The organism is Saccharopolyspora endophytica, from assembly GCF_018070075.1.
Taxonomy (GTDB): Bacteria; Actinomycetota; Actinomycetes; order Mycobacteriales; family Pseudonocardiaceae; genus Saccharopolyspora; species Saccharopolyspora endophytica.
In genome coordinates, this window is the sequence record NZ_JAGPXE010000005.1 from 1 (window position 1) to 55969 (window position 55969).

57 protein-coding genes and 1 pseudogene (1 of these 58 cut by a window edge) are annotated in these 55969 nt (G+C 70.2%); 30 read left to right on the forward strand and 28 right to left on the reverse strand.

Annotated elements, in window-relative coordinates:
- Positions 1-1587 precede the first annotated feature (1587 nt).
- The 3 genes from couM to couN are packed head-to-tail and all read right to left on the reverse strand — an operon-like array spanning position 1588 to position 3911.
- Positions 1588-2073: a p-hydroxycinnamoyl-CoA hydratase gene (gene couM / locus KBO27_RS13620; RefSeq protein WP_210970382.1), complete on the reverse strand. Its 486-nt coding sequence runs from the start codon at positions 2071-2073 to the stop codon at positions 1588-1590.
- Positions 2074-2100: 27 nt separating this feature from the next.
- Positions 2101-2991: a 4-hydroxyphenyl-beta-ketoacyl-CoA hydrolase gene (gene couO, locus KBO27_RS13625; RefSeq protein ID WP_307870429.1), complete on the reverse strand. Its 891-nt coding sequence runs from the start codon at positions 2989-2991 to the stop codon at positions 2101-2103.
- 8 nt (positions 2992-2999) lie between these two features.
- Positions 3000-3911, reverse strand: coding sequence for a 4-hydroxyphenyl-beta-hydroxyacyl-CoA dehydrogenase (couN, locus tag KBO27_RS13630; protein ID WP_210970384.1), 912 nt, complete (start codon positions 3909-3911; stop codon positions 3000-3002).
- A gap of 90 nt (positions 3912-4001) precedes the next feature.
- Between couN and KBO27_RS13635 the strand changes: the two genes are divergently transcribed.
- The gene (locus tag KBO27_RS13635; protein ID WP_210970385.1) at positions 4002-4448 is read left to right on the forward strand and encodes a MarR family winged helix-turn-helix transcriptional regulator; all 447 of its coding nucleotides are present in this window, start codon (positions 4002-4004) and stop codon (positions 4446-4448) included.
- Between the two features lie 21 nt (positions 4449-4469).
- Here KBO27_RS13635 and KBO27_RS13640 read toward each other — a convergent pair whose 3' ends face one another.
- From KBO27_RS13640 to KBO27_RS13650, 3 genes are all read right to left on the reverse strand, one after another.
- Positions 4470-5810, reverse strand: coding sequence for an MFS transporter (locus KBO27_RS13640; RefSeq protein ID WP_210970386.1), 1341 nt, complete (start codon positions 5808-5810; stop codon positions 4470-4472).
- Between the two features lie 69 nt (positions 5811-5879).
- Positions 5880-7397, reverse strand: a complete 1518-nt coding sequence (locus tag KBO27_RS13645) for an acyl-CoA synthetase (RefSeq protein ID WP_210970387.1) — start codon at positions 7395-7397, stop codon at positions 5880-5882.
- A gap of 23 nt (positions 7398-7420) precedes the next feature.
- On the reverse strand, positions 7421-8599 hold the full coding sequence (locus tag KBO27_RS13650; RefSeq protein ID WP_210970388.1) for an acyl-CoA dehydrogenase family protein: 1179 nt from the start codon (positions 8597-8599) through the stop codon (positions 7421-7423).
- A 228-nt stretch (positions 8600-8827) separates the two neighbouring features.
- Between KBO27_RS13650 and KBO27_RS13655 the strand changes: the two genes are divergently transcribed.
- Positions 8828-9826 carry an MBL fold metallo-hydrolase gene (locus KBO27_RS13655; protein WP_210970389.1) on the forward strand — a complete coding sequence of 333 codons (999 nt, stop codon included), beginning with the start codon at positions 8828-8830 and terminating at the stop codon, positions 9824-9826.
- A gap of 73 nt (positions 9827-9899) precedes the next feature.
- Here the strand turns inward: KBO27_RS13655 and KBO27_RS33665 are convergent, their stop codons facing one another.
- Positions 9900-10367 (reverse strand): MarR family transcriptional regulator, encoded by a 468-nt coding sequence (locus KBO27_RS33665; protein ID WP_210970390.1) that lies wholly within the window; start codon positions 10365-10367, stop codon positions 9900-9902.
- 98 nt (positions 10368-10465) lie between these two features.
- Between KBO27_RS33665 and KBO27_RS13665 the strand changes: the two genes are divergently transcribed.
- Entirely contained in the window at positions 10466-11689 is a 1224-nt protein-coding gene (locus KBO27_RS13665; RefSeq protein WP_210970391.1) for a PP2C family protein-serine/threonine phosphatase, read from the forward strand.
- 185 nt (positions 11690-11874) lie between these two features.
- Positions 11875-12318 carry an STAS domain-containing protein gene (locus KBO27_RS13670; RefSeq protein WP_210970392.1) on the forward strand — a complete coding sequence of 148 codons (444 nt, stop codon included), beginning with the start codon at positions 11875-11877 and terminating at the stop codon, positions 12316-12318.
- Between the two features lie 8 nt (positions 12319-12326).
- Here the strand turns inward: KBO27_RS13670 and KBO27_RS13675 are convergent, their stop codons facing one another.
- Positions 12327-14354, reverse strand: coding sequence for a hypothetical protein (locus KBO27_RS13675; RefSeq protein WP_210970393.1), 2028 nt, complete (start codon positions 14352-14354; stop codon positions 12327-12329).
- 39 nt (positions 14355-14393) lie between these two features.
- Entirely contained in the window at positions 14394-15635 is a 1242-nt protein-coding gene (locus KBO27_RS13680; protein ID WP_210970394.1) for an ATP-grasp domain-containing protein, read from the reverse strand.
- 506 nt (positions 15636-16141) lie between these two features.
- Between KBO27_RS13680 and KBO27_RS13685 the strand changes: the two genes are divergently transcribed.
- On the forward strand, positions 16142-16747 hold the full coding sequence (locus KBO27_RS13685) for a class I SAM-dependent methyltransferase (RefSeq protein WP_210970395.1): 606 nt from the start codon (positions 16142-16144) through the stop codon (positions 16745-16747).
- Between the two features lie 12 nt (positions 16748-16759).
- On the opposite strand, the gene KBO27_RS13690 is transcribed toward KBO27_RS13685, so the two are convergent.
- From KBO27_RS13690 to KBO27_RS13720, 7 genes are all read right to left on the reverse strand, one after another.
- A complete protein-coding gene (locus KBO27_RS13690) occupies positions 16760-17656 on the reverse strand; it encodes an oxidoreductase (protein ID WP_210970396.1) in 897 nt (298 codons plus the stop codon).
- A 119-nt stretch (positions 17657-17775) separates the two neighbouring features.
- A complete protein-coding gene (locus KBO27_RS13695; RefSeq protein ID WP_210970676.1) occupies positions 17776-18534 on the reverse strand; it encodes an anti-sigma factor in 759 nt (252 codons plus the stop codon).
- Positions 18531-19124 carry an ECF RNA polymerase sigma factor SigK gene (sigK, locus tag KBO27_RS13700; protein ID WP_210970397.1) on the reverse strand — a complete coding sequence of 198 codons (594 nt, stop codon included), beginning with the start codon at positions 19122-19124 and terminating at the stop codon, positions 18531-18533. The genes KBO27_RS13695 and sigK overlap by 4 nt, the downstream gene beginning before the upstream one ends.
- A gap of 39 nt (positions 19125-19163) precedes the next feature.
- Positions 19164-20420 carry an SAM-dependent methyltransferase gene (locus KBO27_RS13705; protein WP_210970398.1) on the reverse strand — a complete coding sequence of 419 codons (1257 nt, stop codon included), beginning with the start codon at positions 20418-20420 and terminating at the stop codon, positions 19164-19166.
- Complete coding sequence (locus tag KBO27_RS13710) at positions 20417-21145, reverse strand: DUF1365 domain-containing protein (RefSeq protein WP_210970399.1); 729 nt, start codon at positions 21143-21145, stop codon at positions 20417-20419. Before KBO27_RS13710 ends, KBO27_RS13705 begins: the two co-directional genes overlap by 4 nt.
- Positions 21139-22401, reverse strand: coding sequence for an NAD(P)/FAD-dependent oxidoreductase (locus KBO27_RS13715; protein ID WP_210970400.1), 1263 nt, complete (start codon positions 22399-22401; stop codon positions 21139-21141). The genes KBO27_RS13710 and KBO27_RS13715 overlap by 7 nt, the downstream gene beginning before the upstream one ends.
- The gene (locus KBO27_RS13720) at positions 22398-23021 is read right to left on the reverse strand and encodes an alpha/beta fold hydrolase (protein ID WP_210970401.1); all 624 of its coding nucleotides are present in this window, start codon (positions 23019-23021) and stop codon (positions 22398-22400) included. The genes KBO27_RS13715 and KBO27_RS13720 overlap by 4 nt, the downstream gene beginning before the upstream one ends.
- Before the next feature lie 163 nt (positions 23022-23184).
- Between KBO27_RS13720 and KBO27_RS13725 the strand changes: the two genes are divergently transcribed.
- The 15 genes from KBO27_RS13725 (at position 23185) to amaP (ending at position 34304) form a co-directional block, all read left to right on the forward strand.
- Positions 23185-24435 carry a class I SAM-dependent methyltransferase gene (locus tag KBO27_RS13725; protein WP_210970677.1) on the forward strand — a complete coding sequence of 417 codons (1251 nt, stop codon included), beginning with the start codon at positions 23185-23187 and terminating at the stop codon, positions 24433-24435.
- Positions 24432-25190, forward strand: coding sequence for a DUF1295 domain-containing protein (locus KBO27_RS13730; RefSeq protein ID WP_210970402.1), 759 nt, complete (start codon positions 24432-24434; stop codon positions 25188-25190). Before KBO27_RS13725 ends, KBO27_RS13730 begins: the two co-directional genes overlap by 4 nt.
- Positions 25191-25232: 42 nt before the next feature.
- Entirely contained in the window at positions 25233-26726 is a 1494-nt protein-coding gene (locus KBO27_RS13735) for a molybdopterin-dependent oxidoreductase (protein WP_246537239.1), read from the forward strand.
- Between the two features lie 84 nt (positions 26727-26810).
- The gene (locus KBO27_RS13740; RefSeq protein ID WP_210970404.1) at positions 26811-27479 is read left to right on the forward strand and encodes a fasciclin domain-containing protein; all 669 of its coding nucleotides are present in this window, start codon (positions 26811-26813) and stop codon (positions 27477-27479) included.
- Between the two features lie 205 nt (positions 27480-27684).
- Complete coding sequence (gdhA, locus tag KBO27_RS13745; protein WP_210970678.1) at positions 27685-29013, forward strand: NADP-specific glutamate dehydrogenase; 1329 nt, start codon at positions 27685-27687, stop codon at positions 29011-29013.
- A 147-nt stretch (positions 29014-29160) separates the two neighbouring features.
- A complete protein-coding gene (locus KBO27_RS13750) occupies positions 29161-30093 on the forward strand; it encodes a YihY/virulence factor BrkB family protein (protein ID WP_307870399.1) in 933 nt (310 codons plus the stop codon).
- A gap of 103 nt (positions 30094-30196) precedes the next feature.
- Positions 30197-30763, forward strand: a complete 567-nt coding sequence (locus KBO27_RS13755; RefSeq protein WP_307870400.1) for an RNA polymerase sigma factor — start codon at positions 30197-30199, stop codon at positions 30761-30763.
- Complete coding sequence (locus KBO27_RS13760) at positions 30756-31319, forward strand: hypothetical protein (RefSeq protein ID WP_210970405.1); 564 nt, start codon at positions 30756-30758, stop codon at positions 31317-31319. Before KBO27_RS13755 ends, KBO27_RS13760 begins: the two co-directional genes overlap by 8 nt.
- Before the next feature lie 146 nt (positions 31320-31465).
- Positions 31466-31972, forward strand: a complete 507-nt coding sequence (locus KBO27_RS13765; RefSeq protein ID WP_210970406.1) for an Asp23/Gls24 family envelope stress response protein — start codon at positions 31466-31468, stop codon at positions 31970-31972.
- A 44-nt stretch (positions 31973-32016) separates the two neighbouring features.
- Positions 32017-32328 (forward strand): hypothetical protein, encoded by a 312-nt coding sequence (locus tag KBO27_RS13770; RefSeq protein WP_210970407.1) that lies wholly within the window; start codon positions 32017-32019, stop codon positions 32326-32328.
- Positions 32328-32594 carry a hypothetical protein gene (locus KBO27_RS13775; RefSeq protein WP_210970408.1) on the forward strand — a complete coding sequence of 89 codons (267 nt, stop codon included), beginning with the start codon at positions 32328-32330 and terminating at the stop codon, positions 32592-32594. Before KBO27_RS13770 ends, KBO27_RS13775 begins: the two co-directional genes overlap by 1 nt.
- A gap of 39 nt (positions 32595-32633) precedes the next feature.
- A complete protein-coding gene (locus tag KBO27_RS13780) occupies positions 32634-32813 on the forward strand; it encodes a hypothetical protein (protein ID WP_132677539.1) in 180 nt (59 codons plus the stop codon).
- Positions 32810-33151: an Asp23/Gls24 family envelope stress response protein gene (locus tag KBO27_RS13785; protein WP_210970409.1), complete on the forward strand. Its 342-nt coding sequence runs from the start codon at positions 32810-32812 to the stop codon at positions 33149-33151. The genes KBO27_RS13780 and KBO27_RS13785 overlap by 4 nt, the downstream gene beginning before the upstream one ends.
- A 5-nt stretch (positions 33152-33156) precedes the next feature.
- A complete protein-coding gene (locus tag KBO27_RS13790) occupies positions 33157-33690 on the forward strand; it encodes a DUF6286 domain-containing protein (RefSeq protein WP_210970410.1) in 534 nt (177 codons plus the stop codon).
- Entirely contained in the window at positions 33690-34304 is a 615-nt protein-coding gene (gene amaP, locus KBO27_RS13795; RefSeq protein ID WP_210970411.1) for an alkaline shock response membrane anchor protein AmaP, read from the forward strand. The genes KBO27_RS13790 and amaP overlap by 1 nt, the downstream gene beginning before the upstream one ends.
- Positions 34305-34308: 4 nt before the next feature.
- On the opposite strand, the gene KBO27_RS13800 is transcribed toward amaP, so the two are convergent.
- Positions 34309-34953 (reverse strand): DUF3159 domain-containing protein, encoded by a 645-nt coding sequence (locus KBO27_RS13800; RefSeq protein ID WP_210970412.1) that lies wholly within the window; start codon positions 34951-34953, stop codon positions 34309-34311.
- Positions 34950-36824, reverse strand: coding sequence for a S9 family peptidase (locus KBO27_RS13805; protein WP_210970413.1), 1875 nt, complete (start codon positions 36822-36824; stop codon positions 34950-34952). The genes KBO27_RS13800 and KBO27_RS13805 overlap by 4 nt, the downstream gene beginning before the upstream one ends.
- A gap of 156 nt (positions 36825-36980) precedes the next feature.
- Between KBO27_RS13805 and KBO27_RS13810 the strand changes: the two genes are divergently transcribed.
- The 3 genes from KBO27_RS13810 (at position 36981) to KBO27_RS13820 (ending at position 40588) form a co-directional block, all read left to right on the forward strand.
- The gene (locus KBO27_RS13810; protein WP_210970414.1) at positions 36981-37703 is read left to right on the forward strand and encodes a helix-turn-helix domain-containing protein; all 723 of its coding nucleotides are present in this window, start codon (positions 36981-36983) and stop codon (positions 37701-37703) included.
- A 73-nt stretch (positions 37704-37776) separates the two neighbouring features.
- Complete coding sequence (locus KBO27_RS13815) at positions 37777-38592, forward strand: polysaccharide lyase (RefSeq protein WP_210970415.1); 816 nt, start codon at positions 37777-37779, stop codon at positions 38590-38592.
- A 112-nt stretch (positions 38593-38704) separates the two neighbouring features.
- Positions 38705-40588 carry an N-acetylmuramoyl-L-alanine amidase gene (locus KBO27_RS13820; protein WP_210970416.1) on the forward strand — a complete coding sequence of 628 codons (1884 nt, stop codon included), beginning with the start codon at positions 38705-38707 and terminating at the stop codon, positions 40586-40588.
- Here KBO27_RS13820 and KBO27_RS13825 read toward each other — a convergent pair.
- The 5 genes from KBO27_RS13825 to KBO27_RS13845 all read right to left on the reverse strand — a co-directional run bounded on the left by KBO27_RS13825 (position 40572) and on the right by KBO27_RS13845 (position 46535).
- Positions 40572-42290 carry an ABC transporter permease subunit gene (locus KBO27_RS13825; protein ID WP_210970417.1) on the reverse strand — a complete coding sequence of 573 codons (1719 nt, stop codon included), beginning with the start codon at positions 42288-42290 and terminating at the stop codon, positions 40572-40574. The two genes, KBO27_RS13820 and KBO27_RS13825, sit on opposite strands and share 17 nt — an antisense overlap.
- Positions 42287-43765: an ABC transporter substrate-binding protein gene (locus KBO27_RS13830; RefSeq protein ID WP_210970418.1), complete on the reverse strand. Its 1479-nt coding sequence runs from the start codon at positions 43763-43765 to the stop codon at positions 42287-42289. The genes KBO27_RS13825 and KBO27_RS13830 overlap by 4 nt, the downstream gene beginning before the upstream one ends.
- Positions 43766-43801: 36 nt before the next feature.
- Complete coding sequence (locus KBO27_RS13835) at positions 43802-45073, reverse strand: MFS transporter (protein ID WP_210970419.1); 1272 nt, start codon at positions 45071-45073, stop codon at positions 43802-43804.
- Positions 45070-45615 carry a GNAT family N-acetyltransferase gene (locus tag KBO27_RS13840; RefSeq protein ID WP_307870401.1) on the reverse strand — a complete coding sequence of 182 codons (546 nt, stop codon included), beginning with the start codon at positions 45613-45615 and terminating at the stop codon, positions 45070-45072. Before KBO27_RS13840 ends, KBO27_RS13835 begins: the two co-directional genes overlap by 4 nt.
- A gap of 89 nt (positions 45616-45704) precedes the next feature.
- Positions 45705-46535 (reverse strand): hypothetical protein, encoded by an 831-nt coding sequence (locus KBO27_RS13845; RefSeq protein ID WP_210970420.1) that lies wholly within the window; start codon positions 46533-46535, stop codon positions 45705-45707.
- Positions 46536-46742: 207 nt separating this feature from the next.
- Between KBO27_RS13845 and KBO27_RS13850 the strand changes: the two genes are divergently transcribed.
- Both KBO27_RS13850 and KBO27_RS34905 read left to right on the forward strand, forming a co-directional pair.
- Positions 46743-47279, forward strand: coding sequence for an RICIN domain-containing protein (locus KBO27_RS13850; protein WP_210970421.1), 537 nt, complete (start codon positions 46743-46745; stop codon positions 47277-47279).
- Between the two features lie 156 nt (positions 47280-47435).
- Positions 47436-47677 (forward strand): annotated as a pseudogene (locus KBO27_RS34905) (DUF7660 family protein).
- A gap of 205 nt (positions 47678-47882) precedes the next feature.
- Here the strand turns inward: KBO27_RS34905 and KBO27_RS13855 are convergent.
- From KBO27_RS13855 to KBO27_RS13865, 3 genes are all read right to left on the reverse strand, one after another.
- Positions 47883-48239 (reverse strand): hypothetical protein, encoded by a 357-nt coding sequence (locus KBO27_RS13855; protein WP_210970422.1) that lies wholly within the window; start codon positions 48237-48239, stop codon positions 47883-47885.
- A 48-nt stretch (positions 48240-48287) separates the two neighbouring features.
- Positions 48288-48524, reverse strand: coding sequence for a DUF397 domain-containing protein (locus KBO27_RS13860; RefSeq protein ID WP_093413953.1), 237 nt, complete (start codon positions 48522-48524; stop codon positions 48288-48290).
- Positions 48525-48757: 233 nt separating this feature from the next.
- A complete protein-coding gene (locus tag KBO27_RS13865; RefSeq protein WP_210970423.1) occupies positions 48758-49624 on the reverse strand; it encodes a Sco1979 family transcriptional regulator in 867 nt (288 codons plus the stop codon).
- Positions 49625-49896: 272 nt separating this feature from the next.
- Here KBO27_RS13865 and KBO27_RS13870 point away from each other — a divergent pair, with 272 nt between their 5' ends.
- The 5 genes from KBO27_RS13870 to KBO27_RS13890 all read left to right on the forward strand — a co-directional run bounded on the left by KBO27_RS13870 (position 49897) and on the right by KBO27_RS13890 (position 54872).
- On the forward strand, positions 49897-50691 hold the full coding sequence (locus KBO27_RS13870) for an exodeoxyribonuclease III (protein WP_210970424.1): 795 nt from the start codon (positions 49897-49899) through the stop codon (positions 50689-50691).
- A 57-nt stretch (positions 50692-50748) separates the two neighbouring features.
- The gene (locus KBO27_RS13875) at positions 50749-52809 is read left to right on the forward strand and encodes an NACHT domain-containing protein (protein WP_210970425.1); all 2061 of its coding nucleotides are present in this window, start codon (positions 50749-50751) and stop codon (positions 52807-52809) included.
- A gap of 122 nt (positions 52810-52931) precedes the next feature.
- Positions 52932-53591, forward strand: a complete 660-nt coding sequence (locus tag KBO27_RS13880; protein WP_210970426.1) for a DUF1326 domain-containing protein — start codon at positions 52932-52934, stop codon at positions 53589-53591.
- Entirely contained in the window at positions 53588-54388 is an 801-nt protein-coding gene (locus KBO27_RS13885; protein ID WP_210970427.1) for a DUF2182 domain-containing protein, read from the forward strand. Before KBO27_RS13880 ends, KBO27_RS13885 begins: the two co-directional genes overlap by 4 nt.
- Positions 54389-54485: 97 nt before the next feature.
- Positions 54486-54872, forward strand: a complete 387-nt coding sequence (locus KBO27_RS13890) for a hypothetical protein (RefSeq protein ID WP_210970428.1) — start codon at positions 54486-54488, stop codon at positions 54870-54872.
- 52 nt (positions 54873-54924) lie between these two features.
- On the opposite strand, the gene KBO27_RS13895 is transcribed toward KBO27_RS13890, so the two are convergent.
- The gene (locus KBO27_RS13895; protein WP_210970429.1) at positions 54925-55299 is read right to left on the reverse strand and encodes a VOC family protein; all 375 of its coding nucleotides are present in this window, start codon (positions 55297-55299) and stop codon (positions 54925-54927) included.
- Positions 55300-55549: 250 nt separating this feature from the next.
- On the reverse strand, positions 55550-55969 hold the 3' portion of the coding sequence (locus tag KBO27_RS13900; RefSeq protein ID WP_210970430.1) for a dihydrofolate reductase family protein. 156 nt of this gene lie beyond the right edge of the window; 420 of the gene's 576 nt are visible here — the last part of the coding sequence; its start codon lies off the right edge, out of view; its stop codon occupies positions 55550-55552.

Consider the following 55969-nt stretch of genomic DNA (forward strand, 5'->3'; position numbering starts at 1 on the left):
CCGATCCGACTTGCCGATCTTCTTCCGGTCTGCGCTCACAGCGTCAGAGCTCATCACTCACAGTGCCCATCCCGCCGGACCCACGCCCGGCGCGTCAGGCTGGAAACACCGTTACCCCGACAGTCCCAATCTGCGGCCTTGCTCCGGCTGGCAACGTCGGAGGCCAAGCGTGCTTCCTGCTTTGCGTAGGAATAGGGTTCGCAGGAGACACCAGTGGAAATTACGGTTTGAATTTCAGTCTGGGAATTGGAACTCCGGACGCCAGTATTAGCGCGACAACTACGCCCGTGGGGTCGGGGATCGGTAGCGGATTGCAGCTCTTCTTCTCAGGAGGCTTTCTGGGTAAAGGGGCCGTTGGGTACAGCGCAGGCGTTCCCTCTGGTGGAGGAAGTGTTGGCGTGGCTCCACTGAGCGTATACGCGACGTATACCTGGCAGTGGTTCTGGTAATATGATCAAACCCTGGCGCGATGATGTTTCATCGCGCCAGGGTTTGATCAAGTTTGCCGGGAGCTTTCATCAATAATTCCGAGGCTGAAGTCGAGATGAATTTTGAATCACTATTAGTTGCAATCCTTACCGTTGCAGGATTCCTTTTTGTGGCGTTCAGCAAACCCTTCGCTCGGGTCAGTACAAAAAACGCTAGTAGTTATTGGCCAAAAATGTCAAATGAGAAGTTGGCGAGGTGGTTCCTCTGGCATAGGTGGGGCGCAGTCGCAGGTGGAATTTTTTTTCTTGCTATCGGGGTTCTATTTTTTTCGGGAGTCATTGGTCCGTCGCGCTAAGCTCACGGGCGCATACTAGTCAATGAATTGTGTGAGCCCACGCAAATGCGTCCCGAGGAGGCCCGATAATGCTTTGGGTGATGGCGCGCCACGACCCGCTGACCTCCCGCAACGTCGGAGAAAGCAGCTCAGAGTCCGCTGCCCGGGGTGCTGAATCTGAAACGCTTAGTGACTTTAGGGTATGAAACCCCTGTTCGGAGGGCAAGCTGTATCTGTGTGGGGTCAAGGACTGCTATTTCAACCGCATCGTCGGCTACTCGATGGGTCTGCCCAGGATTTGGTTGACGCCTTGACCTGCACCAGGGCTTCTCGCTCGTTTCAGTGTCACCGCTGCGGACGGGCGTAGACACCTCGGCTCATCCGGGTTGGGACTGTCAGCTGATCGGCTCTCTTTCGGTGAGCGTTGTTGATCTCTGGGAGCAAAGATTTGGGAGGATTTTGGGAGGATGGATGTTCCTTGAACTGCACTCAACCGCATCTAGGTGGCGGGAACGGTATGGTCGCGACCTGCTGGTTCTCGATTTTCGCAGGTCAGGGGCCTGCGACTGTCTACCTTGACACGGTAGAGGTCACTGGTTCAATCCCAGTATCGCGCACCACCACTTCACGCGGCGTGACGATTTCGTTCCGCCTCACGCGAGTTCGCGCGTCGATCCGCGAGGTGATCACCCGGACGATTCAGCGGTAGCCGGTGTCGCTTTCCTCGGTGATTCGTCAAATCCGCTCGAACAGCCGTGTCCGTCACCGGTTTCGCGCTGTACCGGTGGACACGAAGGTGACGCGTCCACCGGTACAGCGGTGGGTCATTCGAAGAAGCGGTACACGGCCTCGGCGACGACCGCCGGACGCTCGTGGCCCTCGAGCTCGATCCGCCCGCCGACGATCAGCTGCACGCCACCTTTCGGCAGAACCTCCACCGCTGTGAGCGTCGCGTGCAGGCGGATCCGGCCACCGGCCGGAACCGGGTTGGTGAAGCGGACCTTGTTCAGCCCGTAGTTGATCGCCATGGTCGCGCTGTCCACCTGCAGGACCTCCGCCCACATCGGGATGATGAGCGAGAGCGTCAGGTAGCCGTGCGCGATCGGCCCTCCGAACGGGCTTTCCGCCCGGGCGCGGTCGGGGTCGACGTGGATCCACTGGTGGTCGTCCGTGGCGTCGGCGAAGGTGTTGATCCGCTGCTGGGGGACCTCGACCCAGGAACTCGTGCCCAGTTCCGCTCCCTCCAGCGCCTGGAGGTCGGCGAGCGTGGCGACGCGGGTCGTGGTCGGCGCGGTCGTGCTGTCGGTCATGGCATCTCCTCGTTCGAACGCGGCCGGTCAGCTCTTGACGCCGAGAACGCGCAGCGCGTTCTCCTTGAAGATCAGCGGGGCGACCTCGGGTTTGATGTCGAGCTTGGCGAAGTCGTTGCGCCAGCGGTCGACCTGGATGACGGGGAAGTCGGAGCCGAAGAGGACCTTCTCGCGGAGCATCGTGTTGGCGGCTTTCACCAGCTGCGGCGGGAAGTACTTCGGCGACCACCCCGACAGGTCGATGTAGACGTTCGCCTTGTGCATGGCGATCGAGATCTGGGAGTCGACCCACGGCACCGCGGGGTGAGCCAGGACGATCGTCAGATCGGGGAAGTCGGCCGCGACGTCGTCGAGCAGCATCGGGTCCGAGTAGCGGAGCTTGATGCCGTGCCCACCGGGGAGCCCGGCACCGATGCCGGTCTGCCCGGTGTGGAACAGCGCGGGCACGCCGGCCTCGGAGAGCAGCTCGTACAGCGGGTAGAACCGGCGGTCGTTGGGTTCGAACCCCTGCAGGCTCGGGTGGAACTTGAAGCCCCGCACGCCGTAGTCGTCGAGCAGGGTTCGGGCGCGCTTGACCGCGGTCGTTCCTTGCCAGGGATCGACCGAGCCGAACGGGATGAGCACGTCGTTGTGCGCGGCGGCCAGTTCGGCGATCTCCTCGACGGAGTTGGGCGCGTGGCCCGACGCCGAGGTGGCGTCGACGGTGAACACGACGGCGGCCATGTTGCGCTCCCGGTAGTGCGCAGCGATGGAGTCGATCGTGGGCGTGCGCTCGTGGCCGGACTTGAAGTACTTCTCCGAAGCCGCCATCAGCTCGTCGTCGACGGACTTGTGCCCGCACCCGTCGATCTCGACGTGGGTGTGCACGTCGATGGCCTCGATCGCGTCGAAGTCGACGGCGCACTCGTATCGGGTCACCTCGTCGCTCATCGGGCCGGCACCTCCTCCGGGAATTCCTCGCCCACCGACTCGACGGCGTGATCGAAGGTCGCGGCCCATGCGGTCGCGATGTCGTCGGCCGACCACCCGCCGTCGTGGAACGCGGTCGTCGTCAACTGCGGGTGCGACCACAGCGCGAGCCGGTCCCCGCCGACCGAGATGGCCTGGCCGGTGATCTCTGCCGCCGCTTCGGAGGCCAGGAACGCGACGACTCCTGCGGCGTCCTCGGGCGTGCCCATCCCGACGTCGCGCCGGATGACGGCAGGCAGCGGCTCGCCGCGCTTCATCGACTCGACGTGCGGTGCGAGGAACGGGATGGTCTCGGTCATCGCCGTCGCGGCGACCGGGCACAGGGCGTTGACGGTGATGCCGGCCCGCTGCAGCTCCATCGCCCAAGTCCGGACCATGCCGACGATTCCGGCCTTCGCGGCCGAGTAGTTGGTCTGCCCGAAGTTGCCGCGCTGACCGGCGGGAGAACCCACGCAGATGATCCGACCGCCCTCTCCCTGCTCCCGGAAGCGCTGCACCGCCCGGCGAACGCAGGTGAAGGTGCCGCGCAGGTGCACGTCGATCACCGCGTCGAAGTCCTCGTCGGTCATCTTCCACAGCACCTTGTCCCGCAAGATGCCGGCATTGGTGACCAGGACGTCCAGTCGGCCGAACTCCTCGACGGCGGCGGCCACCAGTCGCTCGGCCGTCTCCGCGCTTCCCACCGGAGCCACCACCGCGATCGCGCGGCCTCCGGACTCGACGATCTCGGCGACGGCGGCGTCCGCGGTGGCGCGGTCCACGTCGTTGATCACCACCGCGGCTCCGCGCCGCGCGAGCTCCTTCGCGTACGCCAGGCCCAGGCCCTGCCCGCTACCGGTGACGACGGCAACCTTGGTGCTCAGATCCATCATGCTCCTTAGGTCGAGTCCTTCGCATGGTAAAATCCATAGTTAAGATTTTCAATTATTTAGATGTAGAGATGTGGACAGGGGAGACGCATGCCGCAGTCGCAAGGCCACTCGTTGGCGGAGGACCTCGGTTTTCTGCTCTCGCGTTCCGGGGGGATCCTGGCCGGTGCGGTGAACAAGGCACTGGTCCCGCTGGGTCTGAAGGTGCGCTCGTACACCGTCTTGGCGCTGGCGTGCGAAGCGCCCGAAGGGGTCAACCAGCGCAGCGTCGCGGCCACGATGGGGCTCGACCCCAGTCAGATCGTGGGCCTGGTCGACGACCTCGAGGAGCGCGGCCTGGTCGAACGCACGGCAGCTCCGGCGGACCGCCGCAACAAGCTGATCGTGGCCACGGACGAAGGGCGCGAGCTGCACGCGGACGCCAGTGCGCGCGCTGCGCAGGTGGAAGCCGGGTACCTCGAGCACCTGTCCGGCGAAGCGCTGGACCAGCTGCGAGAAAGCCTGCAGCACATCGTGTTCCCGAACAGCACGAGCTGATCCGGCCGTGGGCGGACCCCATCAGCGTCCGCCCACCGCATCCAGATCGTTGTCCTTGCTCTCGCCGCCCAGGAGGATGAACACCGCGCTGACCAGGCACAGCCCGATGATGAACAGGCCGACCGGCAGGATCGAGCCGCCGGCGGAGGCGAACAGCGATGCCAGGATCACCGGGGTGAAGCCCGCACCGACCAGGGTCGCCAGCTGATAGCCGAGCGAGGCGCCCGTGTAGCGGCTGCGCGTGCCGAACTGCTCGGAGATGTAGGCCGCGATCGGTCCGTACGTGGCGCTCTGGCACAACGTGTAACCGATGAAGGCGAACGCCGCCGCTGCGAGGGTGCCCTGGGCGAGGAGCATGAACAGCGGGTAGACGAGCACCACCATCCCGGCCAGGCCGCCCAGCATCACCGGTCGACGGCCGACCCGGTCGGACAGCCGGGCGTAGCCGAGCACCAGGAAGATCGCGCAGAACTGGCCCACGGCGAAGCCGAGCAGCACTTCGGACTTCACCCCTCCGTGCTTGATCGCGTAGGTGATCGCGAACGTGGTGAACGCGGTCTGCATGCCGAAGGCGGCGATGCAGGCCAACGCGGAGAACACCACGGTTCGCGGGCGGCGCAGCACGACGAAGAGCGGCGGAGCGGACTCCTCGCGGTCGGCCCGCTCCCGGGCCGCGCGCTCAGCGGCCGCTCGGAACACGGGGCTCTCGCTGACCTTGGAGCGGACGTACAGGCCGAGCGCGAGCATCACGGCCGACACGAGGAAGGGAACGCGCCATCCCCAGCTGAGGAAGTCCTCGGAGGGCAGCAGCGCCGCTCCGGACATGGCGAGGGTGCCCAGCAGCGCACCTGTGGGCGCACCCGCGTTGGTGAACGCGGCGAGGAAGCCCCGCCGCTTCGGTTCGGCGTGTTCGAGCGCCATGAGCGCCGCACCGCCCCACTCGCCGCCGATCGCGACGCCCTGGAGGACCCGCAGCGTGACCAGCGCGATCGCACCCCACGACCCGATCATCGACGCCGGCGGGATCAGTCCGATCAGGCAGGAGGCCGCTCCCATGATGGCCATGGACAGCACCAGCATCTTCTTCCGGCCGATCAGGTCGCCGAAGTGGCCGAACACGACGCCTCCGAGCGGGCGCGCGAGGTAGCCGGCGGCGAAGGTGCCCAGCGAGGCGATGGTCGCAGCGGCGGGCGAGAGGCCGGAGAAGAACACCGGCCCGAACACCAACGAGGCGGCGGTGCCGTAGAGCAGGAAGTCGTAGTACTCGAGCGTGCTTCCCAGGTAGCTCGACAGCACCACGCGGGCGGCTTCTCCCGTTCGCGGGGGTGATGACTGCGTTCTCGCGGAGCCGGTCTCGGTCATGGTGCTCCTTCGGTCGGTGAACGAGGGGATCGCGCAGCGCGTCGGACAGCGCCGCTGGGGGACGGCCCGTCAGCGGGCGTGGAGCCGCCGGAGTTCGCTCTTGCGGATCTTCCCGGTGGCGTTGCGGGGGATCTCGTCGAGCACGAGCAGCGACTTCGGGATCTTGTACTTCGCCAGGCGTTCCCCGAGGTACTCGACCACCTGCTCGTGCGTCAGCGCGTGCCCGTCGTCCAGGCTCACCGCCGCGCAGCCGACCTCGCCCCACTTCTCGTCCCGGATGCCGAAAACCGCGCAGGAGGCCACGCCCGGCATCTCCAGCAGCACCGCCTCGATCTCGGCGGGGTACACGTTCTCCCCGCCGGAGATGATCATGTCCTTGAGCCGGTCCACGATCGTCACGAAGCCGTCCTCGTCGGGGAGCCCGACATCGCCCGAGCGGAACCAGCGCCCGTCGGTGAAGGCGTCGGCGGTGGCGTCCGGCCGGTTCCAGTACTCGCGCATGACGTTCGGACCGCAGATCTGGATCTCGCCGCGCTCGCCCGGCGCCACCTCGCGCCCGTCCTCGTCCACCACCCTGACGTCGGTGAAGAAGTGCGGAACACCGGCGGTTCCGCGCTTGCGCTCCACGTCGTCCGGAGTGAGGATCAGCGCGCCCGGACCGGTTTCGGTCAGGCCGTAGCCCTGGCAGATCTTGATGCCGCGTTCGGCGTAGGTCCGCAGGGTCCGGGGCGGTACGGGTGCCGCGGCGACGATCACCCGCCGGATGGCGGACAGATCCGTCGAGGCCCAGTCGGGGTGGGAGCTGAGCGCGTCGAACATGGTCGGCACGCCGAAGGTGTAGGTGATCCGCTCCCTCTCCAGAGCCCGCAGGGCCCGGCCGGGCTCGAAGCCCTCCTCGATGACCACGGTGCCGCCCTTGAGCAGCGTCGGCAGCGCGACGAAGTCCAACGCCGCGGTGTGGAACAGCGGAGCGCACACCAGGGCGGTCTCATCGCTGGTGAGGTCGAGGTCGATCACCGCGTTCATGACGCTGAACACGATGTTGCCGTGCGTCAGCACCACGCCCTTCGGGCGACCGGTCGTACCGGAGGTGTACATGATGAAGCACGGGTCGTCGTGCGACACCGGTTCGTCGATGCGCGCGGTGTCGGCCGAGGCGATGAGGTCCTCGTAGCCGACGGCGTCCGCGGGTGAGTCCCCGTCGCGCATGACGACTCGTGTCGCGGAACCGCTCGAGGCCCGCGCGATCTCGGTCAGCTCCTGCGAGTGGATGAGGACCGAAGCGCCGGAATCGCGCAGGGCGAACTCGACTTCCGGTGCGGTCAGCCGCGCGTTGAGCGGGACGAAGATCGCACCGAGCAGGCCGGAGGCGAACAGCGCTTCGAGGTAGGCGGGGTGATTCGCGCTCAGCAGCGCGACCCGGTCCCCGCGCCCGACCCCGAGCTCCCGCAGGGCGTGCGCGAGCCGGGTGACCCGGTCGTCGAGGTCCCGGTAGGTGATCCGACGATCGCGGAACGACATCGCGACCTTCTCCGGGGAGAGCCGGAACCTGCGGTGGGGCCAGGAACCGGTGCCTTCGTTGCGCATGGGGTGTGGCTCCTTCGGTCTGCTCAGTCCGATCGGCTCGAGATCAGCTTGCGGCCGATGATGTCCTTCATGACCTCGGTGGTTCCGCCGTACAGGGTGCTGCCGCGGGAGTTGAGGTAGTCGGCTGCGACGTCGTACTCGGCCATGAACCCGTAGCCCCCGTGCAGCTGGACGGCTCGGTTCACCACCTTCGAGTGCAGTTCGGTCACCCACCACTTCGCCATCGCCGCGGTGATCTCGTCCAAGTCGTGCTGCGCGGCGGCGAGGACGCAGCGGTCCACGAAGGACTGCGCGATCTCGATCTCCGTCGCCAGCTCCGCGAGGTAGAAGCGGTTGGCCTGGAAGTCCGCTATTCGCCGCCCGAAGGCCGTGCGGGTGACGGCGTGCTCCAGCGCGGTGCCGAACGTTCGGCGCATCAACGCCATGGAGGCGACCGCGATGCTCAGCCTCTCCTGGGCCAGGTGGTGCCGCAGGTAGCCGAAGCCCTCTCCCTCCTGGCCGAGGAGGTTGGCGCGCGGGACTCGGACGTCGTCGAAGTGCAGCTCCGCTGTGTCCTGCGCTGCGAGTCCGATCTTGCGCAGCGGTCCTGTGCGGGAGAAACCGGGCGCATCGGCTTCGATGACGAGCAGGCTGATGCCGCGCTTGCCCGCGGCGGGATCCGTCTTGACGACGGCGATGATGAGGTCGGCGAGCATCCCGTTCGAGATGAACGTCTTCGCGCCGCTGACCACGTAGTGGTCCCCGTCGCGCGTCGCGGTGGTGGTGACCGCGGCCAGGTCGCTGCCCGCCGCCGGTTCGCTCATCGCGATGGCCGCGATCTTCTCCCCGGCGCACAGCGGAGCGAGGAAGCGCTGCTTCTGCTCGTCGCTGCCCAGCGCGTTCAAGTACGGCGCCACGAGGTCGTTGAACCCGGACAGGCTCATGGTCACCGCCTGCGCGCCGATCCGGCACAGCTCCTCGATGAGCACCGCGTTGAAGCGGAAGTCGTCGACGCCCCCGCCGCCGAACCGCTCGTCGACGCCGACTCCCAGCAGGCCGAGCTCTCCGGCCGCCCGGAAGATCGCCGGGTCCACGCGCCCGGCATCCGCCCACTCGGCGAGGTGCGGGGCGACCTCGCGCTCGGCGAAGCGTCGGGCGACATCGCGGAACGCCTCGTGGTCGGCGTCGAAGATGGTGCGGGGCAACGAAACGGTGCTGCTCATCGAGGTCCTCTCGTGCCGGCTGCGCCGCTGTGCGGCGGGCGAGTGGTCACGCAGATCACAATGAAACTTAGATGATTGAAAATGTCAACCCAAGACAATGTCAACGAGTGCTGTCATCATGCACTGCGGGCGGGAGGGCGACCGACCCTCATCTCCGAATCCGCACACCCGATTCCGGATGACCGAGCCGACGGGTCCCGCCGGCCGCCACCGGAGAAGGAGCTCTCGATGTCTTCAGCAACCGAAGTGATCCTGCTCGGCACCTCAGGCGGACCGCGCTGGCGACGTGATCGCGCCGGGATCGCGTCGGCGCTCGTCGTGGGCGACGCCGTCTACCTCGTGGACTGCGGGTACGGGACGGGTCGCCAGATGATCCGGGCAGGGCTCGGGCTGGATCGCTTGCGCGGAGTCTTCGTCACCCACCTGCACTCCGACCACACGATCGACTTCTTCAGCCTGCTGCTCTTCGGCTGGTACGAGAAGCTCGAAGGCGTCGAGCGGCCGGTCGTGGCGCTCGGGCCCGGTGACCGCGGCCGGGTCCCTCCCGCCTCACCGCACCTGCTGACGCCTCCGGCGACGATCTGCGCGGACAGCCCGACACCGGGGCTGGCCGAGATGACGCGCCACCTCACGCGGGCGTTCGCCACCGACATCAACGACAGGCTGCGCGACAACCTCAGACGGCACCCGGACGACCTCCTCGTGGCTCGCGACATCGCGTTGCCCCAGGACGTTTCGTTCGACCCCGACCACCACCCGTGCCCGCGCATGCGGCCGTTCCCGATCTACGAGGACGACCGGGTGCGGGTCTCCGCGACCCTGGTGCAGCACGCGCCGGTGGCCCCCGCGTTCGCGTTCCGCTTCGACACCGACGAAGGTTCGGTGGTGTTCTCGGGCGACACCGGGGTGTGCGAGAACCTGATCGAACTCGCCGCCGATGCGGACGTCCTCGTCCACGAGGTCATCGACGAGCAGTGGGTCCACCGGCAGTACGAGGGCGGTCGCACGGAGCAGCAGCGCTCGATGATCGACCACCACCTCACCGCCCACACGGCCATCCCCGACACCGGCCGCGTCGCGGAACGAGCCGGGGTGCGGACCCTCGCGCTCCACCACTTCGTCCCGGGCGAGCTGGAGTCCCCGCGGTGGCACGAGGCCGCGAAGGAGTTCTCCGGCACCCTCGTCGTCGGCCAAGACCTCGACCGGATCCCGCTCCGCCGCACCTGATCGGCAAGGCCGGAGGCCGTGACCACCACCCTCCGGTGATCACGGCTTCGCACTGAGGAGAGGCGCCTCGGGGTCAGGCGAGTTCTTCGTCTGGGAGGTCGAGGTCCGTTGCTGCTGCGTGGAAGGCGTTGAGGCCGGTCAGCAGGGCTGTGCGGGTGCGCGGGGGCATGGCGTCGAGGACCTGCTTGAGGTCGGCTTGGCGTTCCCGCTGGAACTGGCGGAGGAGGCGGCGGCCGTCCCGGGAGAGCTGGAGCATGACCTCGCGCCGGTCGTCGGAGCCCGCGACGCGGTCGAGGAGGCCTGCGGCCTGGAGCCGGTCGCAGACGCGGCTCGTCACCGACGGGATCGAGCCCAGCTCGTCGGCGAGGCTCATGAGGTTGATCGAGCCGTGGCGGTCCACGACGACGAGCGCCCGCAGCTGCGACGGGGAGACCGTCGGCTTCATCCGCTCGGCGCTGCGTCCCCAGACGACCATGAGAACCCCGATACCCGCTTCGAGGTCGTCGAGGTGTTCGCTGGACAGGGGATCGGGTTTGCGCACCGGAGGATCCTCCTCGCCGGGTGTATCAAGTCCGCGCACTGCGATACCGGACGTATTCTGGCACGCCAGGAGCCGAGAACGTCCGCGGTTGAGCGGACTTGGGTGAAGCCGGAGACATGGTGACCGTCGCGACACGTCTGGATTCCCTCGACCGCGCGTTGCGGGCCGCGCCGGCTCACGAGCTGCCGGAAACGTTGCTGGAACTGCTGGGGAAGCACTTCGGGGTCGCGGGGCTGGAGATCTACCTGGCCGACCTGCGCCTCGCCGTCCTGGAACCGGTCATCGAGCCGGAAGCCCCCGGAATTCCGCTGGTGGCGACGTTGGAAGGACGCGTCTTCTGCGACCAGGTGTGCATCCAGCAGCCGCTCGACGACGAGGTCGCGCTGGTCCTGCCGATGACGGTGCGGGGCGACCGGTCGGGCGTCCTGTGGCTGCGGCTGCCGGAAGCTCCGGACGAGGCGGTGCGCGAAGAACTGGCCGTCGCGGCCGAACTCGTGGCGCACGCGATCGTGCTCGCCGAAGTGGCGACGGACCGCTACCAGCGCGCACGACGACCGCAGCGCCTGACGCTCGCCGCCGAGATGCAGTGGCAGCTGCTGCCGGTGCGTTCCGTTGCCAGCGCCTCCTACCGGCTCGCCGGTCAGCTCGAACCCGCCTACGCGGTGCGGGGCGACAACTTCGACTGGGCCCAGGACCTGGACTCGCTCACCGTCGCGGTCACCAACGGGATGGGCGAGAGCACGACGGCGGCCGCGCTGACCACGCTGGCGATCACAGCGCTGCGCAACGCGCGGCGCAGCGGCGCCGACCTCGTCACCCAGGCCGCCCTCGCCGACCAGGCCGTGTGGGCGCACCACGCGGGGACGCAGCACATCTCGACGCTGCTGATGCGGATCGACCTCGCCACGGGTGAGGTCCGCGTCATCGACGCGGGCTCGCCGCGGCTGTGGCTCGTCCGCGAGAACAGCGTCGAGCGCGTCGAACTGGAGGCCCAGCTCCCGCTCGGCTTGGTCGACGGCACCGAGTACGACGAGCAGCACCTCCAGCTGGAGCCGGGCGATCGGCTCTTCGTGCTCACCGACGGGATCTACGACGCCGTGCTCGCCGATCGCGACTACAGCACCGCCTCGCTGCACCGGGCGTTGCAGACCAGCCGCCGACTGCCACCCACCGAGGCAGTGCGATCGCTGCTCAGCGACCTGCGGGCATTCCTCCAGGACAGCGACCTGGACGACGACGCCGTGGCCGTGTGCATCGACTGGATCGGGCCTCGCGGAGACGAGCTCCCCGCCGCGGACGAGCGGAGCTGGATCCTGCTCTGAGCCTCGAATCGCTTGCCACGTGGCACTGATCCGCTCCGGAGCGACGAGCCGGAGGCCCGGCGTTCTCCGCGAATTTGCTTGCCACGCGGCAAGCAACCGGTAAGATCGCGTGGTTCAACTTGATCGGGTGAGGCCGCAACGGTCGGCCGGCGACGGATGCCGTCGACGCGAGGAAGGACGACAGGATGTCCCTCGGGCAGCGGGTTGCCGGAGCTCTCGGCGACGAGGCTCCGCACGACACCACCGGCAAGGCACCTGCGGCGAGCGTTCAGGTGACGTTCCCGCGACCGGACGCGGTCGTCGCCACCGTCAGCGCACCCGTGGACCGCGACACGGTCGACCAGCTCGAGACCATGCTCTGGCCGCAGCCGACGTCCACGGCGCGGCTGGTCGTCGTGGACCTCACCGACGCGCACGTGCTCGACGTCCCGGACCTGCAACTGCTCACCCACGCCCACATGCTCGCCCACGCTCGCGGTGGGGCGCTGCACGTCGTCGCGGCCGGCGAGGCCGTCCTGGACGCGCTGCACGCCGCCGGGATCCGCGCCCTGCTGGAGTGCCACGCCACCGTCCAGGACGCCCTCGCCGCGACGACGAGCACCGACGCCGTCGGCGCGCCGAGGGGCTGAAGCGCTGGTCAGGGGTGCGGGTCCTGGGCGGCCTGCAGGCTGCCCGCGGGTAACCGCTCGGCTCCCCAGCTGCGCTCGATGTACCCGGTGATCCGCGCGATGTCCTCGGCGGGAACGCGCTCCGGCTCCATCCGTTCGAGCGGGTCGAGGTGGAAGATGTAGAGGCGGGAGGCGAACTGGTCGAACGGCAGCGACGCCTCGCCGAAGCGCTCACCGCTTCCCGCCGTGGAGACCACGACGCCGTCGCCCCAGTCCTGCCCGCTGTCGTTGTTCGGGTTGAAGAAGTAGACCCGCATGACGTCCTGCGGATCCCGCGCGACCCGCAGGATCGTGATCGCGTGCCAGCCGACGTAGCGGGCCGCGCTGTCGGTGACCGCGACGCCCGCCGGCTGCGGGTGGATCAGCGGCCGGTCGCCGTTGTAGGCCGGGTGGTAGCTGGCGTGGAACTCGCGCAGGAACGTCTCGAGGTCGATCAGGTTGCCGGTCGCGACGTCGACGTTGATGCGGAACCCGCGGGCCGCCCACCAGCCGTGGAACTCGGGGTTGACCCACCGGTGCGGGTCGCCCGGCCGGTCGGCGCAGCGCCGCCCCATCTCGGCGTAGATCCGGTCCAGGTGGGGCACGACGAGCAGCGAGACCGGGTCGAGGTCCGTCGGCAGCGAGGTGGCGACTCCGGAGGCGAGGTCCTTCGACGAGATCGGCCGGCCCTCGAAGTGCATGATGACCTCGTCGTCGCGGGCCGCCCAGACCACCATCTGCAGCAGGTAGTCCGGGTCGTTGCTGGCCCACATCGACAGCGCGCGGGCCGACTGGCAGGTCGGGTTGTCGCCCTGTCCGACGCCCAGCGGCTGGCCCAGCATCGACAGCACTCCCGCCGTCAGCCGCGCCACCGAATCCGGTTCGTCGCCGAAGGCCAGCGTCAGCCGCTCTCGCGCGGCCGGGGAGAGGTCCAGGGCCAGCTGGCGCCAGAGCGCGGGTTCCACGGGCGGCTCGTAGAGGATGCCGCGGTCGAGCAGCAGCGCCAGCCCGTAGACGCACTGCGCGGTCTGCGGGTGCACGGCCTTGTCGACCAGCTCGTGCACCAGGTCGCTGTAGCGCAGCAGGCAGTTCCGGCCGGTGTCGGACAGGCCGAGCGCTTCACCGACGAGGTAGTCGCTGTCGGACATGACGAATCGCAGCAGCTCAGCGTGGTACGGCGACACCAGCCCGGTGTCGTGCATCGCCCGCGCGAACCCGGTGGCCTCGTACTGCAGGCCCCGCGTGTCCAGCGCCTCCAGCCGGGAGCGGAAGACGTCGATGCCCGGGTCGTCCCGGCAGGCCTCGGTGGTGCCGAACAGGCTGGTGATGAGCCGGTCGATGCCCTGCCCGGACGACGCGCCCAGGTCGATGTCGGGATCACCGCGGTAGATCGCGATCCGGGTGATCAGCGACTGCACCTGGTCGACCTGGATCGGGCGCTGGCGCAGGATCCGCCAGATCTCGTCGACCAGGTTGTCCAGCACGCTGTCGTAGCCGATCTCGTCGGCGAGGTGCCGGAACAGGTCCCGGATGAGGCGCGCGATCCGGCCCTGCCGGATGCGTTCGGCCTCGCTGGGCGAGGTGAACAGCAGCTCCAGGTTCATGGCCAGCACCTGGGTCAGGAACTGGCGGGCGTCCTCGGCGGAGATCGTCGGATGCGCGAACTCCTCGCGGGCGACGGCGAGCATGCGCAGCTCGCTGGTCACCTCCATCACGACGGTGTCCACGTCGTCGCTGCGCAGCCCGGGGCCGACCAGCGACGGGATCAGGATCTCCGGGGACGCCCAGTCGGTTCCCCGGAACAGCCCGGCTTCCTCCAGCGCCTGCGCCCTGGCCTGGACCGCCGCGGCGCCGCCCTGCTGCAGCAGCACTCGCCGCAGCGCCTCCAGCACCCGCCGCAGCTTCGCGTGCTTGCTGAAGTCGGGAGCCTCGGCCATGGCCTGGATCGCGCCGTCGAGCGAGGTCACGCGCTTGTCCAGCGTCGTGACCTGGCCCGAGGCGTCGGCGGTCGGTTTCAACGGTGTCCCTCGGGTAGTTCTCCTGCGTCGACGGAGCCGTCAGACGTAGAAGTCGAGCTCTTCCTGCTGTTTCAGCAGTTCACGCATCCGGTAGGGGTCTTCGCCGAAGAAGTACAGCAAGCCCCAGTGGGTGCCGAACGCCGTCCTCTTGGTGACCGTTTCCTCCAGCGGTGCCGACAGGTCATGCGAATCATAGTAGTCGTCGTCCTCGGTCTGCTCCGGAATCTGCAGCTCGTTGACGACCCGGCGGCGCGGGTAGACGCCGAAGCACCCCGCGACCCCGGTCGCGTCGACCACCTCGCGCGGGAAGAACGCGTCGATCTCCTCCTCGGTGGTCTTCGGGTCGAACGCCAGGACCAGGCCCTGGTAGGCGTTGAACCCGTAGGCCCGTTCGAGCAGCTCGAAGACCTTGAACCCCGGCGGCCGGTAGGCGACCTCGCCGAAGTACATCTCGCCGTCGCTGGTGACGAAGTACTCCGGGTGAACGAAGCCGAACTCGATGTCGAAGGTCTTGATGAGCTTCTCGATCTGCTCGGTGATCTGGGCTCGGTACCGCTCCAGCTCCGGGGTCGCGGGCACGAACACCGAGTAGCCGAGCGTGACGTACTCGGAGATGTTCAGGAACTTGATCTTGCCGTTGTGGATCCACGCCTCGACGGCGAACTCCCAGCCGTCGAGGTGCGATTCCATGAGGACCGGGAACTCGTCGTCGGGGATCTGGTCGATCTCGTCCGGGGTGCGGATGACGCGGTGCCCGAGACACCCGGCCTTGTCGAAGGCCTTGACGTGGATCGGGTCGTTCGGGTCGCCGTCGAGCTTGAGCAGCGTCTGGTTGACGCGCTTGAGGAAGCGGACCACGTCGTCCCGGTCGTGGGCCTCCTCGAAGATCCCGACCCGGATGCCGCCCAGCTGCGCGCGACGCTTCATCAGCGCCTTGTCGCGCAGCAGCATGGACTGGCCGAGCAGGCGCGGGTTGTCCAGCAGGACCGAGTTGATCGCTCCGGCCCACTCCACGGTCTCCTCGAACAGCGGGATCGCGACGTCGACGCCCATCTCCTGGAGGGTTTCGGAGATCTCCATCGAGCGGTCGTTGAGCCGCTCGAAGTTCCACGGCACGTAGGGGATGTCGTGCTCGACGCAGTACTTCTCGGCCCAGTCCGGGGCGACGACGACGTACCTGCGGTCGAAGCGGTCGAGAGCTTCCACGGCGTTGAGGCTCCAGCCGAGGAGAGCTACGTACCCCTTGTCCGAATTCTTGGCGACCGGTTCGAGCTGTGGCATGGGCCTTTCCTCCGTTTCGGCGAATTCAGTTCTCGACGACGTCGTGGGCGCGACCGCACCCGAACTGCTCTTCCGCTCGCGTGGTGATGTGCTCGGTTGCGCCCTGGTCCTCGGCCTGGCGTCCTGACCAGCGGCAACGGTGGGCTCACACGGCAGTGGATCGGTGAGGGCTCGCTGGCGGGGCGGACGTGGTGCGGTGGATCGGCGATCGCATCAGATGCTCAGCTGGCTCGGAGATCCAGACTGACATGCGAAAATGCTTCCGCGGCAGGCGTCGGGTCGTGATCTTCGGCAGGCTACCACCATTTCCGCCGGAATTTGCTTGCCACATGGCAATCGTTTCGCTCGAACCCCCTTGACGCGGCCGCTCTGATGCGCCCGCTACCAGCGGAATCCCCCGGCGTGCGGGTTCTCGTGAAAATCAGGGTTCGCGCGCGGGTCGCGGCCGCGTCCGGTTTCGGCCCGATCCGCGAGGATTCGGCGTTCGGCGGTGGTATACATGCCGAGTGGCGGAAGGTTCTGCGAGCGAGGCGTACGGACGGCGAGCGGAGGAGTACATCGCGCTCCTCGGCGACATCGAGGCGACGGCATCACCCGATCGCGAGCTGATCGCCGGGTGGGCTCGCGCGCAACCCGAGGGGCCGCTCCTCGACGTCGGGTGCGGGCCGGGGCACTGGACGCACTGGCTGCACGAGCAGGGCCTGGACGTCGGAGGTGTCGATCCGACACCGGAATTCGTCGACGCCGCCCGGAAGCGCTTCCCGGACGTGGCCTTCCGGGAAGGCGTCGCCGAGCAGCTCGACATCGCGGACTCCAGCCTCGCCGGAATCCTCGCCTGGTACTCGCTGATCCACGTGCGGCCCGACCGCGTCCCCGCCGCGCTCGCCGAGTTCGCCCGGGTCGTGCAACCCGGCGGCGGACTCCTCGTCGGCTTCTGCCGCGGACCGCAGCTCGAACCCTTCGACCACGCCGTGACCACCGCGTACTTCTGGCCGGTCGACCAGCTCAGCGACCTGATCGAGGAAGCCGGGTTCGCCGTCTCGGCCCGCGACACCCGCGACGATCCGGGTGCTCGGCCGCACGGCGCGATCGTGGCCTCCCGCGTGAGCTGACCCGCTTGGCGCTCAGGCCAGGAGGTCGCCCGGGCCGGGAATCCCGGTGAGCCGCCTCGACATCTCCCACAGGCGCTGCGCCGCTTCCGGGTCGCTGGCCCGCGCGCTGCGGCCGACGAGCGTCGGATGCCCGCGCAGCTCCCGCCGCCCGTCGGGGCCGACGTAGGCGGCCCCGGGCAGGTCCTGCGTCGCCGCGTACAGGCTCGGCAGCGCGCCCGTGGCGGGGCCCTGGGCCAGCAGGGAGCCCGCGATGCGGGTCGCCCCGACCAGCAGGCGGTTCCGGCCGTGGGTTCCGAGGTCGGAGGAGGTGTAGCCCGGGTGAGCGGCCAGCGCGCGCACGGGTGAGCCGACCCGCTCCAGCCGTCGTTGGAGTTCGAGGACGAACAGCAGGTTCGCCAGCTTGGACTGGCCGTAGGCCGCGACCGGCCGGTAGGGGCGGCGCTCGAAGTTCGGGTCCTCGAAGTCGATCGCGCCGAACCGGTGCGCCCCGGAACCGAGCGAGACCACGCGACCGGTGATGTGCGGCAGCAGCAGGTTCGTCAGCGCGAAGTGCCCCAGGTGGTTGGTGCCGAACTGCATCTCGAACCCGTCGACCGTGCGCCCGGCCGGGACCATCGCCACACCGGCGTTGTTGACCAGCACGTCGACGTCCCCGGACCACGACTCCGCGAATTCGCGGACGGAGGAGAGGTCGGCCAGGTCGAGCCTGCGCACCTCGTTGCTGCCGCGCACCGCGCGGGCGGCTGCCTCGCCGCGCTCCAGGCTGCGGACCGCGAGCACGACGTGCGCTCCGGCGCGGGCGAACCCGCGCGCCGTCGCCATGCCGACCCCGTTGCTCGCGCCGGTGACGATCACGGTCCGCCCGTCGAGCCGGGGCATCTGGTCGTGGGTCCATCGCATGTGCGTCATCGCCCCGATTGTTTCTCCCGCCGCGCCGGCCGGGCGCCGGGGCCGGTTCCCGGCCGCCCGCTCCGGCGCGCCGGGTGCTTGTCCGTCCACAGTGGTCTCCGTCGCCCGGTGCCGGTGACTCAGCCGGGCACGGCCATCACCATGATCGGCTCGGTGGTGGGTTGCGGTGAACCGCCTCTCGGCTCGACCGTCACGGCGAGCTGGCGGGCGTCGGCGGGCATCGCCGTCATCAGCGGTTCTCCCGTGGGCGTCGGCGGCAGCACGCCGGCCGAGCTCGGACCGTCGACGCCGATGAACCAGAGCTGGTAGGTCCGGTCCGCCGGTGCGGCGGGCATGTCCGAGGTCAGGAACGCGGCGCTGCCCAGCTGCCGGGACACCACGCTGACCGCTCGCGCCTCTCCCGCCGAGCCGTGGACCAGCCGCGCGTCCGGCGATTGCAGCAGCCGGGCGACCTCGGCGTTGTGCGAGCCGGCCTGCTGGGCGAGCCGGTTCGCCTCCGCCAGCTCCTGCTGGCTCTGCCAGGCGACGCCGCCGAAAGCCGCGGCCAGCGCGATGCCGACGGCGGCCGCCGCGACGGCGAGTCGGGTGGTCCAGCTCCGAGCCTGCGGGAACCGCAGGATGCGGCCGGGAGAAGGTTCCGCCGACTGCGGTGGCAGCTGGCGGGTGCGGGCGATCTCCTCCATGACCTCCTGCTTGAGCGAGTCCGGAGGCGGGACGGCGGTGTCGGCGCCCAGCCGAGCGGCGGTCTCCCGCAGCTCCCGCACCTCCTGGGCGCAGTCCTCGCACCGGGCCAGGTGGCGCTCGAACTCGGCCAGCTCGGTCCCGCTCAGCGCGTCCACGGCGTATGCGCCGGTCAACACGGCCAGTTCCTTGCTCATCGAGTGGTCACCCCCAGGCAGTCGCGCAGCCGGATCAGGCCGTCGCGCAGGCGTGTTTTGACGGTGGCGAGCGGGGCGTCGAGCAATCCGGCCGCTTCGCGGTAGGTGTAGCCGCGGTAGTAGGTCAGCACCACGGATTCGCGCTGCAGGTCCGTGAGGGTGCCGATGCAGCGGCGCAGCTGGCGCTGCTCGAACCGGGAGAGCACCGCTTCGGCGACCTCGTCGTAGGGTCGTCCGGCTTCCTGGCGACCGGCCTTGGTCTCGCGCTCGGCGGCGGCCTGGGCGCTGCGGACCCGGTCCACCGCCCTGCGGTGCGCGATCGTCATGATCCAGGCCATCGCGGTGCCCCGGTCGCTGCGGTAGCGGCTGGCCGACCGCCACACCTCGACGAGGACCTCCTGCGTGACCTCCTCGGACTGGGCGGTGTCCCGGACGACTCGCTGCACGAGCCCGTGCACCGGTGCGGCCACGAGGTCGTACAACCGCGCGAACGCCTGCTCGTCGCCCTTCGCCACGGACACCAGCAGGTCGTGCGGTCCGGGGGAATCCCCTGCCTCCGGCTGCTCGGCCGGTCTGCGAGTGCTCTCCATGTGCACCTTCCTCGTGCCCGGCCCTCGCCGGGTCATTGTTCAGCCCTGAGCGGGTTTGCGATATCCGAGCTGCCAGACGTCGAGGTAGCCGGAGCGGAATCCCGCCTCGCTGTAGGCCAGGTAGAACTCCCACGTGCGGCGGAACCGCTCGCTGAAGCCCAGCGCGCGCACCTCGTCCCAGCGCTCCAGGAAGCGCTGCCGCCAGTGCTGCAACGTCGTCGCGTAGCTCGGGCCGAAGGAGTGCCGCTCGGTGCGGCGCAGCCCGGTGTGCTCGTCGAAGGCCGCCTCCAGCGCCTCGACCGAGGGCAGCCGGCCTCCGGGGAAGATGTACTTGTGGATCCAGGTGTAGGCGCCGTCGGTGGCCAGCATCCGGTCGTGCGGCATGGTGATCGCCTGCAGCCCGATCCGGCCGCCGGGCGCCACCAGCCGGTCCAGGGCGCCGACGTAGTCGGGCCAGAACTCGCGGCCGACGGCCTCGATCATCTCCACGCTCACCACCGCGTCGAACCGGCCGGTGATCTCCCGGTAGTCGGCCAGCCGCACCTCCACCCGGTCGGCGAGACCGTCCTCGGCCAGCGACTTCTGGGCGAGCCGCTGCTGCTCGGCCGACAGCGTCAGGGTGGTGACCCTGGCGCCTCGCCGGGCGGCGCGCGCGGCCAGCGAGCCCCAGCCGGTGCCGATCTCCAGCAGCTCGGTGTCCCGGCCGACCGCGGCCAGGTCCAGGATCCGGTCGATCTTGCGGACCTGCGCTGCGCCGAGGTCGTCACCGCCCGGCGGGAACAGCGCCGCCGAGTAGGTCATCGTCTCGTCCAGGAACGTCGCGAAGACGTCGTTGGACAGGTCGTAGTGGCGGTGGATGTTCTCCCGCGCTCCGGTGACCGTGCCCCGCTCGGTGCTCGGCTGGCGGGCCTCCACCCAGCGCCGCGCGCGTTGCAGCGGTGCGGGCACCAGCGTGGCGATCCGCGCGGCGAACGGGGTGAGCAGCTCCGCCGGGTCCGCGCTGGTCCACTCACCGGCCATGTAGGACTCGCCGAAGCCGATCTTGGCGTCGACGCCGAGGCGGTGGAAGAACGCCTCCGGGTCTTCCACGCGCATGAGCGGCGAATCCGGGCCGCCCGCGCCCAGCACGTCGCCGCCCGCGAGCGCGACGCGGACCGGCAAGGCGCGCACGGCGTGCCGGAACAGCCGCTCGGCGACCGCGGCGCGGACCGGCGAGTGCGGTGCGGCGCCGAGCAGATCCCACGGTCGGGCGGTCCCCGCGCTGTCCTGCGCGGCGGCGGTGGTCGTGGTGGTCATCGGACTCCTTCCTGGTGGAGGTGGGGAATGCGGCGGGTGCGGGGAGCCCGCCGGAGCAGCAGCGCGACGCCGTGGCGGCGGATGAGCGCGGAGATCCGCCGCGGTGCGAGCGGATGGCGCAGGGCCGTGCGCACGAGCTGCGCCGGGGTCGTCGGTCGGCGCCGGCCCGTCATCGAGGCCCGCAACGCGGTCCGGCCGTCGTGGACGAGCTCGACGTGCACGCGGAGCCGATCGCCCGGTGGTTCGAGGCGCATCCGGTAGTGGCCTTCGGAGGGCTGGAACGGTGAGACGTAGAACCGCTTGTCGACCTCGCTGACGCCGTCGTCGTCGGGACGCAGCAGGTAGCAGTGCCGTTCGCCGTAGGTGTTGTGCACCTCGGCCACCGCGCACTCCTGCGATCCGTCCGGGCGGTGGCACCAGAAGACCGTGATCGGGTTGAACGCGTGGCCCAGCACGCGGGCGCCCGCGAGCATCAGGACCCGGCCGCCGCGGAGGTCGACGCCCTGCAGCGCCAGCCAGCGGTCGAGGTTCTCGCGGATGCTGCGGTGCGGGTCGCCGAGGTGGTCGCGGGCGTCGAAGCGGATCAGCGAGCGCAGCGGCCGGGGCAGCCCGGGCAGGTCGTCGAGGTCGACCAGCCAGGTGTGGGCCCGGTGCCGGAAGCGGCGGCGCGGCTCGACCTCGCGGGAGTGGGTGATGACGACGTCGTAGAGGCGCACGATCACCACCCCGAACCCAGGGCCGTGGCCGCCCGCACGCCGGACAGGCAGCCGTCCTCGTGGAACCCCCACCCGTGGTAGGCGCCCGCGAACCGCACCCGGTCGTCGCCGATCGACGGCAGTTCCTCTTGCGCCGCAACCGAATCCGGTGTGAAGATCGGGTGTCGGTAGTGCATCTCGGCGAGCACGCTGCCGGGGTCCACGTCGGCGGAGCCGTTGAGCGTGACCACGTGGTCGGCGGGCTCGGCGAGACCCATCAGCCGGTTCATGTCGTAGCTGATCCTGGCCCCGCCCGAATCCCCGGTGCAGGCGTTCTTGAGGTAGTTCCAGGACGCCCTCGCGCCTCGGGTCGCGGGCAGCACCGACGCGTCGGTGTGCAGCAGCGTCGCGTTCTCCGAGTACTCGAATGCCCCCAGCGCGCGTCGCTGCGCCGCGGTCGGCTCGGCGAGCAGTCGCAGCGCTTGGTCGGCGTGGGTGGCCACGACCACGCGGTCGAACTCGTGCACCTCGTCGGCGGCGGAGCGGACCTCCACCCGGTCGGCCAGCCTGCGCACCGCGCGCACCGGCGTCGCGGTGCGCACGGCGCGCAGCCGCTCGGCGACGAGCCGCACGTACTCCCGGGAACCGCCGACCACGGTGCGCCAGGCCGGGGAGCCGCCGATCGAGAGCATCCCGTGGTGCCGCAGGAACTCGAAGAGGTAGCGCGCCGGGTACCGCCCGCTGGTGGCAGGTCCCGCCGACCAGACCGCGGACACCAGCGGGATCGCGAAGTGCTCGGTGAAGTGGCGGGTGTAGCCGCCGTGGGCCAGGAACTCCGCGAGCGTGCGCTGATCGCCACCGGGCCGGTCGAGCAGCTCACCGGCCTGCCGGTGGAACCGCCGCACCTGCGACAGCGTGCGCAGGTACCGGAGGTCGCGGAGGTTCTGCGCGCGCGGGAACAGCCCGCCGAGCCGCTTCGCGCCCGCGTACTCCAGCCCGCATCCCCGGCACCGCACGCTCATCGACATCTCGGTGTCCCTCGTGGACACCCCGAGCTCGGCGAACAACCGGAGCAGCTGCGGGTAGGTGCGCTCGTTGTGCACGATGAAACCGCTGTCGACGGCGATCACGCGCCCGTCGGCGGTGCGCACGTCGTGGGTGTGGGCGTGCCCTCCGAGCCGATCTTCGCCTTCGAACAGCACCACGTCGTGCGCGCGGGACAGCAGGTGCGCGGCGGTCAGCCCGGACACCCCGGCGCCCACGACGGCGACGCGCTCCCGGCTCATCGCGGGCACCGCGCGGTCGCGCAGTCGGCGGAGAACGCGGCGACCTGGGCGTTCCACTCCCGGGCCCGGCGCAGCATCGCGTGCCCGGAACCGCTGATCACGTGCCGCGAGACGGTCGCGCCCGCGCGTCGCGCGCGGTGGGCGTAGGCCAGGGACGTCTCCGGCGGGGTCGTCCGGTCCCGGTCGCCGTGGACGATCCGCACGATCCGGCCGGGCAGCTGCTCGACCGGGTCGTCCCCGGTCGTCCAGGGCGCGAGCGCGCACACGCCCACCACGTCCGGTTCACCGGCCAGCCGCAGCGCGACCCGTCCGCCCATCGAATGCCCCAGCAGCGCGATCCGCGCTCCCCGGTGCGCGCCGCGGATCACCTCGATCGCGCGCCGCGCGTCGCCGACCGCGTCCAGCGCGGGCTCGTTCCAGCCCCGCACCCGGTTGCGCAGCACCCACACCGCGACGTCCGGGCGGTGCCCGGCGCGGGCGAGCGGGAACATCCGCCGGTAGGCGGGCTGGGCGCCGCGCACGGGTGCGCGGCTGACGGGTCGCCCGCCGTGCAGCGCCAGCAGGACGGTCCGCAGTGGCGTCTCGGGCGACGTCAGAACGCGGAGGTTCGGTTCGTGCATGCCCTGGATTCGTGGCCCGAGGGCGCGCGGATTGCTCGTGTGACCACGGACACGTTCACCAGTCCACCGCGGGGTCCGCGCCGAATGGGCGAGAAAGAGGCATCCGACCCGGGAGGCGAGCGTGGCGCTGGTGAGCACGACCCGCAGCGGAGCTGCGGACATCATGCAGGAGATCGTCGGTGGCACCTTCGGCGTGCCGCTGCCGATCGGGGTGCGCGCCTGGGACGGCAGCCACGCCGGTCCGGCGTCGGGACCGCAGGTGGTGCTGCGCAGGCGGGCCGCGCTGCGGCACTTCCTGTGGAGCCCGGGAGAGCTGGGGCTGGCGCGCGCTTTCGTCTCGGGGGACCTCGACGTCGACGGTGACCTCACCGACGGGCTCCGCCGCTGCTGGGCGGCCGTGCGCGAGCACGGGCTCGACGGCTGGAGGATGGGCGCGCGCGAGTGGCGGGACGTCGCGCGGGCCGCGCTGCGCCTGGGCGCGATCGGTCCTCGGCCGCGAATCCCGGCCGCGGAGGCGCGGCTGTCCGGCCGGTTGCACACCCGGTGGCGCGACCGCGCGGCGATCGCGCACCACTACGACGTGGGCAACGACTTCTACGCGCTGCTGCTGGACCCGGCGATGGCGTACTCGTGCGGCTACTTCCCGACCGGTGGGGAAGACCTGCCGACCGCGCAGGAGGCCAAGCTGGAGCTGATCTGCCGCAAGCTCGGGCTGCGGCCCGGGATGCGACTGCTCGACGTCGGGTGCGGCTGGGGATCGCTGCTGCTGCACGCCGCCCGGCACCACGACGTCGAGGCCACCGGGATCACGTTGTCGCGCAGCCAGTTCGAGCACATCGAGCGCCGGGTGACCCAGCTCGGCCTGCAGGGCCGGGTGCGCGTGCGGCTGCAGGACTACCGGGAGCTGGTGGGCGTGCCCTACGACGCGGTGGCCAGCGTGGAGATGGGCGAGCACGTCGGGGAATCCCGGTACGGCGAGTACGTCGCCACCCTGCACCGGATGCTGCGCCCGCGCGGGAGGTTGCTGCTGCAGCAGATGTCCCGCGGCAGCGCGGCGGCTCCGGGCGGTGGCGCGTTCATCTCCTCCTACATCGCCCCGGACATGACGATGGTGCCGGTGGGGAGCACCCTCGAACGGCTCGAAGCGGGCGGTTTCGAGGTGCGCGACGTGGAGGCGATGCGGGAGCACTACGCGGACACCGTGCGCGAGTGGGCGCGCACGCTCGACGAGCAGCACGAGCGGGCGGAGCGGATGCTCGGGCCCGAGCAGCACCGGGTGTGGCGGCTCTACCTGGCCGGCGGGCTGCTCGCCTTCGAGGAGAACCGGATGGGAGTGGACCAGATCGTCGCGGTGCGTCCGGACGAGCGGGGGACCAGCGGGATGCCGCCGGTGCTGCGGGAGGTCGTGCGATGAGCCCGGCCGCCGCCGTCCCGCTGGCGTTGGCCGTCGCGCTGTTCGCGGTGACCGCGACGTTCGTGATCGCCCGCCTGCGCGGGCGCTACGACACCATCGACACCACGTGGGGAGCGGGTTTCGCGCTCATCGCGGCCGTGTCGTTCGCGACCGGGCGGACCGGTGCGCTGCCCGCGGCGGTCGTGGTCGTGTGGGGGATCCGGCTGGCGGTGCACCTGCACCGGCGCAACGCCGGGCTGCCCGAGGACCCGAGGTACGTGGAGATGGCGGCCGGCGCGCGGCGGTTCCCCGCGCTGCGCATGTTCGCGCGGGTCTACCTGGTCCAGGGCGTGGTGATGTGGTTCGTGGCGCTGCCCGTGCTGTTCGCCGGTCCCGGTGTCGGGGTCTTCACCGCGGTCGGTGCCGCGGTGTGGGCCGTGGGGATGTTCTTCGAAGCGGTCGGTGACGAGCAGCTGCGGCGGTTCCGCGCCGATCCCGCCAACGCCGGTCGCGTCCTGGACCGCGGGCTCTGGCGCTACACGCGCCACCCGAACTACTTCGGCGACGCCTGCGTGTGGTGGGGCGCGTACCTCATGGCCTGCCAGCACTGGCCCGGTCCGCTCGCGGTGCTCTCGCCGCTGCTGATGACGTGGCTGCTCGCGCGCGGCACCGGAAAACCCGTGCTCGAACGCCGGTTGCGCGAGCACCGACCCGAGTACGCCGCCTACGTCGAGCGCACCAGCGGATTTCTGCCCCTGCCGCCGAAGCGGCGGTGAGGTGCGGCCAATCCCTCCGGGGAGCGGCGACGAATGAAGGGCATGAGATCACCCGCGATCCGCGCGCTGTCCGGGGTGCTGGCCGTCGCCGCCGCGCTCGCCGCCGGTCACCTGCTGGCCGGTCTGGTGGAGCAGAACGCCTCCCCGTTCCTGGCCGTCGGCCACACCGCGATCGACCTGACGCCGGAACCGGTGAAGGCGCTGGCCATCCGGTGGTTCGGCGAGTGGGACAAGCTCGTGCTGCTGGCGGGGATGGCGGTGGTCATCGGTGCGCTGGCGGTCGTCGCGGGCCTGGTGTCGCGCCGCGGCCCGGCGCCCGGCGCGGTGCTGATCGCCGCGTTCGGGCTGCTGGGCGTGGTGGCGTCGGCGGCCCGGCCGGACGTGGGTGCGCTCGGGCCGCTGCCGTCCCTGGCCGCGGTGGTCGTCGGGGTCGTCGCGTTCGTCGCGCTGCACCGGGCCGGGACCGCGGTTGAGCCGTCGGCGGGCCGGCGGAGGTTCCTCGTCACCGCAGGAGGTCTCGCGGTCGGCTCGGTGCTCGGCGGCTTCGGCGGTTCCGCGCTGGCGCAGCGGTCCTCAGGCCGCGCGCGCGACGCGCTCGCCCGCCGCATCCCCGCGCCGGGACCCGTTCCGGGCGGTGCGGACTTCGCCGGTGTCGGCACCCCGGCGTTCCGCACCTCGAACGCCGACTTCTACCGCGTGGACACCGCGCTGGCGGTTCCCCGGGTGGATCCGGACTCGTGGCGGCTGCGGGTGCGCGGCATGGTCGGCCGCGAGCTCGAACTGTCCCTCGACGACCTGCTCCGCCGTCCGCAGGAGACCCGGACGATCACCGTGACCTGCGTGTCCAACGAGGTCGGTGGGCCCTACACCTCGACCGCCGAGTTCACCGGCGTGCCGTTCCGGGACGTCCTGCGCGAGGCGGGCGTCCGGGCCGGAGCGGAGCAGGTCTTCAGCACCAGCGCCGACGGGTACACCGCGGGAACGCCGGTCGAGGCGCTGCTGGACCCGGATCGACCGGCGCTGCTCGCCTACGGCATGAACGGCGAGCCGCTGCCGGCCGAGCACGGGTTCCCGGTCCGGATGGTGACCTCGGGGCTCTACGGGTACGTGTCGGCCACGAAGTGGCTGGTCGACGTGGAGCTCACCACCTTCGACCGGGAGACCTACTGGGAGCAGCGCGGCTGGGCCGAGCGCGCGCCGATCAAGGTGCAGTCCCGCATCGACCGGCCGAAGCCGTTCGAGAAGGTCGCCGCCGGGCGCTTCACCGCCGCGGGCACGGCGTGGGCCCAGCCGCACGGCATCGCGCGCGTCGAGGTGCGGGTGGACGGCGGGCCGTGGCGGGACGCGCAACTGTCCACAGAGGTCTCCGGGCACACCTGGCGGATGTGGCGGGTCGAGCTCGACCTGCCGACCGGCGGGCGCACCGTGGAATGCCGGGCCACCGACCGCAACGGCGCCACCCAGACGCCGCAGCGGGTGCCGACCGTCCCGGATGGAGCGACCGGCTGGCACTCGATCTTCTGCACCGCGCGGTGATATTTCCCCGCGATCGCACCAATCTCGCGCGGCACCTGCTCCGAATCCCCGATGACCGATGTTCGACAGAGGAGATGATCGTCCATGACCGCACTTCGCCGCTCTGCCCTCGGTGCCGGTGCCGCGGTGTTCACGTTCGCGCTGGCCGCTTGCGGCGGGCAGACGGAGCAGCCCTCGGCGGGCCAGGGCCAGGCGCCCCCGGCACCCGCGCCCGCGCCCGAACCGGCCGCGCCGATGCAGCAGGGCATGACCACGGCCTCGGACGTGTTCGGTCCCGGCTGCGCCCAGGTGCCCACCGACCCGGCGAACCCCGGTTCCGTGCAGGGCATGATCGACGACCCGGTCGGCACCGCGGCCTCCAACAACCCGCTGCTGACGAAGCTGACGGCCGCGGTCACCTCCGCCGGCCTGGTCGACACGCTCAACAAGTCCGACGCCCAGTACACCGTGTTCGCACCCGCCGACCCGGCGTTCGACGCGATCCCGCCCGAGCAGCTGCAGGCGATGCTGACCGATCCCGCCCAGAAGGAGGCGCTGACCAGCACCCTGACCTACCACGTGGTCCCGCAGCGGATGACCGCCGACGACCTGGCCAAGGCCGGTTCCGTCGACACCGTCCAGGGCGGGCAGATCAAGATCGAGGGGTCCGGCGACCAGCTGAAGGTCAACGGTGCCGGCGTGCTGTGCGGGAACGTGCCCACCGCCAACGCGACGGTCTTCGTCGTGGACCAGGTGCTCATGCCGGCGAAGTGACGCGGCGGAGGCGGGCGAGTCCGGGGAGGTCATCCGGGCTCGCCCGCTTCGCGCGTGCGTGATTGGGATAACTGGAGCAGCAGAACATCAAGTTCGCGAACCGTGTTTCGTTCAGGTCAATGTTCTGTTAAAAACAGTACAAGCGTTCTGTTATTCCTACTGCTGAGGAGCCTCGCCCGTGAGCCGAGACCCGAACGGACTAGAGCTGACGGCCGACGTCTTCGGTGCCATCCAGTTCCGCGACGGGCACCAGCCCGAGTTCGGCCAGGCTGTCTACGAGGTCCTGGAGTCGCTGGAACCCGCGCTCGCGCGGCACCCCGAGTACCTGCGGTCCGGTGTGCTGGAGCGGTTGTGCGAACCCGAGCGGCAGATCATCTTCCGGGTTCCGTGGACCGATGACGCGGGCGAGGTCAGGGTCAACCGCGGGTTCCGCGTCGAGTTCAACTCCGCGCTCGGACCGTACAAGGGCGGGCTCCGGTTCCACCCGTCGGTCAACATCGGCGTCATCAAGTTCCTCGGCTTCGAGCAGATCTTCAAGAACGCGCTCACCGGGCTGCCGCTCGGCGGCGGCAAGGGCGGCTCGGACTTCGACCCCAAGGGCAAGTCCGACGCCGAGATCATGCGCTTCTGCCAGTCGTTCATGACCGAGCTGCACCGCCACATCGGCGAGTACACCGACGTGCCCGCGGGCGACATCGGCGTCGGGCGCCGCGAGATCGGCTACCTGTTCGGCCAGTACAAGCGCATCACCAACCGCTACGAGTCGGGCGTGCTCACCGGCAAGGGGCTCAACTGGGGCGGATCCCAGGTGCGCACCGAAGCGACCGGCTACGGCACGGTCTACTTCGTCGAGGAGATGCTGCGCGCTCGCGGTGACGGCTTCGACGGCCGCCGCGTCGTGGTGTCCGGCTCGGGCAACGTCGCGATCTACGCCGCCCGGAAGGCCGAGGAGCTCGGCGGCACCGTCGTGGCGATGTCGGATTCCGGCGGCTACGTCGTCGACGAGAACGGCATCGACATCGAAGCGGTCCGGGAGCTCAAGGAGGTCCGCGCCGGTCGTCTCAAGGAGTACGCCGAGGACCACGAGCGCGCCCGGTTCGTCGAGGGCGGCTCGATCTGGGACGTGCCCTGCGCGATCGCGCTGCCCTGCGCCACCCAGAACGAGCTCGACGACGAGGCCGCGCTCGCGCTGGTGCGCAACGGCGTCGTCGCGGTCGGCGAGGGCGCCAACATGCCGACGACCCCCGGCGCGGTGAAGGTCTTCCTCGACTCCGGGACCTCCTTCGGGCCGGGCAAGGCCGCCAACGCCGGTGGCGTGGCCACCTCGGGCCTGGAGATGCAGCAGAACGCGTCCCGCGACTCGTGGCACTTCAACTACACCGACGCGCGGCTGTCGGAGATCATGGCCGACATCCACCACGGCTGCCTGGCCACCGCCGAGGCCTACGGAGCCCCGGGCAACTACGTCCTGGGCGCCAACATCGCCGGGTTCACCAAGGTCGCCGACACGATGCTCGACCTCGGCGTCATCTGAGGCCCCATCCCCTCCGGGCGTGTCCGCGAGGCGGTCGAGCACCGCGTCGCGGAAAATCACGATCAGGACCGTGACGCCGGGGCCCTCCCGCGCATCGGACCGTTCGTGATCACCACGCGAGAAGCAGAGCGCCCGGAGGAGGGGGTCGTGCCGCGCAGCCTCTTCCAGCGGCTTCGACACCCGCGCGACCCGCGGCTGCGGGGCCTGATCAGGCTGGCCTCCCGCACCGCGGAGGCCAGCGGGCGCTACCGGCTGATGGGCCTGGCGGGCGAGGCCGCGTTCTTCACGCTCACCTCGCTGCCGCCGGTCCTGCTGAGCGTCGTCGGCACCCTCGGTTACCTCGCCGGATGGCTCGGCCGCGAGGACACGGTCGCGGCGGTGGAGAACACCCTGGTGGAGGCCGCCGGAACGGTCCTGTCGCCGCAGGCCATCGATCAGCTGCTGCGGCCGGTGCTGCTCGAGGTCCTCGGATCGGGGCGCGCCGGGATCATCTCGATCGGTTTCGTCCTCGCCCTGTGGTCCGGGTCGGCGGCGCTGAACGTCTACATCGACACGATCTCGGTCGTCTACGGCCTCGGCGGCCAGCGCGGTGTGGTGCGGCAGCGGCTGATGTCGGTGCTGGTCTACGTGGTGGGCCTGCTGGTGGCGCTGATCCTGCTGCCGCTGCTGGCGGTCGGACCGTCGGTGATCGCCGGGTGGGTCCCGGAGGCGGCGGCGCTGGTGTACGGCCTGTACTGGCCGCTCATCGTGCTCGGCTCGATCGCCTCGCTGAGCACCCTGTACATGGTCTCGGTCCCGATCCGCGCTCCGTGGCGCGAGCACGTCCCGGGGGCCGCGGTGGCGCTGCTGGTGTGGCTGGCGGGCAGCTTCGGGCTGCGGATCTACCTGGACGTGAGCCTGCAGAACTCGCCCGTCTACGGCGCGCTGGCGGCCCCGATGGGCGTGCTGCTGTGGCTGTACGTCACGGCGTTCGCGGTGCTGCTGGGCGCCGCGGTCAACGCCGAGCTCGACACCGTCCAGCCGTCCCGGGTGATCGCCACGGCCCGCCGCGCCATCCGCGAGGACGGGTCCGCGTCGTGACCCCGCCGCCGGGTGCGATCATCGAGCTCACCGCCGGGTGCGGGCGGTGAAGTGGACCTCTGGTGGAGTCGCCTCTGCCGATGAGCTGCGGGAGACTTCGGGCGTGACCGAGCGGGTCGACACCGACAGAGACCTGATGGCCGCTGCCCAGCGCGGCGATGGCGTGGCGTTCGACGAACTGGTCCGTCGGCACACCGCGACGATGTACCGGGTCGCGTTCCGCATCCTCGCCGACCGGGCGGAGGCCGAGGACGCGGTTCAGGAGGCGTGGGTGTCCGCCTGGCGGTCGCTGAACCGCTTCCGGGGCGATGCCGCGCCGACCAAGTGGCTGTACCGGGTGGTGACCAACGCGGCGCTCGGCCAGGTCCGCAGGCGCCGGGCCGTACCGATGGACGTCAGCGACGAGTCGATGGACCACTTGTTCGCCGACGACGGCACGGGGAACCCCGAAGGGCATGCCGTGCGTTCCGAGGAGGCCGATCTGGTGCACCGGGCGATCGCCACCCTCGAACCCTCGCAACGGGTGCCGCTGGTGCTGCGCGAGTTCGAAGGGATGTCTTACGAGGAGATCGCCGAGGTGCTAGAGGTGAACACCGCCGCGCTGCGCTCCCGGTTGCACCGCGCCAGGTTGGCCCTGCTCGCGAGGTTGGAGGAGATGCGCCGTGGGTGACCTTCCCTTCGACCCCGAGCAACAGCTGGCCTGCGGGCACACCTACGGCGAGCTGGTCGAGCACCTCGCGGGCGACTCGACGCCGGAGTTCGCCGAGCACGTCGCCGGCTGCACGCACTGCCGCGCCGCGCTGGACCGGATGGCCCCCAGCTGGGCGCCGGTGCGCCGCGCGGCCCAGGTCTCCGTGGAACCGCCGAACGGCCTGCTCGACCGGGTGCTGATGACCTCCCGCCGGGCCCGGGGCGTCAACGTCGGACCGTCGATCGAGATCCCGCAGGAGGGCGGGGCGCTGCGGGTGACTCCGCACGCCGCGCTGGTGCTGGCGCGGCGCTTGACCGCCGAGCTGCTCGCGGGCTTCCCCGGAGTCCGGTTGCTGGCGTGCACGGGCGATTCGCAGGAGATCCGCGTCGAGCTCCGGGTGACCTACGGCTCGGACGCCCCGGAGCTGGCGACGCGGCTGCGCGAGGAGCTCGAGGACGGGCTGCGCGGTGCGCTCGGTCCGGGCGCCCCCGCCGTGTGGGTCCGCATCGCCGACGTCTCGTTCCCCGGGGAGTGACGAACCCGCATCGCTCGTGACGCGCGTCACGTCGCCGTCACGGATCTCCACCAGGCCGCATCTGATCTTCCGTCGGCAGCGGTTCGGCCCGGCCCGCGGTGTTCGCGGGTGGCCGGCCGCGAGCGATCGAGCGGAAAGGTTTCACCATGCCCCAGTCGAGCGGCAACTCCACCCAGCGCACCGAGTCCCAGGACGTCACGACGTCCACCTCGGTCGGTTCGGGATCGGTTCGGCCCACCGAGCACACCTCGCAGGGCAAGACCACGATCGCGGCCTCGGTGGTGCAGAAGATCGCCGGCATCGCGGCGCGCGAGATCTCCGGCGTGCACGCGATGGGCGGCGGGGTCTCCCGCGCGTTCGGCGCGCTCCGGGAGCGCATCCCGGGCGGTAGCGGCACCTCGTCGACCTCCGGCGTGCAGGTCGAGGTCGGGGAGAAGCAGGCGGCCGTCGACCTGGACATCATCGTCGAGTACGGCGCGTCCATCTCGGAGATCGCCCGCGCCGTGCGCCGCAACGTCATCAGCGGCGTCGAGCGGATGACCGGCCTGGAGGTCATCGAGGTGAACATCGCGGTCAACGACATCCACCTGCCTTCCGAGGAAGGCCAGGAGAACGAGGGCGCCTCCACCGGCCCGTCCTCCCGGGTGGAGTGAGGCGTGGCGTCCGCCCACCTCCCGCGATGCGCGGAGGAACCGGGATGAGCCCCGGTGCAGCTGAGGTGGCCGACCAGGTGGCCGCGGCCGTGCTGGCGCACCCGGCGGTGGCCGGGCTGCACGGCGGGAGCTTCGGCACCACCGCCACGCACCTGCCCGGCCGCCGGGTTGTCGGCGTTCGGCTCGGCGACGCCCGCGACGCGGTCGAGGTCGGAGTGGTGCTGCGGCTGGGCGACCCGCTGCCGGACGTCGTGGACCAGCTGCGGCGGCGAGTCGCCGCGGTCGTCGGCGAGGTCCCGGTGGACGTGGTGGTCTGCGCCGTCGTCGCGCCGGGCGAGGAACCGGGAGACGACTGATGGTCCGCGAACCGGATCCGGACGCGCGGCGCCGGTATCGCGCCTTCATCCGGGCCAACCACCCCGACGCGGGCGGTGATCCGGAGGTGTTCGCGGCGGGTCTGGAGCGGCTCCGCGCCCGCTCGCGGCCGCAGCGGGGACGCCAGCGCCGTCCGGACCGCTACGACGCCCCGGTGGAAGTGATCCCCGACGCGCGGATGGTGACACGGCTGGCCGGCCGGGTCCGCGCCTGGCGCCGGCGCAGGAAGCGCAGCCGGGTGCGGTGAGAGATCGCCTCGATCGAGGCGACGAGGAGGGTGTGGCGAATGAACGCTGTGCAGACAGGGCTGCTGGCCGGGTTGATCCTCGGCGTTGCCGCTGCGGCAGGAGGTTTCACCGGTTTCCTGATCGCGCTGGTGCTCGGCGCGATCGGTGTGGTCGTCGGCCGGGTCGTGGACGGGGAACTGGACCTCGGAGAGGTGTTCGGCCGGGGCGGGGACCGGTGAGCGCCCCGGTCGCGGAGGCGCAGGACGCGGGTGAGCGCGGCTCGCTGGAGATCGACCGCGGCGTGCTCCGCAAGATCGTCGAGCACGCCGCGAGCGGAGTCGCGGGCGTCGCGCGCACCCGTCGCGGACCGAGCGCGAAGCTCTCCGGGCCCGCCGAGGAACTGCGCATCCTGCTGGACCTGCCCATCAGCTACCCGGATCCGGTCCGGGAGACCGCCTGCGCGGTGCGCGAGGCCGTGTCCGAGGAGCTGGAGCGGCTGGCCGACGCCGGGGTGCTGAACGTGGAGGTCACCGTCTCCGCCCTGGTGCCCGCCGCCCGACGAAACCGAGTGGAGTGAGTCCCGTGCGCGTCGTCGTCCGATTGCTCACGTCCCTGGCCGGTCTGGTCGTGCTCGCCGGCGGAGTGCTGCTGATCGTGGAGGTCGTCGGGGTCTGGGTTCGCCCGGGCTCGGGCGGCGTGCTCGTCCCGTGGTCGGCCGCACGACCCGTGCTGAGCGGGCTGACCTGGCGAGACGGCCCGGTGCTGGCCGTCGCCGCCGGGTGCGCGGTGCTCGGCGCGGTGCTGCTGCTGATCTCGCTGCTCGCGGGGCGCCGGGTCATCCGGCTGCTCGACCCGGCGCCGGAGGTCACGGTCACGACCGATCCCCGTTCGCTGGCCAGGGTCGTCGGCCACCGGGTGCGCGCCGAGGACGGCGTGGCGGCCACGGCGGTGACCGCGCGCCGGAAGCGGGTGCGGGTGAAGGTGACCGGGCGGTTCCGCACGGTCGGCGATCTGCGGGACCGGGCGGTGACCACCGCGTCCGCCGCGGTCGAGGCGCTGCCGCTGCGGCGCGGCCCGAGGGTGTCGGTGTCGGTCTCCCCGGCGAAGGAGCGGTGATGACGAAGGTGAACGAGGACGTGCGGCCGAGCCGCACACCGGTCGGGCGGTCGCTGGGGTTCGAGCGTTCGCTGCTGGGCGTGCTCGCGCTCGTGCTGCTGGCCGCGGGCGCGCTGGCGCTGGTGGTCGGTTCCGGTCTGCTCGGCCGGTTCCGCGCGGGACGGCCGGTGCTGGACCCGCTGCTGGTGGGCTGGGTCGGTGCGAACCGGGTGCCGTTCCTCGCCGGGGCCGCGGCGCTGGGCGTCGTGCTGGTGGTCGTCGGGATCTGGTGGTTGCTGCGTTCGCTGCGCCCGGAGGGGCGGCCGGACGTGCCGCTGGCCGACGAGGACGGCGGTTCGGCGACCATCACCTCCGGCGCGCTCGCCGCGGCGGTGCGCAGCGACGCCGAGCAGGTCACGGGTGTCAGCAGCGCCCGGGTGCGGATGGCGGGGACCGAGCAGCGGCCGCACCTGCGACTCGCGCTGTCGCTGCAGGAAGGCGCTGACGTGCGCGGGGTGTGGGCGGAGCTGGACGAGGAGGTCCTCGACCGCGCACGTCGAGCGCTGGGGGCCGAACGGCTGCCGGCCGCGATCCACTTCCGGTTGGATCGCGCGGCCGGCCGCCGGGTCAGCTGATCGGTCAGGGTTTGAGGACCTTCGTGGTGCGGCGGAAGGACCAGAGGACGACCAGGGCGGCCAGCGCGGTCAGCGGGGTCCCCATGGCGATCTTGGCGAAGGCCAGCCAGCCGGTGGAATCGGCGAGGTAGAGCCATTCCTTGACCACGAAACGGCCCGCGAAGACCAGCAGCACCGCCAGCGACGCGAGGTAGTGGGCGCGCAATGCGGACCGGTTCTGGCGCCACGCGTGTCCGCCGCCGTGCAGCAGGTTCCAGATGACCCCGGTCAGCGGGCGACCGGCGAGCATCGAGACGAGCACGACGATCGCCCCGGCGAGGCTGGCCCAGATCCCGATGAGGAAGAAGTCCTTGGCCGAGCCGGTCCAGGCCGCGACACCACCGGCCACGGCGATGGCCAGGACGCCGCCGAGGGCCGAGGACGGCTTCTCGCCGCGCAGCAACCGAAAACCGGTGAGCGCCAGGGCCGCCGCGAGCGCGATCCCGATCGACGGGGCCAGCGGCAGGAACGCGGTGGCGGTCACGAACACCACCACGGGCAACGTCGTGCACAGCATGCCCATCGGTCCGCCGAGGCCATCGAGCAGCGTCTGTTGGACGTTGACGGGCTTCTCCTCGGCGTGGGGCGTGTCGGCTTCGGTCGCGGTCATTTCACGTCTCCTATGTGGCGGGTGATGAAGCGGTCGGCGGCGTGGAACATGGCGATGACGTTCTCCCGGTTGACGAACATGTGCCCTTCGTCGTCGAAGACCAGGTACTCGACCTCGATGCCGCGCGCCCGGACGGCCTCGACGATCAGGTCCGATTCCTCCTGCACGACGCGGGCGTCGTTGGCGCCCTGGACGACCAGCAGCGGGGCGCGGATCGCGTCGACGCGGGTGATCGGCGAGCGGGCCAGCATGTCGGCCTCCTGCTCCGGATCGGCCGGGTCGCCGACGTAGCGGAACCAGTTGTTGACCAGCCCGGGTTTGACGAAATCGGGTTGGGTGCGCATGAAGTTCGCGAGGTTGGAGATGCCGACGTAGTCGACGACGGCCGCGAAGCGGTCGGGGGTGAAGGTGGCGCCGACCAGCGCCGCGTACCCGCCGTAGGAGCCGCCGAAGATCGCGACCCGATCGGGGTCGGCGTAGCCCTGCTCGACGGCCCAGTCGACGCCGTCGATGAGGTCGTCGTGCATCGCTCCGGCGAACTCGCCGATCGCGGCCTGCGTGTGCGCCTTGCCGAAACCGGTCGAACCGCGGAAGTTGACCTTCAGGGCCGCGAAACCGCGGTTGGCGAACAGCTGCGCCACCGGGTCGAACCCCCACGCGTCGCGCGCCCACGGTCCACCGTGGACCAGCAGCACCAGCGGCAGCTCCGACGGTTCGACGCCGACCGGCAGCGTCAGGTACGACGGCAGCTCCAGCCCGTCGCGGGCGGTGATGGTCACCGGCGTCATCGGTGCCAGCGACTCGGGGTCGAGGTGCGGCAACGGCCGGAACAGCAGCCGCCGCTCACCGGTGGAGTGGTCGTAGAACCAGGTGGCGCCCGGGTCGCGGTCGTGGTTGAACGAGGCGATCCAGCGCTGCCCGGTGTCGTCGGAGGTGAGCTCGCCCAGGTCGCCGTCGGAGAGCTCCTGGAGCCGGGCCAGCACGTCGGCGAAGTGCGGGTCGAGCGCCCGGATCTCCTGGCGTTCGCCGAGATAGCGGACGCCGAGCAGCTCGCCGGCGCGGTCGCGGATCAGCGTCGGGGGCGCGGTGGGGAACACCTGCGGGCGCGGGTCGAGGTCGAAGGTCGGGTGGCTGTCGACCTCGGTCGTCTCACCGGTGGCGAGGTCGATGCGGACCAGGCGGGTGCGGTCGGTGCCCTCGTTGGTGCCGAACCACATGCCGGTGCCGTCGGCCGTCACCTGCGACATGCCGCCGACCGGGTGGTCGGCGCCCGGCAGCAGCAGCACGTGCCGCAGCGCGCCGTCGGCGTCCGGGCGCAGGATCTCGACGTCGCCGTCGGCGGTGAGCGAGGTGGCCAGCAGCTCCCCGCCACCCGCCTGGAACCAGGTCGTGCCGGGCCCCGGGCATTCGCCGAGCATCGTGAGCTCACCGGTGGCGATGTCGAGCTCGTGCAGGTCGAACTCGGCCGGGTTGCGCGCGTTGAGCAGGATCGCGAGCCTGCCGGGGCGGCCGAGGGACGGCTCCGCCGAGACCACCCGGGCGCCGGGGAACGGCGTCAGGTCGACGGCGGGCGAGCCGGGGGTGTCCAGGTCCACCCGGTGCAGGTGCCAGTTCTCGTCGCCGCCGTCATCTTGCAGGTAGAGCAGCCAGCGCGGATCGTCGGTGAAGTGGAAGCTCTGCACGCTGCGGGTCTCGTCGGCGGTGACGCACCGCGGTTCGGCGTCCGGGTCGAGGTCCTGCACCCACACGTTGAGCCGGTTCTTCCAGGGCGCGAGGAACGCGAACCTGGTGCCGTCCGGCGAGATCCGCGCTTTGGCGCGCTGCGGGTCGGCGAAGAGATCCTCGACCGCGAGGTGGTCGGGTCCGGTCATGTCATCCCCCTCGTTCGTGGCTGTGGAACAAGGAGAAGGTGTGCCGCTGCGGCACGCTCAAGCCCGCGGCGTTGTGATGTGGCTCACTCTTGACCGTGCCGCAGCGGCACGGTTTTGACTACGACGTGCAATGCCGTTGAGACGAGGAGAAACCCGGTGGCCTGGAGCACCCGCGAGATCGCCGAGCTGGTGGGCACGAGCCTGCGCGCCGTGCGGCACTACCACGAGGTGGGGCTGCTGGAGGAGCCCGAACGGCGGGCCAACGGCTACAAGCAGTACGGCGTCGCCCACCTGGTCCGGCTGCTGCGCATCAAGCGCCTGGTCGACCTCGGGTTCTCGCTGTCCCAGATCGCCGCCATGGGCGACGCCGACGACCACCCGGAGGAAGCCCTGCGCGCTCTCGACGCGGAACTCGCCGCCACCATCGAACGACTGCAGCGCGCCCGCGTGGAGCTCGGCCTCATCCTGCACCAGGCCGCACCCACGGACCTGCCGCCCGAACTCGGCTCAGCCGCAGCGCGCACGCCGATGACCGAGACCGACCGCTCGTTCCTCGTCGTGGTCTCCCGGGTCCTCGGCCCGAAGGGGTTGCAGGCCTACGCCGACATGCTGCAGAGCACCTCGGACGAGGGTTCCGGCGAGTTCGACGACTTGCCCGCCGACGCCGACGAACCCACCCGCCAGGCCGTCGCCGAAGAGATCGCCGAGCTCACCCGAACCCTCTACGAGAAGCACCCGGGACTGCTCGAACTCGACGCCGACGCCCCCGGCGGCTCCCGCCACGCCTGGACCACCGCGGGCAAAGCCCTCGCCGACCTCTACAACCCGGCCCAGCTCGACGTCCTCCGCAGAGTCCACCACCTCATCCGCAACACCTGACCGCGGCAGCTTCACGCCAGGGCGTTGACCGGGTGGGGGTGGGGGTGTGTGCTCGTGGTCGAGGTGATCAACGATGCGCACTCACCGATCTCGCCGCGCGGCGGGACTTCTCGGGCTCGTGCTGGCCGCGGCGGTGGCGCTGCCCGCGACGGCGTCGGCGGCAGAGCCGTGGAGCGGGGATTTCGCCGATTTCCCGGCTGATTCGTGGTCGCAGCAGTGGGGTGTGGTCGGTGACGGGCAGTTCGGGTTCGACCGGATGTCCGGCCAGGACGGGGCCGTGGACGTGTTCTACGGGCAGGGTTCGTCCGCACCGTCCTGCGAGGACTGCCCCAGCGAGGGCGGCGGCCAGTTCTACAGCGACTTCACCGCCGTCGGGCGCGGCGATCTCGCCGAGGCGCGCAGCCTCCAGCTGACCTACCAGGTCCGGTTCCCGGCGGACTGGGACTTCGGCAAGGGCGGCAAGCTGCCCGGTCTCTACGGCGGGAAGCCCGGCGAGGCCGGGGGCGGGAACCACGGTCAGGCGTGGTCGACGCGGTTCATGTGGCGCAACGACGACGGTTCCGGTGCGCGCAGCGCCGACGGCGAGGTCTACGTCTACGACCCGTCGATGGGCGACGGCTACGGCGAGGACGTCGGTCGCGGTGCCTGGCAGTGGCAGGCCGACGACCAGTGGCACACCGTGCAGCAGACCGTCGACCGCGACAGCGGGCGCATCGTGGTGAGACTCGACGGGCAGCAGGTGCTCGACGAGCAGGGGATCCAGCAGATCTCCGACATCCCCTTCGCCGGCATCTTCTTCTCCACGTTCTTCGGCGGTCACGCCACCGAGTGGGGGCCGAGCCACGACGTGCACGCCCAGTTCCGCGATTTCCAGGTCAGCACGCCCTGACGGGTAACGAGCGGGTGGCGATTGAGCGAATTCGCCGACGCGCCCGCGATCGGAGGAGGACATTCCGTTCCTGAGCCCTCGATGGTGAGCGGGACAGGAACGGGAGGCCCGGGTGAAGGCACTGGCGAAGCGACGCGCGCTGTGGGCGGCGGTGACCGCGGGGCTGCTGCTCAGCACCGCTCCCGCCCACGCAGCGGAGGATCCGGATACCGCGGTGCAGCGGACCTTCGAGTCGGCCGCGGCCGAGTTCGGCGTTCCCGCACCGCTCCTGATGGCCACGTCCTACCAGCTCACCAGGTGGGAGGACCACCACGGCGAGCAGAGCAGGGCGGGCGGCTACGGGCCGATGCACCTCACCGAGGTCGACGTGGCCCGGCTGCGCGAGGAGAACCCGAAGCTGCGCGAGCTCGCCGACCACCCGGCGCTGCACACGCTGCCGGAAGCGGCCGAGCTGGTGGGCGTCCCGACGGAGACGCTCAAGCGCGACCCGGAGCAGAACGTCCGCGCCGGGGCCGCGCTGCTCGCCGCGCGCGCCAAGGGCCTCGGCGGCGGCGAGCTCCCGAACGACCTCGGCGCCTGGTACCCGGCGATCGCCGGCCTCAGCGGCAGCCCGCGGACCAGCGGTGCGCAGGACTTCGCCGACAGCGTCTACGACGTGCTCGGCCAAGGGCGTGCCCGCACCACCTCCAGCGGGCAGCGCGTCGCGTTCTCCCGGATCCCCGAGGTGGAGCCCGACCGCGACCTCTCCGCGACCGCGCTCGCCGAGGACGAAGCGGAAACCGAGGCCGAGTGCCCGGATTCGCTGGACTGCCGCTTCATCCCCGCCGCCTACGCGCCGACCGACCCGGAGGACCCCTCGGCCGGGTACGGCAACTACGACACCGCCGAGCGGCCCGACGACGTCGAGATCGACTCGATCGTCCTGCACGACACCGAAGTCGCCTACCAGACCACGATCTCGCTGTTCCAGGACCCGGCGCACGGTGCCGCCTCGCACTACGTGATCCGGTCGTCCGACGGCGAGATCACGCAGATGGTGCCCACCAAGGACATGCCGTGGCACGCCGGCAGCTGGGACCGGAACATGCGCTCCATCGGCATCGAGCACGAGGGCTGGGCCAACGAGGGCGGCACCTGGTACACCGAGGCGATGTACCGATCGTCGGCGGAGCTCGTGCGGTACCTGGCGGAGAAGTACGACATCCCGCTGGACCGCGAGCACGTCGTCGGCCACGACGAGGTCAGCGCCGACAAGCCCTCCGGTGCCGGGTCCGAGCACTACGACCCGGGCCCGTACTGGGACTGGGCGCACTACATGGACCTCGTCGGCGCACCGCTCGACGGCGAGCGCGGCGAAGGTGAAGCGGTGACCATCCACCCGCGCTTCGCCACCAACCAGCCGCCGGTCACCGAATGCCCGGACGGCGCCTGCCAGGAACTCCCCGCGCAGCCCGCGAACTTCCTGTACCTGCGCACCGAACCGCGCGACGACGCGCCGTTGCTGAGCAATCCGGCCCTGCACCCCGGTGGCGAGCCCGGCACCACCCGCATCGAGGACTGGTCGGCCAAGGCCGCCACCGGTCAGCGCTACGCGGTCGCCGAGCGCCGGGGAGACTGGCTGGCGATCTGGTTCGGCGGCGAGAAGGCGTGGCTGCGCGACCCGGGCGGCGAGAACACCGCTCCCGCCGAGGACGCCGACCTCGTCGAAGCCCGCCGCGACGGCATCCCGACCTACGGCATGGCGGCCCCGTCGCCGAGCGAGTACCCGGAGGGCATCGACCCCACCGTGATCGACCCGCTGCCGTACACCCTCCCGGCCGGGCAGGCCTACGTCGCCGGGGACGGCGTGGGAGCGACGGATTACCACGTCGGCTACGACGGTCTGGAGGACCCGAACAACCACGTGGTCATCAGCGGAGCCGAGCAGTACGTGCGGATCTCCTACCACCACCGCTGGGTGTACGTGAAGCGATCGGACGTCAAGCCGGTCTCGTGACGCCCGGCGCGTGCGGTGCGAGCGCGGCGGTGAGGCCGAGCAGGGCGAGCCCCGCGGTCGGGAAGAGCACGCTCCACGGGGCCGTTTCGGCGTAGTCGATGGACTGCGCCAGGATCGCGCCCCACTCCGGGGAGTCGTACGGCGCCGCGAGCCCGAGGTAGCCGAGGCCCGCGAGGGCGAGGGCGTTGTGCGGCAGCCGGATCAGCGCGTGCCGCAGGACCGGCGTGAACACCGAGGGCAGCAGGTGCCGGGTGATGACGTGGGTCCGGCTCGCACCGGTGGCGAGGGCGGTGCGGACGAAACCGGACGCGCGCACCTCCGCGGTCAGGGTCCGGGCGTGCACGGCCAGGGGGATCCAGGCGACCGAGCAGACCGCGATGACGGCGCTGAGCATCCCCGGCCCGGCCACGGCCGCGACCACGACGCCGGCCAGCACCGGAGGCACCGCGTTGAGGACGTCGGCGACCCCCGCGCGGGTGCGGGTCATGCCCGAGGCCAGGCCGAGGACCAGCGCCACCACGCTGACCACCAGCGATCCGCCGATGCTGAGCAGCGCGCCGTGTCCGAAGCGGGCGAGCAGGTCGCGCCCCAGCGAGTCGGTGCCGAAGGGGTGCGCGGAGGTCGGGGCCTGCAGCCGGTCGCTCAGGGAGATCGCGCTCGGGTCGCGCAGCAGCCCGGCCAGCACGGCGACGGCCAGCACTCCGGCCGCCACCAGCGCCCAGCGCGCGCTTCCCGCCGAGTCCGATGTGGACTGCGGGATGCCGGTGCTGCGCAGGGCGGGACCGAGCATCCACCGGTGCGCGAGGACGCCCAAGCCGCCGAACGCCAGGCCCAGCAGGGCCAGCACGATCACGCATCCCTGCACCAGCGGCAGGTCCTGCGCGAGAACGGCGTTCAGCGCGGTCGCGCCGAGACCGGGGATGGCGAAGACCGCCTCGACCACGATCCCCGAGCCGAGCAGCCCGACGAACAGCAGCACCAGCTGCGGGAACGCCACGGCCACCGAGCGCCGCACCACGGCCCGCAGCATCACGCGCCGGCGAACCCCGTTGGCCCGCCAGACCCGAACCCACGGCTCGGCTAGCGCGCCGTCGACCGCGCTCGCCAGCACCCTGCCGAGCGCACCGGCGGCCGGAAGCCCCAGCGCCAGCGCGGGAAGCGGCATGTTCGCCGGACCGGACCAGCCCGAGGTCGGCGCCAGCCCCCAGTGCACGGCGATCAGCACCAGCAGGCCGGTGGCCAGCAGGAACTCGGGCACCGCGGCGAGCACGGCACCGGTGGCCAGCGCGCCGCGGCCGACACCACCGGACCCCTGGGCGGCCCGCCACAGGCTCGGCGCCAGCACCAGCAGCGCGCACACCAGTGCCGTCAGCGCGGCGACCAGCGCCAGCGTCACGGAGATCCCGGCGGCCTGGCCGAGCGACTCCGACACCGGAACGCCGCTCACCCAGGACCGCCCGAAGTCCCCGCGCACCGCACCCGCCAGCCAGCTCAGCACCCCGGTCACCGGGTCGTCGGGGATGCCGACGTCGTGCCGGATCGAGGCGAGCACGGCCGGGTCGAGCTCCTGCTCGGCGGAGCGGGCGCGCAGCACGGTCTGCGCCGGGTCGTCGCCGCTCAGCCACGGCAGCGCGCCGATCACGAACGCGGGGACGAGCACGGCGCCGGCGGTGACGAGCAGTCCGCGCAGCACCTTCCTCATGCGCCGCGCGAGGTCTCGGCGGTGATCAGCCTCCGGTCGAAACCGTCCTCGGCGACGCCGCTGATCCCGGGCGCGACGCCGATGCGGCTGCGCTCGTGCGCGATCGGGACGATCGCGTCGGTGCCGAGCACCTGCTCGGCGATGCGCACCGCAGCGCGCTCGCGCTCCTGCAGCGGTGCGGGTTGAGCGGCCTCGACGGCGGCGTCGATCGCCGGATCGCACAGCCGCGACAGGTTGTACCCGCCGTCGCAGGTCCAGTCGCTGCGCAGGTAGCCGATGGGGTCGCCGGTGTCGACCGAGTAGTTGCGGGCGCCGATCACCACGTCGTAGGCGCCGGAGAGCAGGTCGGACTCCATCGTGGAGAACTCCTGCACGACCACGTCGGTCACCTCGAAACCGGCCTGGCGCAGCTCCTCGGCGACCACCGAGGCGATCTCGGGCAGTTCCGGGCGCTCGTCGTAGGTCGCGATGCGGATGCGGCCGCGCGGCTGGGCAGCCGCAGGAGCGGGAGGCGGTGGGGCGGCGGTCGCCCACGGGCTCGCCGGGCCGAACAGCCCTCGCGCGGGATCGGCTTGACCCGCGTAGACGCCCTCGGCGATGCGCGCGGGGCCGATGGCCTGCCGCGCCGCCGCGCGCATCGCCGGGTCGGCGAACACCGCGGAGCGCGTGTTGAGGTGCGCGCCGATCAGCCGGGGCAGCGGCACGTCGAGGACTTCGTCGCCCTCGACGGTGGGCAGCTGCGAGACGGGCACGGTGTCGACGACGTCGACCTCGCCCGCGCGCAGCGCGTTGGCCCGGCTCGCGCCGTCGGCGATGAACCGCGCGTCCACACCGGACGCCTTCGGCGCCCCGCCCCAGTAGCGGGGATTGGCGTTGAGCGTCGCGCCCGCCGCGCCCTGCACCGAATCCAGCACGTAGGGGCCGGTTCCGGCGCGCACCGGGTTCGGCGACGCCGGGTTCGCGTAGGCGGCCGGAGCGAGGATCGCCAGCTGCGGAGCGGTGAGCCGCTGCGGCAGGATCGGGTCCGGTCGCGCGGTGGTGATCTCCAGCGTCCGCTCGCCCGAGGCCTTCGCCGTGAGCTGCACGCCCTTGAGCGCGCGGGGTGGGGTCGTGGCGGTGACCACGTGGTTCAGGGAGGCGGCGGCGTGCTCGGCGGTCAGCGGTGTGCCGTCGTGGAAGGTGACGCCCGCGCGCAGGTTCAGCCGCAGCGTGAGCGGGTCGGTCTGCTCCCAGCTCTCGGCCAGCGCGGGCCGCGCGGTGCCGTCGCGGTCGAGGACGGTGAGCGTTTCGGCCGTGCCGAGCTTGGTGAGCAGCAGCGCGTCGTCGCTGTGGGGCGAGAGGTTCGCGACCGGCTGGAACGACAGGGCCACGCCCAGCCGGTCGTCCGCACCGCCGCCGGGAGCGGCGGCGAAGCAGCCGGAGAGCACGAGCGCGCCGGCTAACAGCGCGGCGACGCGGGTGAGTCCCTGGGACATGGGGGGCGAACCTCCTCGGGCGCGGAAGCACCCAGATTAATGAGAACGACTTTCATTGCTGTACCGCCTGGCGAGTACCAGCAGCGTGAGACCACCCACAGCGGGCAGCAGCGCCAGCACCGACCACGGCACCGGCGCCGACGGGCCCGGGCTTGCCGCCAGGTCGAGCAGTCCACCCGCGACACCGCTTCCCACGAGCACCGCGAGACCGCCCGCCGAGGACAGGAATCCGTAGTACGAGCCGAGGTTGCGCCCGCCGGCCAACCGGGGGACCAGGTCCTGGGCCACCGGAACCGCCAGCATCTGCCCGAACGTCAGCAGCACCACGAACAGCACCGCCGGGAGCAGCGACAACCCGCTGGGCAGGGTCCACGGCGAGAACCCCGCCACGACGACGAAAGCGAGGCTGAGCAGGCCGAAACCCAGCGGCAGCGCGCGATGCGCGCCGAACCGGTTGCGCGCCCACGCCGCCAGCGGCAGCTGGCCGACGACGACCACGGCCGCGGCGAGCGCGAACATCCAGCCCAGCGCCCAGTCGGCTCCCACCCGGCCCAGCTCCACCGGCAGCGCCAGGTAGAGCTGGTTGTAGCTGAGCAGGTAGGCGCTGTAACCGGCGGCGAAGACCAGGAAGGTGCGGTTGCGCGCGATGTCGGCCCACCCGGCCAGCAGCGGCCGCCGCTCGGCGTGCGGTCCGCGCGGCAGCCACCACGCGTGCGTGGCCAGGACGACCGCGAAGACCGCGGCGGCGACCGAGCAGGTCAGTCCGAAGTCGACGCCGAGCAGCACCGCTCCGAGCAGCGGCCCGGTCACCGCGCCGACCTCGCCGCACACCGCGAACAGGCCGAACAGCTCGGTTCGGGAGATCACGCCCCGCTCCTCCAGCTCCGCGCCCTGCACGGCCAGCGCTGATTCCACCGCGGGCGAGAACAGCGCCGCGGCGAGCCCGATCAGCACGGTTCCGACCAGCACGGTCGCGAAGTCGCCCGCCGCGGCCAGCACCAGGAACCCGGCGATGCGCACCGAACATCCCGCGAGCACCGCGGGCCGGACGCCGAAGCGGTCGGCCAGCGCGCCGCCGATCGCGAACATGCCCTGCTGGCTGAAGGTGCGCACGCCGAGCACGATGCCGATCGCCCAGCCCGCCATCGCCAGGTCGTCGGCCAGGTGCGTGGCCAGGAACGGCACCACCAGGTAGAAGCCGACGTTGAACGCCAGCTGGGTCAGCAGCAGCAGGCGGGCGAGTCCGGGCAGCACGGCCAACCGCGCCAGCAGCGACCACCGGCCGCGCCGGGTGTCGGCGGCGGTCACGCGCGCGAGGTCGGCAGGGCGATCTCGAAGTGGACGATCGCTTCGCCGTCGCCGCGCGCGTCGTGGACCTCCTTGGCGAGGCTCCGCCAGAAGGGTTCCGCGCCGTCGATCTCGGGGTTGGTGTGCAGGTAGGCGGTGTCGTAGCCGGATTCCGCGGCGAACTCGCAGCACCGCTCGACCAGCGCGCGGGCCAGCCCGTGCCTGCGGTGCGACGGGCGGACGTAGGTGCGCACCAGCTGCGCGGTGGCGCCGCGCGCGTAGTGCTCGGCGAGCCACAGCGGGTTCGGCGGGCTCTTCGGGCCACCGGACCGCAGACCGGCGGTGGCCACGACCTCACCGCCGAGGTCGGCGACGAACAGCGCCTGGCCGGGAGTGCGCAGGTAAGTGCGTTCGAGGTCGATCACGTCGGCGTGCCACTCCGGCACGTAGCCGGACCCCATCTCCCGGTAGAAGGTGTCGAGCATCAGCGCGCGAGCGCCCTCGACGTCCTCCGGGTGGGCCTTCCGCAACGCGTAGTCGCCGATCCGCTGCACCTCGTCCACGTTCCCCCCTCGGCCACGACCAACTCCTCCGAGGTTAATCACTCCACGATTGCTGTAGCAATGAGGTGGCAATAAACGGGGGTGTGAGGTCAGGCCCGGCGCTGGGCCGCCTGGTCGAGGAGTTCGCCCACGGTGCGGCTGCCCGCGGCGGTGTCGCCGTTGAAGCGGCGCAGGATCTCGATCCGCGCCTCGGCCGCCTGGCCCTGCGCGACCTGCAACAGCAGCAGGTCCTTGTCGGCCGACGGCAGGTCGGTCACCCAGGCGCCGAGCGCCTTGGGGTCGAGCCGCTCCTGCAGCGGCGTGCTGTTCTCGGCGGCCACCGCCAGCAGGTCGTCGTCCAGCCGCAGGAACTCCGCGAACGCGGTCTGCGCGGCGGTGAGCTGCGTGAGCCCCGGCGGCACGACCGGTTCGAGCTCCTCCTCGGCGCTGGTGTCGAAGGCGAACTCGTCGCGCTCCCACGTGCCGTAACCCGCCAGCCACGCGAGGTACAGCGGACGCAGGTCGCCGGCGGCGATCTCGTCGCGGACGCCGGCCAGCAGCGCCAGCAGTCCATCGTGGCCGGTCGAGCCGGAGGGCTCCTCGTCCTCGCTGACGAAGTCCAGCACCACGTGGTCCTCGGAGCTCCAGACGTCGACGCGCTCGGCGACTTCGAACTCCTCGGCGATCGCGTCGTCGAGGTCCCCGCGCGGGACGCGGATCATCAGCCGGTGCGTGCCCCAGCTCGTCACGTGCAGATGGGCGTCGTAGTAGGACTCGACCAGCACGTCCGGATCGCCGCGGAAGTCGTCCTGCTCGTAGGTGGCGGCGAAGGCGGTGTCGCTGATGACCGCCCGGCTGGACAGCTCCCGCACCTCGGCCTGCTCGTCGTCGCTCAACGGCCGGTCGACCGCGAGGAACTCGTAGTGCTGGTACTCGGTCACCGAAAATCCTCGCAGCTCTTGGGGAACACCGGGGCCGCCAGGCTACTCACCGGTGGTGTCCGGTCGGGGAACGCCTCGAATCATCCGGGCTTCGCCCGTTGTGATTACTGACCGCGAACATCACCCGCGGCGCTGGTATGTATCGATTTCGGGCGAACCGGACGGGTTCGCCTTCCCCGAAACACCTTCATCCTCGGAGGAACAACCATGAGACGCGCTCGCTGGATGCTGGGTGCACTCGGCGCGATGGCGGTCTTGTCGGTCGTGCCCGCGCCGTCGGCCACGGCCGATTCCGTGCTCGTCACCAAGATCACCACCGTCGCCGACAAGTCCCGCTGGGTGGTCAACGGCCCGGACTCGGCGATCCGCACCGTCCAGCCCCACTCGGCCGCACAACCGCGTTCGGCCGATCAGTGGGTCATCGCCAAGCGCCCCGACGGTGCGATGACCATCCAGAGCCAGGAGAACCGCCAGTGCGTGACCGCAAAGGCGCGCACGGGTGGTGAACTGCGCACCGCCGACTGCGATCCGGCCAACGCCGCCCAGGTCTGGACGATCAACCGCCGCAACGACGGCACCGTCGTCATCAGCCCGAAGTCCACGCCGCGACTGGTCGTGGCGATCCAGCAGCCCCCGGCCAAGAACGGCGCTCTGCAGCTCACCGAACGAGAACAGGTCACCAGCAATTCCACCACACCCGATCACAGCGCCATGGACACCCAGTCGTTCAAGCTCGACATCTGAGCCGACGGAGAAGACGGCTGCCCCACCGGAATTCCGGTCGGAGCAGCCGTCTTCTCGTTGCGCGGGGGAGAACCGTCGGAGGTTGGTCGCGTTCCAGAGAGCAGGGATTGAGGTCCCTCACCGGATGGCTACCAGCCGTGAGACTCATTGAATGAGGTGGCTGAGAAGGTCCGCACGCGGCAGGACTTGGTGGAGTTCGTCGAGCTTCTCGCGAGGGAGGCCGGCTCGTCCGGTGGTGAAGCCTGGGAGAACGCCACGCTTCCCAGGTATCTCGAGGCACGCTCGGCGTGGACTGCCGATCTTGACGGCTACTGCGCAACACCGGACAGGAAGTTCCGCCTGAACCGAGTTGGCGCTTGCTCGCGGAAATGCTGCCGGCTGCGACCATCTACGAGTGAACACGCCTGGCTGAGAACCCAAAGATCGGGCTCCCGCGCGCTGGGGGACTTGTGCGCGGGAACCCGACCTTATTTGGGGGCGTCCGTTCCGGTGCGCGGCATGGGGGGTGGCCGAACACCGGGTTTCGGACGGGGGTTTCGGCAGCGGGGTCAGGCCCGGGGTGGGGCGTGCCCACCACGAATCAGACCCGGCTGGGAACCTGGTTCAGGCCGTGACGGCGAGCCACTTGGAACGGCCGGCGTGCGTGGGGACCCAGCAGCCGTTGCCCTCCGCGCCGGTTTCCAGCAGCGGTTCCGGCATGTGCAGGAGCTCGTTGATCACGTCGAGGGCGGGCCCGTTGGTTCGCCACAGCACTCGGCTGGGGAACAGCACGTCGGGCTCGTCCGCGGGGATGCGCGCCGCGTCGGCGTCGTTCTCACCGAAGAGCTGCAGGATGTCGAAAACCCCGTGATGCACGCGGATTCCGACCACGGCGACCAGGCTTCCGCTGGCATCCCGGGGATGCGTGAACTGGAAGTCGCGGGCGACCAGGGCTTGCAGGCCGTTGGTTATGTCGTTCATGGCGCCACCGTTGTTCGTCGTAGGGGCTCAGACCATGTGGTGACCAGTTCAGACGATCAGATCGTCGAACTCGCCGTCCTTTGCTCCATTGAGGAACGCTGCGATCTCGTCCCTGCTGTAGACCAGTGCCGGGCCCTCCGGGTAGCGCGAGTTTCTGACAGCAACCCCACCGTCGACCAACGGTGCCAGCTCCACGCAGTTACCCACCGCTCCGCTGTGGCGGCTCTTGCGCCAGTCAGCGTTGGGAAGCTGCTTCGCGGGCATGCCGTTCTGGATGTTCGTCATCCGAACCCCACCCTTCCCCGACTCTCATCTTGCACGGATCATCTGCACGTGCAGTTGATCGTGCAGGGAAGGTATCAGTTGCAGATGCACGATTGAATGCACGTGCAGGGCGCTGAGAGCGTGATCACACCGTCAGGTGTAACGCCGCGGCGGCACTCGGTGCCGGTCTCGTGGCGAACAGTCGTCCTTGATCGCCCGAACGGGCGAGAAAACTGGGAAATTCCCGAAGGGGATCAGAATTCCCGGAGACGTTCCTGCATCAGCTTGCGGGAACCCTCCGGGGTCAGCGCGTCGACCGCGAGCCGGTGGCTGGCCTTGCTGTAGGTCTCGACTTCCTCGGCCTTGTCCAGGTACAACGCGCCGCAGAGGTGTTCCAGGTAGACGATGTCCGGGATCTCCGGCTCGGCGAACCGCAAGATCGTGTACGCGCCTTCGGCGGCGGAGCGCCCGAGCGCGAAGGGCAGCACCTGCAGGGTGACCGTGGGCAGCTTCGTGGAGTCCAGGAGGGACTCGATCTGCTCGCGCATCACGCTCTTGCCGCCGATCGGCCGGTGCAGGACGGACTCGTCGATCACGGCCCACACGCGCGGCGACTTCGGCTGGGCGAACATCCGCTGCCGCTGCATGCGCAGCCGGACCCGGCGGTCGACCTCTTCGTCCTCGGCCTCGGGACGCCCCTGGGTGGCGACGGCTCGCGCGTAGCGCTCGGTCTGCAGCAGGCCCGGGACGAACTGGAGCTCGTAGGTCTGGATCCGGGAAGCGGACTCCTCCAGGCCGACGAAGTCCTGGAGCCACGGAGCGATCAGGTCGTTGTAGCGGTTCCACCAGCCCGGCTCGTTGGACCGGCGCACCAGGTCCAAAAAGGACTCGCGCTCGGACTGGTCGTCGACTCCGTACAGGCTCAGCAGGTCGGCGACGTCGCGTTCCTTGAAGCCGACGCGGCCGAGCTCCAAGCGGCTGATCTTCGAACCCGAACCGCGGATGGCGTACCCGGCGTCCTCGCGGGAGATCTGCTTGGACTCGCGCAACCTGCGCAGCTGGCTGCCCAACACGAGACGGCGGGCCGTGGGGCCGCTTCCCGCGGCGCTGTCCGGGGCCACGCGAGACCTCCTGCAGGGGGTTTTTAGGACGCTCTACGTCCCACTGTCGACACGAAGTGGTTGAACGTTACGGGAGGCGATAGTAGTGGAATACCGCCGTAGGTCTAGTAGCTTCCCCGGTTCGGACGATCTTGCGCAGGTCAACGGGGTGAAATCAACGGATTGCGGAGCGTTGAAATCCGCTCGAAATCCGTCCGCGGGGTCGATCAGCGGTGGAAATCACTCGTGCGGGGCGGTCCATCTGCTGAAAAGCACTCGATAGGCTCGTCGATGTGCTGACTTTGTCAACGGTGAATGTAAATGGTTTGCGCGCCGCCGCGAAGAAGGGATTCGTCGAGTGGCTCGCGGAGACCGGTGCGGACGTGATCTGCATGCAGGAGACCCGCGCTGAACCCGACCAGCTCACCGCGGAGGTGCGGGAGCCCGCAGGCTGGCACACGGCCCTGGCCCCGAGCTCGGCCAAGGGCCGCGCGGGAGTGGCGATCTACAGCCGCGCCGAACCGGAGGCCGTCCGCATCGGTTTCGGCTCGGCGGAGTTCGACGACAGCGGCCGCTACCTGGAGATCGACCTCCCGGGCGTCACGATCGCCAGCCTCTACCTGCCCAGCGGTGAGGTCGGCACCCCGCGCCAGGACGAGAAGGAGCGCTTCATGAAGGAGTTCGGCGAACACCTCGCCGGACTCCGCGAGCGCGCCGCCTCCGCCGGCCGCGAGGCCGTCGTCTGCGGCGACTGGAACATCGCCCACCGCGAGGTCGACCTGAAGAACTGGAAGGCCAACCAGAAGTCCGCCGGTTTCCTCCCGGAGGAGCGGGCGTGGCTCACCGAGGTCTTCGAGTCCGGCTACACCGACGTCGTCCGCAACCTCCACCCCGAAGGCCCCGGCCCCTACTCGTGGTGGTCCTACCGCGGCAAGGCCTTCGACAACGACTCTGGTTGGAGAATTGATTACCAGGTCGCGACCCCGGGGCTCGCTGAGCGCGCGACCACGGCGGTCGTCGAGCGCGCACCCAGCTACGACAAGCGCTGGTCCGACCACGCCCCGGTGACGGTCGCTTACGACTTCTGATCGCGGCCGAGCCGTCGCCGGCACGGGTGATGGGTGTCTTGCGGCACACTGATCGTCGTGACGGAGGACGAGAGGCCCCGTAATCAGATCAGCGGCTCGGTGGAAGGAACTGCGTTCCAAGTCGGCTCGGTGCACGGCGATGTCGTGTTCCGGCAGTCGTCCACCTCGCTGAACGAAGGCGGTCCGCAGGCCGTTCTCGCCCGGCAGCTCGCCGATCAGGTGAGAATGCTCAGCAGACGGGAAGAGGAGAATTGGCGAATCGCCGATCCCCTCCCACTTCCGGTTCGCTGGCGGACGGCCGACGAGGAGCTGTTCGACCACTGGGACAACGTCAACGGGCGCAGCGGAAGCGAACCCGTGTCGCTGGCGGGCCATTTCGCGGAAATTCGGGAGACCTACGAGTCCGTTCCGTCCGGGAGATTGGTGATCCTCGGGCGGGCCGGTGCGGGTAAGACCGTCTTCGCCCACCGGCTGATCCTCTCCCTGATCGGTGACGGCGACCGCTCTGGTCCGGTTCCGGTGCTGTTCAGCATCAGCGGTTGGAACGCCACGTCGACCGCGCTGCGGACCTGGATGGTCCACCAACTCGTCCGCGACTTCCCGTTCCTGGACGCGGCCGATCGCACCGGGAAGAACGGCGCCGAGACCCTGGTCGACGGGGACGGGATCCTGCCCGTCCTGGACGGGTTCGACGAGATTCCCGCGCAGCACCACCCCGACGCGATCCGCGAGATCAGCCGGTTCGACGGACCGCTGGTGGTCACGAGCCGCCCGGACGAGTACACCGGAGCCGCGCTCGCCGCGAAGGTGCTGAGCAGGGCCGCCGCCATCCACCTAGAAGACCTCACCCTCGATGACGCCGAGCGGTACTTGGTGGCCAGCACCGCGAAAACCCGGACCGCAGAGTGGGAAGCGGTGTTCGCCCACTTGCGCGCCGCACCGGACGAACTCGCGAGCCGAAATCTCGCCCCGGTGATGGCCACGCCGTTGATGGTCATGCTCGCCCGCACCACCTACAACGACACCGCGGCCCACGACCCAGCAGAACTCCTCGACACACATCGTTTTCCGACCAGGGAAGACGTCGAGGAACATCTCCTGAGCGCTTATCTCGACGCCGTCTACGATCCCCGCTTCTTCAACCCGCATACCACCGAGTTGCCGGATTGGGACCCGAACCGTGCCCGGCACTGGCTCGGTTTCTTGGCTGCTCACCTGACTCGACTCGACACCTATGACCTCACCTGGTGGCGCCTCGACACTGGCATTCATAGCGTGACCCGCGCCTTGATCATTACTTTCCTATTCGTCTGGTCGGCTTGGTTTTTGGGAATCCTCATGAGTCCCCTAGTTGCTAGTGATTTTTCCGTGTTTTCCGGAGTTCCATCGGCGCTTTTTTTGGGCTTGCCAACTGGGATCATTGCTGGTTTTGTGAATGTGTTGGGACGGCCGCGGCAAGAGCCAGAACGATTCGGTTTGCGGATTCGGGTACGAGGCGTGAGGGAAGGGGTGACATTTGCAGGGTTTAAGAGAGCGGGAAGCGAGGTGTTTATCGGGGCGATCTTCGGTGTATCGGCTGGAATTACGGCAGAGCTAGTATTCGCAATCTCGGGCCTTATCGAATTTGGCACCTGGCGTGCGGGCGATATAGTTAGGTACGGCTGGGTTGGGTTATCGGGAGGACTCGTTTTTGGTCTTGTGAATCTCGTGGTTCTGCTTTTCGGTGATCGTTACAATCCGGAGAAGTCAGTGACTGCGTGGCAGCTTTTGATCACTGACCGCGCGGTGACTCTTTTGCGTGTAATTGCGGCGGCAATCGCAGTAGGGGGTGTCGTCGGGTTCGCGCTATTCCACGAACCGCAAACGCTTGCTGATCACATTTTTATCGGGTCTCTTGCCGGTGCTGCTGTCGGAGTGGTTCGCTTGCTTGGCTCTGCGTGGGGAAATTGGCTCATTTTTACGCGTTTTTGGCTCCCGTTGACCCGGCGGTCGCCTTGGCGCCCGAAACGCTTCCTCGAAGATGCCCACCGCCGCAGCGTGCTGCGCCAGGCGGGTGCTGTCTATCAATTCCGCCACGCCCGGCTCCGTGATCATCTGGCCCGCCAGCATCAGAGGTAGTCGCCACCGGTCCGATCTTGAGCTGCGCCTGGAAGCGGAGCCGTCGGGTCTTTCGTCCGTGTTTCGTGCCGCGAAGCGCGCCGACACTGGACTTGAGGTCTGCGACGTTTCTGGAGGTCGACATGGCCACTCCGAGCACTCCGCAGTGGCACGTCGTCGGGGGCTGGTTCGACGCGTGCAAGTGCGCGATTCCATGTCCGTGCTCTTTCGCGCAGCCGCCGACCTACGGCGACTGCAACGGCGTCCTGCTGTGGCACGTCCGTGAAGGCAGTTACGGAGACACCGCCCTCGACGGGCTCAACGTCGCGATGCTCGCGTCGTTCGTCGGCAACGTGTGGAGCGGTGAGCACAGCGACGCCCGTGCCGCCATCTTCATCGACGAGCGGGCCGACGAATCGCAGCGCGCGGCGCTGCAGAAGATCTTTGGCGGAGAGGCGGGAGGCTGGCCGAAGCAGTTCGGCGAGATCTTCGGCCCCGAGATCGTCGGCATGGAGTACAGCCCGATCGAAGCGTCCATCGCCGATGATCTGGCCACCTGGAGCGTCCGCATTCCAGGTAGGGCGGAGGCGACCGTCGAGGCGCTGACCGGTCCCGCCAGCCCCGAAGGTGCGCGTGTGGAGGTGCACAACCTGCCGGGTTCGGAAGTCGGACCGGGGCACGGAGCGGCCGTCTGGGGCAAGGCCACCGCTGACCGGGTCGACGCGTTCGGCTTCAGCTGGGACCGCTCCGGCTACTCCAGCAAGTACATCCCGTTCGACTGGTCCGGGCCGGACGCGGCATGACCGGCACGGCGCAGGCGCGCGGCATCCCCTCGCTGCGGTCCTGGTCCGGGGTGGAGGTGGTGCTGGCCGCCGTTCTGCTGGCGTTGGCGGGGATCTCCTGGCTGCTCAGCGGAGTCCTCGGCATGCCCGAGATGCGGATGGGGCTGCTCACCGGCATGGGGTCGGCCGAGATGATGTCGGCCGGACCGGCGCCCTTCGCCCTGTTCCTCGGTGTCTGGGTCGTGATGATGGCCGCGATGATGTTGCCGGCGATCACGCCGTTCACCATCGGGGTGTTCAGGCTGGTGCGAGCGCGGCGGAGACGCGGAGTGCTGCCGCCCCTGACGCTCGGGTACCTGCTCGTCTGGACCGCGGCGGGTGTTGTCGCGTGGTCGGTCCTGCGCGGGTTCGACGCGCTCGGCCACAGCGCTGCGTCGGTGCGGGTCGGCGCCGTCGTGCTCCTGGTGGCCGGGGCGTACGAGTTCAGCCCGTTGAAGCGCTGGTGCTTGGTCCGATGCCGATCACCGCTGGCGCTCGTGGTCAAGCACGGTGACGCGGTGGTCCGCGGCAGGCTGGGGGCGCTGCGGGTCGGCGTGCACCACGGCGGGTACTGCCTCGGCTGCTGCTGGGCGCTGATGGTGGTCCTGCTCGCCGTCGGTGCGATGAACCTGCTGTGGATGGCCGTTCTCGCCGCGGTGATCGCGATCGAGAAGGTGCTCCCCCGAGCGGAGATCGTCAGCTCCGCGCTCGGCGCCTTCTTGACCGGTGCGGGTGTGGTCCTGCTGATCGCGCCCGGGTTGCTGGCTCCGATGGGCTGAAGCGTCCTCGCGCCGAACCGAAGCCCCGTTGGCTCGTGCCCGCCCGGGCTCAGGGCGGGCTTGACCTCCAGTTGAGTCGAGGTTCGACACTCGTCGCATGGTGAAACCTGATGAAGGTCCGATCCTGTTCCGGAACACGATGCGGATCACCGATGGGCGTCTCGACGAGTTCAAGGACGCGGTGCGCGAGGCGGTGGAGTTCGTCGAGGAGCATGGTCCGCAGCTGATGGTGGACGTGTTCATCGACGAGGAGCGGATGCTGGCCTACAGCTACCAGCTCTACCGCGACTCCGATGCGATCCGGGAGCACTGGCGGCTCTCCGACCCCTACATCCGCGGCGTGATGGAGCACTGCGAGGTGGAGAGCTTCGAGGTCCACGGTCATCCCGACGACGCGGTTCGCGAGGGTCTTCGCCCGATGGCCGATTCCGGCACACCGGTCACCATCACCGAACGCGCGACCGGATTCGCCCGGTTCGCGTGAGGGCGCTGAACCGGCGGGCGCGAATTCGCGATGAATCCGCGCCCGCTCGAATTCACAGGTACGGCGTCGTGATCATTTCCAGGCCGTGGCCGGCGGGGTCTCTGAAGTAGACGCCGCGACCTCCGTGGTTGTGGTTGATCCGGCCCGGCTCGGCGCCGTGCGGATCGGCCCAGTGGTCGATGCCGCGCTCCTGGATGCGCGCGTAGGCGCGGTCGAAGAGGGCGTCGTCGACGAGGAACGCGTAGTGCTGCATCTGGATCTCGACCGGTGGTTCGGCGAATTGCAGCAGCACACCGCCGTCGAGCTGGACGTTGGTGAACACGCCCCACGACGGGGCTTCCGGAACCTCGAAGAGCTCCCGGTAGAACCGCGCGGATTCCTCACGATCCTTCGCGGCGATGATGGTGTGGTTGAACGTGACGCTCACAGATCTCTCCTCAGTGGACTGCGGTGCTCAGTCGTGGAGGAACGCGGGCTGAATTGATGTCGACGCGCTCGTCCGCCGTCGTCAGACGGGTAGGAGAAGATCACCCCCTCCCGAACGAGAGGGGGCTGGGGCGAGGCCCGCGGAGAGGTCAGCCCTCTACCGGGTAACCAATCCGTGCATGGCTCGACGCCGCCCCGGTAATCATGAGACGAAAGCTAGCCGATAGGGCTCGGGCCGGCAATGGAATTCCTCACCGCTTGCGGTAGGTGAGGTGCAGGACGCCGCTGGTGAAGGGTTTCGTGTCGGTCAGTTCGAACTGGGACGGGGAGAACTCGCCGTCGAACAGGGGGATTCCCGTGCCCGCCACCACCGGGTGCAGCTTGATGATCAGCTCGTCGATCTCGGGTCGCAGCGCGGCCGCGAGCTTCCCGCCGCCGCACAGCCAGATGCCCGCGCCCGGTTCGCGCTTGAGCTCGCGGACCTTCTCCAGCGGGTCGGTGGAGACGAATTCGACGGTCGGGTCCGGGGTTTCGGTGATGCTGCGCGAGAACACGATGCTGCGCAGGTGCCGGTAGGCGTTGGTGATGCCCTCGCACATCCCGATCTCCCAGCTGCCGCGCCCCTGCAGCACCGTGTCGAAGTGCTGGTTGGGCACGCCGTCGAGGCCGAA

Bases quoted from the DNA above. Each gene is read 5' to 3' on its own strand.
- KBO27_RS13830 (WP_210970418.1), bottom strand. From the start codon at position 43,765: ATGTCCCAGGGACTCACCCGCGTCGCCGCGCTGTTAGCCGGCGCGCTC.
- KBO27_RS13780 (WP_132677539.1), top strand. From the start codon at position 32,634: ATGAACGCTGTGCAGACAGGGCTGCTGGCCGGGTTGATCCTCGGCGTT.
- couM (WP_210970382.1), bottom strand. From the start codon at position 2,073: ATGACCGACAGCACGACCGCGCCGACCACGACCCGCGTCGCCACGCTC.
- KBO27_RS13730 (WP_210970402.1), top strand. From the start codon at position 24,432: ATGAGCCCGGCCGCCGCCGTCCCGCTGGCGTTGGCCGTCGCGCTGTTC.
- KBO27_RS13825 (WP_210970417.1), bottom strand. From the start codon at position 42,290: ATGAGGAAGGTGCTGCGCGGACTGCTCGTCACCGCCGGCGCCGTGCTC.
- KBO27_RS13880 (WP_210970426.1), top strand. From the start codon at position 52,932: ATGGCCACTCCGAGCACTCCGCAGTGGCACGTCGTCGGGGGCTGGTTC.
- sigK (WP_210970397.1), bottom strand. From the start codon at position 19,124: ATGGAGAGCACTCGCAGACCGGCCGAGCAGCCGGAGGCAGGGGATTCC.
- KBO27_RS13855 (WP_210970422.1), bottom strand. From the start codon at position 48,239: ATGAACGACATAACCAACGGCCTGCAAGCCCTGGTCGCCCGCGACTTC.
- KBO27_RS13635 (WP_210970385.1), top strand. From the start codon at position 4,002: ATGCCGCAGTCGCAAGGCCACTCGTTGGCGGAGGACCTCGGTTTTCTG.
- KBO27_RS13890 (WP_210970428.1), top strand. From the start codon at position 54,486: ATGGTGAAACCTGATGAAGGTCCGATCCTGTTCCGGAACACGATGCGG.
- KBO27_RS13695 (WP_210970676.1), bottom strand. From the start codon at position 18,534: ATGAGCAAGGAACTGGCCGTGTTGACCGGCGCATACGCCGTGGACGCG.
- KBO27_RS13670 (WP_210970392.1), top strand. From the start codon at position 11,875: ATGTCCCTCGGGCAGCGGGTTGCCGGAGCTCTCGGCGACGAGGCTCCG.
- KBO27_RS13690 (WP_210970396.1), bottom strand. From the start codon at position 17,656: ATGACGCACATGCGATGGACCCACGACCAGATGCCCCGGCTCGACGGG.
- KBO27_RS13720 (WP_210970401.1), bottom strand. From the start codon at position 23,021: ATGCACGAACCGAACCTCCGCGTTCTGACGTCGCCCGAGACGCCACTG.
- KBO27_RS13805 (WP_210970413.1), bottom strand. From the start codon at position 36,824: ATGACCGGACCCGACCACCTCGCGGTCGAGGATCTCTTCGCCGACCCG.
- KBO27_RS13775 (WP_210970408.1), top strand. From the start codon at position 32,328: ATGGTCCGCGAACCGGATCCGGACGCGCGGCGCCGGTATCGCGCCTTC.
- KBO27_RS13740 (WP_210970404.1), top strand. From the start codon at position 26,811: ATGACCGCACTTCGCCGCTCTGCCCTCGGTGCCGGTGCCGCGGTGTTC.
- KBO27_RS13640 (WP_210970386.1), bottom strand. From the start codon at position 5,810: ATGACCGAGACCGGCTCCGCGAGAACGCAGTCATCACCCCCGCGAACG.
- KBO27_RS13655 (WP_210970389.1), top strand. From the start codon at position 8,828: ATGTCTTCAGCAACCGAAGTGATCCTGCTCGGCACCTCAGGCGGACCG.
- KBO27_RS13770 (WP_210970407.1), top strand. From the start codon at position 32,017: ATGAGCCCCGGTGCAGCTGAGGTGGCCGACCAGGTGGCCGCGGCCGTG.
- KBO27_RS13850 (WP_210970421.1), top strand. From the start codon at position 46,743: ATGAGACGCGCTCGCTGGATGCTGGGTGCACTCGGCGCGATGGCGGTC.
- KBO27_RS13815 (WP_210970415.1), top strand. From the start codon at position 37,777: ATGCGCACTCACCGATCTCGCCGCGCGGCGGGACTTCTCGGGCTCGTG.
- KBO27_RS13705 (WP_210970398.1), bottom strand. From the start codon at position 20,420: ATGACCACCACGACCACCGCCGCCGCGCAGGACAGCGCGGGGACCGCC.
- amaP (WP_210970411.1), top strand. From the start codon at position 33,690: ATGACGAAGGTGAACGAGGACGTGCGGCCGAGCCGCACACCGGTCGGG.
- KBO27_RS13680 (WP_210970394.1), bottom strand. From the start codon at position 15,635: ATGCCACAGCTCGAACCGGTCGCCAAGAATTCGGACAAGGGGTACGTA.
- KBO27_RS13715 (WP_210970400.1), bottom strand. From the start codon at position 22,401: ATGAGCCGGGAGCGCGTCGCCGTCGTGGGCGCCGGGGTGTCCGGGCTG.
- KBO27_RS13645 (WP_210970387.1), bottom strand. From the start codon at position 7,397: ATGCGCAACGAAGGCACCGGTTCCTGGCCCCACCGCAGGTTCCGGCTC.
- KBO27_RS13885 (WP_210970427.1), top strand. From the start codon at position 53,588: ATGACCGGCACGGCGCAGGCGCGCGGCATCCCCTCGCTGCGGTCCTGG.
- KBO27_RS13650 (WP_210970388.1), bottom strand. From the start codon at position 8,599: ATGAGCAGCACCGTTTCGTTGCCCCGCACCATCTTCGACGCCGACCAC.
- KBO27_RS13725 (WP_210970677.1), top strand. From the start codon at position 23,185: ATGCAGGAGATCGTCGGTGGCACCTTCGGCGTGCCGCTGCCGATCGGG.
- KBO27_RS13800 (WP_210970412.1), bottom strand. From the start codon at position 34,953: ATGACCGCGACCGAAGCCGACACGCCCCACGCCGAGGAGAAGCCCGTC.
- KBO27_RS13765 (WP_210970406.1), top strand. From the start codon at position 31,466: ATGCCCCAGTCGAGCGGCAACTCCACCCAGCGCACCGAGTCCCAGGAC.
- KBO27_RS13735 (WP_246537239.1), top strand. From the start codon at position 25,233: ATGAGATCACCCGCGATCCGCGCGCTGTCCGGGGTGCTGGCCGTCGCC.
- KBO27_RS13860 (WP_093413953.1), bottom strand. From the start codon at position 48,524: ATGACGAACATCCAGAACGGCATGCCCGCGAAGCAGCTTCCCAACGCT.
- couN (WP_210970384.1), bottom strand. From the start codon at position 3,911: ATGGATCTGAGCACCAAGGTTGCCGTCGTCACCGGTAGCGGGCAGGGC.